Source organism: Parabacteroides sp. AF17-3 (assembly GCF_003635445.1).
Lineage (GTDB): Bacteria > Bacteroidota > Bacteroidia > Bacteroidales > Tannerellaceae > Parabacteroides > Parabacteroides goldsteinii.
Genome location: NZ_QTMM01000018.1, coordinates 1 through 57,671 on the forward strand (window position 1 = coordinate 1; position 57,671 = coordinate 57,671).

56 protein-coding genes, 1 tRNA gene and 2 pseudogenes (1 of these 59 running past the window's edge) are annotated in these 57,671 nt (G+C 42.8%); 37 read left to right on the top strand and 22 right to left on the bottom strand.

The window, feature by feature from the left end; all coding sequences use genetic code 11:
- A partial coding sequence (locus tag DWW91_RS28185) for a hypothetical protein (RefSeq protein WP_233584550.1) occupies positions 1-186 on the bottom strand: 186 nt, incomplete at its 3' end.
- A gap of 607 nt (positions 187-793) precedes the next feature.
- On the opposite strand from DWW91_RS28185, the gene sppA reads away from it, so the two are divergent.
- From sppA to DWW91_RS21815, 4 genes are all read left to right on the top strand, one after another.
- Entirely contained in the window at positions 794-2,560 is a 1,767-nt protein-coding gene (gene sppA / locus DWW91_RS21800) for a signal peptide peptidase SppA (protein ID WP_199722616.1), read from the top strand.
- A gap of 6 nt (positions 2,561-2,566) precedes the next feature.
- Positions 2,567-3,667: a tetraacyldisaccharide 4'-kinase gene (gene lpxK, locus DWW91_RS21805; RefSeq protein WP_007653812.1), complete on the top strand. Its 1,101-nt coding sequence runs from the start codon at positions 2,567-2,569 to the stop codon at positions 3,665-3,667.
- Between the two features lie 7 nt (positions 3,668-3,674).
- Positions 3,675-4,706 (top strand): thiamine-phosphate kinase, encoded by a 1,032-nt coding sequence (thiL, locus tag DWW91_RS21810; protein WP_122328901.1) that lies wholly within the window; start codon positions 3,675-3,677, stop codon positions 4,704-4,706.
- Positions 4,707-4,782: 76 nt separating this feature from the next.
- A tRNA-Phe gene (locus DWW91_RS21815) sits at positions 4,783-4,855 on the top strand.
- Between the two features lie 142 nt (positions 4,856-4,997).
- Here the strand turns inward: DWW91_RS21815 and DWW91_RS21820 are convergent.
- The 5 genes and pseudogenes from DWW91_RS21820 to DWW91_RS21840 form a co-directional block, all read right to left on the bottom strand.
- A complete protein-coding gene (locus DWW91_RS21820; RefSeq protein WP_010800373.1) occupies positions 4,998-5,999 on the bottom strand; it encodes an aldo/keto reductase in 1,002 nt (333 codons plus the stop codon).
- An 80-nt stretch (positions 6,000-6,079) separates the two neighbouring features.
- Positions 6,080-6,952: pseudogene (locus tag DWW91_RS21825) on the bottom strand (helix-turn-helix domain-containing protein).
- A gap of 81 nt (positions 6,953-7,033) precedes the next feature.
- Entirely contained in the window at positions 7,034-7,435 is a 402-nt protein-coding gene (locus DWW91_RS21830; RefSeq protein ID WP_229102568.1) for a cupin domain-containing protein, read from the bottom strand.
- 45 nt (positions 7,436-7,480) lie between these two features.
- Positions 7,481-8,050: a Crp/Fnr family transcriptional regulator gene (locus DWW91_RS21835; protein ID WP_122328903.1), complete on the bottom strand. Its 570-nt coding sequence runs from the start codon at positions 8,048-8,050 to the stop codon at positions 7,481-7,483.
- A gap of 31 nt (positions 8,051-8,081) precedes the next feature.
- On the bottom strand, positions 8,082-8,591 hold the full coding sequence (locus DWW91_RS21840) for a nitroreductase family protein (RefSeq protein WP_122328904.1): 510 nt from the start codon (positions 8,589-8,591) through the stop codon (positions 8,082-8,084).
- Between the two features lie 133 nt (positions 8,592-8,724).
- Between DWW91_RS21840 and DWW91_RS21845 the strand changes: the two genes are divergently transcribed.
- A complete protein-coding gene (locus tag DWW91_RS21845; protein WP_010800377.1) occupies positions 8,725-9,219 on the top strand; it encodes a cupin domain-containing protein in 495 nt (164 codons plus the stop codon).
- Positions 9,216-10,013, top strand: coding sequence for a LuxR C-terminal-related transcriptional regulator (locus DWW91_RS21850; protein ID WP_195585949.1), 798 nt, complete (start codon positions 9,216-9,218; stop codon positions 10,011-10,013). Before DWW91_RS21845 ends, DWW91_RS21850 begins: the two co-directional genes overlap by 4 nt.
- Here the strand turns inward: DWW91_RS21850 and DWW91_RS21855 are convergent.
- A complete protein-coding gene (locus DWW91_RS21855; protein ID WP_122328906.1) occupies positions 9,985-10,569 on the bottom strand; it encodes a phosphoglycerate mutase family protein in 585 nt (194 codons plus the stop codon). The two genes, DWW91_RS21850 and DWW91_RS21855, sit on opposite strands and share 29 nt — an antisense overlap.
- 136 nt (positions 10,570-10,705) lie before the next feature.
- Here DWW91_RS21855 and DWW91_RS21860 point away from each other — a divergent pair, with 136 nt between their 5' ends.
- Positions 10,706-12,781 carry a UvrD-helicase domain-containing protein gene (locus tag DWW91_RS21860; RefSeq protein ID WP_122328907.1) on the top strand — a complete coding sequence of 692 codons (2,076 nt, stop codon included), beginning with the start codon at positions 10,706-10,708 and terminating at the stop codon, positions 12,779-12,781.
- Here the strand turns inward: DWW91_RS21860 and DWW91_RS21865 are convergent.
- From DWW91_RS21865 to DWW91_RS21885, 5 genes and pseudogenes are all read right to left on the bottom strand, one after another.
- A complete protein-coding gene (locus DWW91_RS21865; RefSeq protein WP_007653865.1) occupies positions 12,768-13,187 on the bottom strand; it encodes a pyridoxamine 5'-phosphate oxidase family protein in 420 nt (139 codons plus the stop codon). The two genes, DWW91_RS21860 and DWW91_RS21865, sit on opposite strands and share 14 nt — an antisense overlap.
- Before the next feature lie 90 nt (positions 13,188-13,277).
- Positions 13,278-14,150 (bottom strand): helix-turn-helix transcriptional regulator, encoded by an 873-nt coding sequence (locus tag DWW91_RS21870; protein ID WP_199722617.1) that lies wholly within the window; start codon positions 14,148-14,150, stop codon positions 13,278-13,280.
- Between the two features lie 10 nt (positions 14,151-14,160).
- A pseudogene (locus DWW91_RS21875) lies at positions 14,161-14,680 on the bottom strand (GNAT family N-acetyltransferase).
- Between the two features lie 30 nt (positions 14,681-14,710).
- Positions 14,711-15,337: a glycine zipper family protein gene (locus tag DWW91_RS21880; protein WP_010800380.1), complete on the bottom strand. Its 627-nt coding sequence runs from the start codon at positions 15,335-15,337 to the stop codon at positions 14,711-14,713.
- Positions 15,338-15,453: 116 nt separating this feature from the next.
- Positions 15,454-17,283 (bottom strand): DNA polymerase III subunit gamma/tau, encoded by a 1,830-nt coding sequence (locus tag DWW91_RS21885; RefSeq protein ID WP_010800381.1) that lies wholly within the window; start codon positions 17,281-17,283, stop codon positions 15,454-15,456.
- A 70-nt stretch (positions 17,284-17,353) separates the two neighbouring features.
- Between DWW91_RS21885 and DWW91_RS21890 the strand changes: the two genes are divergently transcribed.
- Positions 17,354-17,659: a septum formation initiator family protein gene (locus DWW91_RS21890; RefSeq protein WP_007653878.1), complete on the top strand. Its 306-nt coding sequence runs from the start codon at positions 17,354-17,356 to the stop codon at positions 17,657-17,659.
- A complete protein-coding gene (locus DWW91_RS21895; protein WP_046147743.1) occupies positions 17,659-17,988 on the top strand; it encodes a hypothetical protein in 330 nt (109 codons plus the stop codon). Before DWW91_RS21890 ends, DWW91_RS21895 begins: the two co-directional genes overlap by 1 nt.
- 221 nt (positions 17,989-18,209) lie before the next feature.
- Here the strand turns inward: DWW91_RS21895 and DWW91_RS21900 are convergent, their stop codons facing one another.
- Positions 18,210-18,815, bottom strand: coding sequence for an OmpH family outer membrane protein (locus tag DWW91_RS21900; RefSeq protein WP_010800382.1), 606 nt, complete (start codon positions 18,813-18,815; stop codon positions 18,210-18,212).
- A 23-nt stretch (positions 18,816-18,838) separates the two neighbouring features.
- Positions 18,839-19,057 (bottom strand): hypothetical protein, encoded by a 219-nt coding sequence (locus tag DWW91_RS21905; RefSeq protein WP_010800383.1) that lies wholly within the window; start codon positions 19,055-19,057, stop codon positions 18,839-18,841.
- Positions 19,058-19,204: 147 nt separating this feature from the next.
- Between DWW91_RS21905 and DWW91_RS21910 the strand changes: the two genes are divergently transcribed.
- From DWW91_RS21910 to DWW91_RS21930, 5 genes are all read left to right on the top strand, one after another.
- Positions 19,205-20,677, top strand: coding sequence for an aminoacyl-histidine dipeptidase (locus DWW91_RS21910; RefSeq protein ID WP_122328909.1), 1,473 nt, complete (start codon positions 19,205-19,207; stop codon positions 20,675-20,677).
- Between the two features lie 150 nt (positions 20,678-20,827).
- Positions 20,828-22,351: a NosD domain-containing protein gene (locus DWW91_RS21915; RefSeq protein ID WP_122328910.1), complete on the top strand. Its 1,524-nt coding sequence runs from the start codon at positions 20,828-20,830 to the stop codon at positions 22,349-22,351.
- Between the two features lie 12 nt (positions 22,352-22,363).
- Positions 22,364-23,404, top strand: coding sequence for an endonuclease/exonuclease/phosphatase family protein (locus DWW91_RS21920; protein WP_122328911.1), 1,041 nt, complete (start codon positions 22,364-22,366; stop codon positions 23,402-23,404).
- Between the two features lie 12 nt (positions 23,405-23,416).
- Entirely contained in the window at positions 23,417-25,102 is a 1,686-nt protein-coding gene (locus tag DWW91_RS21925; RefSeq protein WP_122328912.1) for a M23 family metallopeptidase, read from the top strand.
- A 123-nt stretch (positions 25,103-25,225) separates the two neighbouring features.
- A complete protein-coding gene (locus DWW91_RS21930) occupies positions 25,226-26,974 on the top strand; it encodes a phospho-sugar mutase (RefSeq protein ID WP_007653886.1) in 1,749 nt (582 codons plus the stop codon).
- Positions 26,975-27,057: 83 nt separating this feature from the next.
- Here the strand turns inward: DWW91_RS21930 and DWW91_RS21935 are convergent, their stop codons facing one another.
- A complete protein-coding gene (locus tag DWW91_RS21935) occupies positions 27,058-27,540 on the bottom strand; it encodes a cytidine deaminase (RefSeq protein WP_122328913.1) in 483 nt (160 codons plus the stop codon).
- A 78-nt stretch (positions 27,541-27,618) separates the two neighbouring features.
- Between DWW91_RS21935 and DWW91_RS21940 the strand changes: the two genes are divergently transcribed.
- From DWW91_RS21940 to miaA, 10 genes are all read left to right on the top strand, one after another.
- A complete protein-coding gene (locus DWW91_RS21940; RefSeq protein ID WP_122328914.1) occupies positions 27,619-28,350 on the top strand; it encodes a bifunctional 2-polyprenyl-6-hydroxyphenol methylase/3-demethylubiquinol 3-O-methyltransferase UbiG in 732 nt (243 codons plus the stop codon).
- Between the two features lie 84 nt (positions 28,351-28,434).
- On the top strand, positions 28,435-29,340 hold the full coding sequence (locus tag DWW91_RS21945) for a glucosaminidase domain-containing protein (RefSeq protein ID WP_122328915.1): 906 nt from the start codon (positions 28,435-28,437) through the stop codon (positions 29,338-29,340).
- A 45-nt stretch (positions 29,341-29,385) separates the two neighbouring features.
- Positions 29,386-30,552 carry an AIR synthase related protein gene (locus DWW91_RS21950; RefSeq protein WP_122328916.1) on the top strand — a complete coding sequence of 389 codons (1,167 nt, stop codon included), beginning with the start codon at positions 29,386-29,388 and terminating at the stop codon, positions 30,550-30,552.
- Between the two features lie 8 nt (positions 30,553-30,560).
- Positions 30,561-31,670 (top strand): peptide chain release factor 1, encoded by a 1,110-nt coding sequence (gene prfA / locus DWW91_RS21955; RefSeq protein ID WP_007653895.1) that lies wholly within the window; start codon positions 30,561-30,563, stop codon positions 31,668-31,670.
- A 27-nt stretch (positions 31,671-31,697) separates the two neighbouring features.
- Positions 31,698-32,540, top strand: coding sequence for an orotidine-5'-phosphate decarboxylase (pyrF, locus tag DWW91_RS21960; protein WP_010800394.1), 843 nt, complete (start codon positions 31,698-31,700; stop codon positions 32,538-32,540).
- 89 nt (positions 32,541-32,629) lie between these two features.
- Positions 32,630-33,670 carry a UDP-3-O-(3-hydroxymyristoyl)glucosamine N-acyltransferase gene (gene lpxD / locus DWW91_RS21965; RefSeq protein WP_007653898.1) on the top strand — a complete coding sequence of 347 codons (1,041 nt, stop codon included), beginning with the start codon at positions 32,630-32,632 and terminating at the stop codon, positions 33,668-33,670.
- An 11-nt stretch (positions 33,671-33,681) separates the two neighbouring features.
- Positions 33,682-35,067, top strand: coding sequence for a bifunctional UDP-3-O-[3-hydroxymyristoyl] N-acetylglucosamine deacetylase/3-hydroxyacyl-ACP dehydratase (locus tag DWW91_RS21970; protein ID WP_046147734.1), 1,386 nt, complete (start codon positions 33,682-33,684; stop codon positions 35,065-35,067).
- An 18-nt stretch (positions 35,068-35,085) separates the two neighbouring features.
- Positions 35,086-35,871, top strand: a complete 786-nt coding sequence (lpxA, locus tag DWW91_RS21975; RefSeq protein ID WP_007653902.1) for an acyl-ACP--UDP-N-acetylglucosamine O-acyltransferase — start codon at positions 35,086-35,088, stop codon at positions 35,869-35,871.
- Positions 35,872-36,012: 141 nt separating this feature from the next.
- Positions 36,013-36,573, top strand: a complete 561-nt coding sequence (locus DWW91_RS21980; RefSeq protein ID WP_007653904.1) for a hypothetical protein — start codon at positions 36,013-36,015, stop codon at positions 36,571-36,573.
- Between the two features lie 3 nt (positions 36,574-36,576).
- The gene (miaA, locus tag DWW91_RS21985; protein ID WP_007653906.1) at positions 36,577-37,482 is read left to right on the top strand and encodes a tRNA (adenosine(37)-N6)-dimethylallyltransferase MiaA; all 906 of its coding nucleotides are present in this window, start codon (positions 36,577-36,579) and stop codon (positions 37,480-37,482) included.
- 639 nt (positions 37,483-38,121) lie between these two features.
- Here miaA and DWW91_RS21990 read toward each other — a convergent pair.
- Both DWW91_RS21990 and DWW91_RS21995 read right to left on the bottom strand, forming a co-directional pair.
- Positions 38,122-38,493, bottom strand: a complete 372-nt coding sequence (locus DWW91_RS21990) for a DMT family protein (RefSeq protein WP_007653908.1) — start codon at positions 38,491-38,493, stop codon at positions 38,122-38,124.
- A 3-nt stretch (positions 38,494-38,496) separates the two neighbouring features.
- Complete coding sequence (locus tag DWW91_RS21995) at positions 38,497-39,243, bottom strand: tRNA 2-thiocytidine biosynthesis TtcA family protein (protein ID WP_122328917.1); 747 nt, start codon at positions 39,241-39,243, stop codon at positions 38,497-38,499.
- A gap of 108 nt (positions 39,244-39,351) precedes the next feature.
- On the opposite strand from DWW91_RS21995, the gene DWW91_RS22000 reads away from it, so the two are divergent.
- The 5 genes from DWW91_RS22000 to rpiA are packed head-to-tail and all read left to right on the top strand — an operon-like array spanning position 39,352 to position 43,882.
- A complete protein-coding gene (locus DWW91_RS22000) occupies positions 39,352-40,791 on the top strand; it encodes a M48 family metallopeptidase (RefSeq protein WP_007653911.1) in 1,440 nt (479 codons plus the stop codon).
- 16 nt (positions 40,792-40,807) lie between these two features.
- The gene (locus DWW91_RS22005; protein WP_122328918.1) at positions 40,808-41,296 is read left to right on the top strand and encodes an NfeD family protein; all 489 of its coding nucleotides are present in this window, start codon (positions 40,808-40,810) and stop codon (positions 41,294-41,296) included.
- Positions 41,297-41,306: 10 nt separating this feature from the next.
- Positions 41,307-42,302, top strand: coding sequence for a flotillin-like protein FloA (floA, locus tag DWW91_RS22010; RefSeq protein WP_007653914.1), 996 nt, complete (start codon positions 41,307-41,309; stop codon positions 42,300-42,302).
- Positions 42,303-42,306: 4 nt separating this feature from the next.
- Positions 42,307-43,176 (top strand): nucleoside phosphorylase, encoded by an 870-nt coding sequence (locus tag DWW91_RS22015; protein ID WP_010800399.1) that lies wholly within the window; start codon positions 42,307-42,309, stop codon positions 43,174-43,176.
- A gap of 10 nt (positions 43,177-43,186) precedes the next feature.
- Positions 43,187-43,882 carry a ribose 5-phosphate isomerase A gene (gene rpiA / locus DWW91_RS22020; protein WP_007653916.1) on the top strand — a complete coding sequence of 232 codons (696 nt, stop codon included), beginning with the start codon at positions 43,187-43,189 and terminating at the stop codon, positions 43,880-43,882.
- On the opposite strand, the gene DWW91_RS22025 is transcribed toward rpiA, so the two are convergent.
- Both DWW91_RS22025 and DWW91_RS22030 read right to left on the bottom strand, forming a co-directional pair.
- On the bottom strand, positions 43,872-44,618 hold the full coding sequence (locus DWW91_RS22025; protein ID WP_122328919.1) for a nitroreductase family protein: 747 nt from the start codon (positions 44,616-44,618) through the stop codon (positions 43,872-43,874). The two genes, rpiA and DWW91_RS22025, sit on opposite strands and share 11 nt — an antisense overlap.
- 27 nt (positions 44,619-44,645) lie before the next feature.
- Positions 44,646-45,830 (bottom strand): AAA family ATPase, encoded by a 1,185-nt coding sequence (locus tag DWW91_RS22030; RefSeq protein WP_122328920.1) that lies wholly within the window; start codon positions 45,828-45,830, stop codon positions 44,646-44,648.
- A 79-nt stretch (positions 45,831-45,909) separates the two neighbouring features.
- Here DWW91_RS22030 and DWW91_RS22035 point away from each other — a divergent pair, with 79 nt between their 5' ends.
- From DWW91_RS22035 to DWW91_RS22050, 4 genes are all read left to right on the top strand, one after another.
- Positions 45,910-47,031, top strand: coding sequence for a DUF362 domain-containing protein (locus DWW91_RS22035; protein ID WP_122328954.1), 1,122 nt, complete (start codon positions 45,910-45,912; stop codon positions 47,029-47,031).
- 74 nt (positions 47,032-47,105) lie between these two features.
- Complete coding sequence (gene mnmE / locus DWW91_RS22040; protein ID WP_199722618.1) at positions 47,106-48,497, top strand: tRNA uridine-5-carboxymethylaminomethyl(34) synthesis GTPase MnmE; 1,392 nt, start codon at positions 47,106-47,108, stop codon at positions 48,495-48,497.
- A gap of 126 nt (positions 48,498-48,623) precedes the next feature.
- Positions 48,624-49,655, top strand: coding sequence for an alcohol dehydrogenase (locus DWW91_RS22045; protein WP_046147728.1), 1,032 nt, complete (start codon positions 48,624-48,626; stop codon positions 49,653-49,655).
- 81 nt (positions 49,656-49,736) lie between these two features.
- Entirely contained in the window at positions 49,737-50,546 is an 810-nt protein-coding gene (locus tag DWW91_RS22050; protein WP_122328922.1) for an RNA methyltransferase, read from the top strand.
- A 36-nt stretch (positions 50,547-50,582) separates the two neighbouring features.
- Here the strand turns inward: DWW91_RS22050 and DWW91_RS22055 are convergent, their stop codons facing one another.
- Positions 50,583-51,497 (bottom strand): hypothetical protein, encoded by a 915-nt coding sequence (locus DWW91_RS22055; RefSeq protein WP_010800425.1) that lies wholly within the window; start codon positions 51,495-51,497, stop codon positions 50,583-50,585.
- 220 nt (positions 51,498-51,717) lie between these two features.
- On the opposite strand from DWW91_RS22055, the gene DWW91_RS22060 reads away from it, so the two are divergent.
- Complete coding sequence (locus tag DWW91_RS22060; RefSeq protein ID WP_007654037.1) at positions 51,718-51,987, top strand: hypothetical protein; 270 nt, start codon at positions 51,718-51,720, stop codon at positions 51,985-51,987.
- Between the two features lie 72 nt (positions 51,988-52,059).
- Here the strand turns inward: DWW91_RS22060 and DWW91_RS22065 are convergent, their stop codons facing one another.
- Positions 52,060-53,961 carry a DUF2075 domain-containing protein gene (locus tag DWW91_RS22065; RefSeq protein WP_046147725.1) on the bottom strand — a complete coding sequence of 634 codons (1,902 nt, stop codon included), beginning with the start codon at positions 53,959-53,961 and terminating at the stop codon, positions 52,060-52,062.
- 12 nt (positions 53,962-53,973) lie between these two features.
- Positions 53,974-56,121, bottom strand: coding sequence for a DNA/RNA helicase domain-containing protein (locus tag DWW91_RS22070; RefSeq protein WP_122328923.1), 2,148 nt, complete (start codon positions 56,119-56,121; stop codon positions 53,974-53,976).
- A 121-nt stretch (positions 56,122-56,242) separates the two neighbouring features.
- On the opposite strand from DWW91_RS22070, the gene DWW91_RS22075 reads away from it, so the two are divergent.
- The 3 genes from DWW91_RS22075 to DWW91_RS22085 form a co-directional block, all read left to right on the top strand.
- Positions 56,243-56,584, top strand: a complete 342-nt coding sequence (locus tag DWW91_RS22075) for a nucleotide pyrophosphohydrolase (RefSeq protein WP_007654043.1) — start codon at positions 56,243-56,245, stop codon at positions 56,582-56,584.
- Between the two features lie 103 nt (positions 56,585-56,687).
- Positions 56,688-57,524: an SDR family NAD(P)-dependent oxidoreductase gene (locus tag DWW91_RS22080; protein WP_122328924.1), complete on the top strand. Its 837-nt coding sequence runs from the start codon at positions 56,688-56,690 to the stop codon at positions 57,522-57,524.
- 70 nt (positions 57,525-57,594) lie between these two features.
- Positions 57,595-57,671, top strand: partial view of a nucleotidyltransferase domain-containing protein gene (locus tag DWW91_RS22085; protein ID WP_122328925.1) — the 5' portion only. Its footprint extends 565 nt past the window's final position; only the first 77 of its 642 coding nucleotides appear in the window; the start codon lies at positions 57,595-57,597; its stop codon lies off the right edge, out of view.

A 57,671-nucleotide genomic window follows, 5' to 3' on the forward strand; every position in this document is an offset into this window, starting at 1 on the left:
ATTAATTTTTAATACTTGTACTACTTGTTGATATGTAAATCTTTCAAAGAACTTTCGCTTTCTTTTCGATTGCGGCTGCAAAGGTAAGGACTTTTTTTTAACTACCAAATTTTTCAGAAGAAAAATTGAAAAGTTTTTTTGAGTCGCTGTGGCGGTTGGAATTTTGCTTAGAATCTCTAACCTCATCCCCTTTCCTCAGGTTACCTCTTTTATCATGTTGGTGCGCCGTTCTCTCTCGAATGCGGGTGCAAAAGTAGTAGATTACTACATACGATCCAAACTTTTTACCGATTATTTTTCATTTATTTTTTAACCGGAGACGCTGTAATATAATGTACGCACAAAGAAGACTGAAAAAATATTCCTCGCTAACCGGTACAACCCGCATCTTTCGATTCGACCATACGGTTACTTTAGGTTTTTGTCAACTTATTTCAGGACACGACTTCCCTTTCTTTTATTCGTTCAATATATATCGAATGAATAATACACTATTATCAAATGAATAAAGCATATATGTCTTCTTTGCGTTTGATATATATCAAACGAATCGCTTATACTGTAACCGGGCTGAGTTATATACAAGTATATACAGAAAACGAAGGAAGGAAAAAGGTATCTATATAGCCCCACCTGGCCCTTTTGCCTTTGCTATAATAGGTAGTAATAAAGTCTATACCAAAGTTCTAACAGCAAATAGACATATCTCCCGAAATAATTCAAGGTAAAAGAATGGTTAGTATCAATAAGTTAACTATATTTGCTGTCTGATAAAAACTTACGAAATATAGATATGAAACAATTTTTTAAAATGATGTTCGCCTCAGCACTAGGTGTTTTTGTTGCTGTTGGCCTGATTTCCATTGTATTTGTATTCACTCTGATTGGTATTGCAGCCAATGTAGGCAGTACTCCTGATTACACCCCAAAAAGCAATACCGTATATAAATTAACGCTTGAAGGAAACCTCTCCGACAATACCGAAGAAAACCCAATCGCTATGCTGATGGGTGAAACAGATAAGTCTCTTTCATTAAAAGATATTCTTTCCTCTATCCAGACTGCCAAAGAGAATAAAAATATTAAAGGTATATATATAGAAGCAAAAGGTCTTAGCACCGGTTCTGCCAGTCTCGAGGCCATACGTAGAGCATTAAACGATTTCAAAGAAAGCGGAAAATTCATTGTTGCTTATTCTGACAATTATACGCAGGGTTGCTATTATCTATGTTCTGTTGCCGATAAAGTCTTCCTGAATCCACAAGGTACATTAGGACTTGTCGGAATGGCTTCACAAACGATGTTCTATAAAGATTTATTAAAAAAGGTCGGCGTAGAAATGATGATATTTAAAGTCGGAACTTATAAAGGCGCTGTTGAACCGTTCATGCTCGACAAACTAAGTGACGCCAACCGCGAACAAATCCAATCATATATAAGTACCATTTGGGACAATGTAACCAACGGCATTGCCGAATCCAGAAAAATCCAGGTTGCCGACATCAATAATTTTGCCAATCAAGGCTATGCTTTCGCTGCGGCTGAAAAAGCTGTCGAATGCGGCCTGATAGACGAATTGAAATACCGTCCCGAAGCCGAAGAATTCGTAAAAGAGCTGGCTGGACAAAGCGACAAACGCCTACAGACTGCCAGCCTTTCAAATATGAAAAGCATCAAAACCATCAGTCGTGAAAAGGCAGACCGTATAGCAATCCTGTATGCAGAAGGCGAAATCAAACCCGAAACTCCCTCTTCACCTTATAATACGGAACAGGCTATTACGGAGAAAGTAGCTTCCGAACTCATCAAGTTAAAAAATGATGAAAACGTAAAAGCCGTTGTTTTCCGTGTCAACTCACCAGGTGGAAGTGCCTTTGTATCCGAACAAATCTGGCGCCAAGTCATTGAATTGAAAAAAGTAAAGCCGATTGTTGTCTCCATGGGCGATGTTGCTGCCTCGGGAGGTTACTATATTTCGTGTGCCGCCAGCAAGATTGTAGCTGAACCCAACACGCTTACCGGTTCTATCGGTATTTTCGGTATTTTCCCGAACGTAACGGGTTTATTCGATAAACTGTCGCTTACTACCGATATTGTAAAAACAAATACATACGCAGATTTGGGAGACATGAGCCGTCCGATGCGTGAAGACGAAAAAGTCCTGATTCAATCATTTGTTGAGAGAGGATATGACACATTCATTACCCGTTGCGCCGATGGCCGCGATATGAGCAAGGAAGCAATCAACGAAATAGGGCAAGGACGCGTTTGGACCGGCGAACAAGCAAAAGAACGTGGCCTGGTTGACGAACTCGGAGGTATAGATAAAGCTATCGAGACTGCTGCCTCTTTAGCCGACCTAACTGATTACAGCCTGACTTATGTTTCCGGTTCCAAAGATTTCTGGAAAGAATTCATCGAAAAACAGCTCGGTGAAGTAAAAGTTTCTGTTGTAAAAAGTGTATTGGGCGAAGAATATGAGTATTTCAAAACACTGAATAATATCAAATCGACAACCGGAGTCCAGGCGCGACTTCCTTATGATGTTAAACCATTATAATCCGAGATGCCGACAGAAAACGACATAAAAATACACTCTCTGCTTTCTCCCTTTTCCTTCCTGTATGGAATAGGAGTCCGGTTCCGCAATCAGCTGTTCGACTGGCGACTGCTGTCTTCGGAGTCATATCCTATACCTATTATATGTATTGGGAATCTGGCTGTGGGAGGAACGGGGAAAACACCCCATACCGAATATATCATCCGTTTATTAAAGGATGATTACAGGATAGCCGTGCTCAGCCGGGGATATAAACGAAAATCTTCCGGTTTTATCCTGGCAAACGAGCAGAGCACAAGCCACGAGATTGGTGACGAACCTTATCAGATGAAACATAAGTTTCCCGATATTCTCGTGGCCGTAGATGCCGACCGTCGCGAAGGTATCGGTAAGCTGCTGGCTCTTCCTGAAGAACAGCGTCCGCAAGTCATCCTTCTTGACGATGCCTATCAGCACCGTTACGTTGTCCCTTCATTCTCCATCGTCCTGACTGACTACCATCGTTTATTCTACAACGACAAGCTACTCCCTGCCGGCCGCCTGCGTGAACCTATCTGCGGAATACGCCGGGCAGACATGGTTATCGTCACCAAATGCGAGGAAGATATGAAACCTATCGAGTACCGCATCATTGAAGAAAACATGAAGTTGCTGGCCCACCAGTCCATCCACTTCACGCATATCGCTTACGATGAAATTAAACCGGTATTCGGGAATCAGGGCAAATCACTCAGCCGGAAAGACATTCAAAAAGAAGACGAACTGCTGGTTATATCCGGCATCGCTTCTCCCGAAGGGTTCATCAAAGAAGTCGGAAAGTTTTCCGACAAGGTAACACCGCTGATTTTTCCGGACCATCATGCCTTTGAAAAATCCGATATACGACGCATTAAAAACACCTTTGATAAAATGAAGTCATCCGCCAAATACATTCTGGTTACAGAAAAAGATGCCGCCCGGCTATTGGATAATCCGCATATTCCCGAAGATTGGAAAACGTGCATGTATTATTTGCCGATTACCATCGAATTCTGCCTGGACAAGAAATTTGACGATGAAATCAAAAAACATATAACAACTTTCCATAAAGATAATTTGTTACGATAAATAAAAGATGAGCAAAAGAACAGAAATTGCAACATTAGGCGAATTTGGTTTAATCCGCCACCTTACAGAAAAGATAGAGTTAAAAAACAAAAGTACAGTAAAAGGCGTTGGCGATGATGCCGCAGTACTAGACTATAAGGAAAAGCAGGTATTGGTAACAACCGACCTTTTACTTGAAGGCATTCACTTCGACCTGACGTATGTTCCGCTAAAACACCTGGGATATAAATCAGCAGTCGTCAACTTCTCCGATATTTATGCGATGAACGGAAAACCGAAACAGATAACGGTCTCCCTCGGTATATCCAAACGTTTTTCGGTAGAAGAACTGGAAGAATTCTATTCGGGCCTCCAACTGGCCTGTGATATTTATGGAGTTGACATTGTAGGTGGTGATACTTCCGCATCATTGACCGGCCTGTGCATCAGCATTACGTGTATCGGTGAAGGTGAAAAAGAAAAAATAGTCACCCGTAGCGGAGCTAAAGATACCGACCTTGTCTGCGTATCCGGAGACCTGGGAGCCGCCTATATGGGTTTGCAGTTGCTTGAAAGAGAAAAAAGGGTATTTAAAGGAGAAAAAGAATTTACCCCCGACTTCACCGGCAAGGAATATCTACTGGAACGCCAGTTAAAACCGGAAGCCCGCAAAGACATCATCGAGTTACTTGACAAAGCCGGTATTGTCCCTACCTCCATGATGGACATTTCGGACGGTCTTTCTTCCGAATTACTTCATATATCAAAGCAAAGCAATGTAGGTTGCCGTATCTACGAAGACCGCATTCCTATCGACTACCAGACAGCGGCTATGGCAGAGCAGTTCAACATGAATTTATCGACGGCAGCCTTGAATGGCGGCGAAGATTATGAGCTCTTGTTCACCGTTCCCCTAACCGTCCACGACAAAGTATCTGAAATGAAGGGAGTTAAAGTCATCGGTCACATCACCCGTCCCGAATTGGGCAATTATCTGGTAGGCCGTGACGGTGGAGAAGTTGAACTGAAAGCCCAGGGCTGGAATTCACTTAATGAATAATTTTTATCATTTTTTCCACCAAACTATTGCATATTAAAAAAAAGTCCGTACCTTTGCACTCGTTAAACAAAACAACGGTGCCATAGCTCAGTTGGTAGAGCAAAGGACTGAAAATCCTTGTGTCCCCGGTTCGATTCCTGGTGGCACCACTGAAAATCAAGCAGTTACTTTAAAAGTAACTGCTTTTTCGTTTAAAATAGACTCCTTTTGGACTAAAAACACACCTATTTTCTGATTTTCTGCGTTCCGTTTAACCCGCACTAAACCATAAGTATAATCCAGCCGTACAGTCTATTTATTTACAAATTCGAAATCATACTTATTGTATCTATCTCCAATATTAGGGAATTTCTGTACAAGTTGCTTTATCTCTGTCATATCCTCTTCCGACAACCCGATATTAGCTGCCTGTGCATTTTCTTCTAAATATTTCATACGTTTTGTACCCGGTATGGGTACAATATTTTCACTTTGCGCTAACAACCAAGCCAAAGCAAGTTGAGCAGGAGTAATGTTTTTACTTTTCGCAATAGTTGCCAGTCCGGTAGCTAAACCGCGGTTATTCTCCCAATGTTCGCTATTATAACGAGGTAAATGCTTTCGAAAGTCATTTTCTCCTAAAGCTTTAACATCAATGGTATTGGTGACCAATCCTCTGCCTAGTGGAGAAAACGGAACTAGAGTTATTCCCAATTCTTTAGTTAAGGGTAGCATCTCTTTTTCCACATCACGGGTTAATAAGGAATACTCACTTTCAACGGCTGATATAGGATGAACGGCATAAGCTCTCCGCAATGATTCGGATGAACATTCGCTTAATCCTAAATAACGCACTTTCCCCTCTCCCACCAGTTCAGTCATAGCACCAACAGTTTCTTCAATCGGTATTGCCGGGTCTATCCGATGTGCATAGTACAAGTCTATGGTTTCAATATTCAGCCTTTTCAAACTGCTTTCTACTGCTTGTCTCATATATTTAGGAGAAGCATCCACATAACTCTCGCCACCGGCAAACACACTGCCTTGATTATTACGTAAGCGGAAACCGAATTTCGTTGCTATAAAAATCTGATTTCTTCTTTCAGCCAATACCTTAGATAATAATCGCTCATTAGCACCATTGCCATACACATCAGCTGTATCCCAAAAGTTGACGCCAAGCTCCAATGCACGGTACAATGTTTTGATGCTTTCTTTTTCATCAGCTACTCCATACGCAGCACTCATTCCCATGCAACCTAATCCGATAGCGGACAGGTTCTCTCCTGTTTTACCTAATTTTCTGTACTTCATAATTTATATTTCTAGTCGGTACAAAATTAAGGAGAGGCATTCAGATTGAATGATACAATTCAAAGCATCATTTGCACAAATCAAATAATTGCCTGTTCTCTGATTTCACTAGGGGATTTACCAGTATGCTTACGATAAAATTTACTGAAATAAGAGACCGTTTCGAATCCCAAACTATACGCTATTTCTGATATAGAAAGATTACTGTGTAACAAATATTGCGTACATTCTTTGGTTATTCTTTCCGCAATCATCTCAGAGGTTGTTTTTCCTGCCGTATCTTTAACGACTTTATTTAAATGATTAATATGCACAGACAGGCGGTTTGCATAATCGGCAGGAGTACGTAAATTTAATATCGCGTGCGGATAATCAACCGGGAATTGCCTGTCTAACAATTCTATGAATAATTCAGTAATACGCTGTGAAGCATTCGGGAACGACTCATACTGATTGAAATCTTGCATTTTCAAGGCTGTATGTATCAACAAATGAAGGTAGCATCGCAACACATCAGACTTATTCACATAGCCGGATTGGTTTTCTTCCTGCATCTGCATGTATATATCCAGCACTTTATCAACTTGCGTATCATCCAAAAAGAAGACTTTATCTCCTGTTATTTTAAATAATGGGGTATTGGCTAACGAACCGTTTTTTTCTTCCGACTGCACAAACTGTTCATTGAAAATGCAAAACATTCCTTTCTGTTCTTCACTGATTGATTCCCAAGCATAAGGAACCAAAGGATTGGAAAACAACAATGCAGGACGGTTTACCAAAATCCATTTATCTGCATAATATAGTTTTCCCACACCTATAATCAATGTAATTTTATAAAACTCTCTGTAACTGAATTGTACTGTTCCAAAATTACATTACCGGGAGAAAATATTAAAGTAGGGTTTCTCCTTAGAATAAATAGCATCCGGTTGAGAAGGACAAAGCTGTATCCTTTTATAGAATTACGAAATACTTTCAGGCATAATAACGAGTATTTATTGCAAAATAAACAATTATTATCCGAAGAGAGCTTACTTTTCAGGTAATAACACTATTAAATCCTCACACTCTTCTATTAAATAGTATGCAATGAACACTAAAAATTCGGAATCTGATGCATTATCAAAATGCAGTATAGGCTTATTCTTAGGTTCGTAAAATACTTCTCCACCTGTTAGCAATTGAGCTTTTTCTCCTTCAACCTGGAACAATAAAGTACCTGAAACAACATGCCCCACAACTGAACAAGGATGTAAATGATACTCAGCCTTTCCACTTTGCGGAATAACGACTCTTTTAATTTCGACTTTTGATAAACCTTGCTTTTCCTTCAATTGAATAGAAAGAAGATTGGTTCTTGCTACGTTATTCTTTTCCATACTTGTGCAACAATTTAAAATGATTAATACAATGAATACTGCTATCTTATTCATGATAGATTTGTTTGCTGCAAAGATAGGACAAAGCAAGAGCTTATTTCATTGACCTATGTTAAGAGATTTAAGACGGCTCAAGGATTCAGGTTTTATTCCAAGATATGATGCTATATGATATTGTGATACATGTTGTTCTATATTAGGATAAGTTTGTAGAAGTAATTTATATCTGTCTAAAGCATTATCCATAAGTAATGATGTCTCTTTCCTGCATTTTTTAATAAAGAGAGTGTCTGCTATATATTTTCCCAATTTATACCACTCATTCGAGGCTTGTAGTAATTGGTCATAATTAGTTTTAGATAAACAATATATAACCGAGTCTTCCAATGCCTGTATGCTTCCTACACTTGCCTCTTTAGTTAGAAAACTTCTATAAGATGTGATAAATGAACCTTCAAAATAAAAGTCACTGATATAATCGTCTCCTTCCTTTTCTATGTAAGAGCGTAAAACTCCCGATTCCACAAAGCCTATAAATCTACAGATTTGTCCCTGATGCAATAAATAGTCTTTCCGCTTCAAAAAAACTTTATCGCATGTATCTATCAGCCTTCCATATAAATCGGACGATAGACCTACTTCGTTGATTAGAAAGTTCTCTAATATCATATTTTATCTATACCATACGCCCCCCCCCCATTTAATACACCGTTACTATTTCCCCCCTCTCCTTCCGAGTTGAGAAACATTCGGGTTGTTCTGCGATATATCCCAATGGTATAATCGCTACCGGATATTTTTCAGCAGGTAATTGAAAGTTTGTTCTAAGTAAATCCAAATCAAAGTTACAAACCCAGCAACTACCTAACCCCATTTCTGTAGCAGCAAGACAAATATGTTCTGTTGCAATGGCGGCGTCGATGTCTGCATGATTTTTATTATCAGACTTACGTACCCAGGCTTCCGATTTATCAGCACATACCACGATATAGACTGGCGCTTTTGCAAACCATTCCCTATTATAACATTGCTGTATCTTCTTTTTCTGTTCTTCACTGATTACAACCATGAAATGCCACGGTTGATAATTTACCGCAGAAGGAGCTAACCGGGCACATTCAATAATATAATCTATCTTATCCTGTTCGACCTTATCCGACTTATAATTTCTTGCTGAAAAGCGTTTCTTTGTTAGTTCTAAAAAGTCCATACCTTCGCTGTTTTTAATATTTGGAGTAAAATATCTGTAAAATTACGCTTTACAAACTATATTTGCTACATGAATAGAGAAAATTTGTAATAACTTCACCCTCTTAAAAACAAAATCACTAAAAGACAAAATCATGGCTACTATTTTAAAATCAACCGAAAGAAACTTTCAGGAAAATCCGAACAGGATTGAGCCTTTCAAATTATTCACAGACATCTCCAGAACCCAAAAAGGAGTGGAACCGGAAAATTTAAATTTCGACTTGCGTCAACTGAATCCCGGACAATACTGTTCTGCGTACCATTTCCACCGATACGCAGAAGAATTATTCTTGATTATCTCCGGCTCTGCCACCTTAAGAACACCTAAAGGGTTAGAAGCCGTAAGCAGCGGAGATTTGATTTTTTTCGAAAAAGGTGAAACCGGAGCACATCAATTATACAATCACACGACAGAACCCTGCGTATACCTTGATATAAGGACATTTATCGGACATGACATTTGTGAATATCCGGATTCCGATAAAATATATCTTGTTCCGTCAGGTGAGATATTCAATAAATCCGCTCAATCCGGTTATTTTGACGGAGAAGAAAATCCCCAGGAGAAATGGAGGGAACTTCAATGAAGCCAGACAATATCACCCGCGAAGAATTATGGGCCAGGCAAAACCTATCAGCTACCGGCATCGATTACGCCGTTTGGGAACGAGACAAAGCCATGCTCCTGCAAATGGCGAAAATAAATCGTACCTGTACCTTCGTTGTCGATGTCTACAAATGCAGATATGCTTTCGCTTCCTCAAACTTTTCCGACTTGCTGGGATATGACAGCCATAAAATTGCCACTCTCGAAAAACAGGGCGACTATCTGGAATCACGTATCCATCCGGACGATCGCCAGCAACTGGAGGCTTTCCAAATCCGGTTGGGAGAATTCATTTACAGCCTTCCTGCCGCTGAACGGAACAACTATTGCAATATTTACAGTTTCCGTGTCCGCAACATCCGTCAACAATACGTACGTGTCATCAGTAAACATCAGGTAATGGAACAGGACGCAGCAGGAAAAGCATGGCTTATATTAGGGAATATGGACATTTCACCCAAACAGGAAGAGACAGATGGGGTAGATTGTACCGTCCTCAACCTCAGGAACGGAGAGATGTTCTCCCCTTCCCTCCCGCCCCGTCGGCAACCGATTCTCACTCCGCGGGAAACGGAGATATTACATCTTATCCAGGAAGGACTGCTAAGTAAGGAAATCGCTCATAAACTATGCATCAGTATCCACACGGTGAATATCCATCGTCAGAACCTGTTACACAAATTAGGGGTCCAAAACTCTATCGAAGCTATAAATGCCGGATTGGAATCTGGACTGTTAAACCGGCTTACGGCATCCACTCCACCACACCGGTAACCGGATATTGTTTTCTCCACTCCTCAAATTCGGCATAACTCCGCACACCGTCACGAATAACAGCCTGATAATACTCCACTCCCATGACCTTTTCCGTTACAGGTGTTTCAAATTTCAGTTGCAGGATAGCCCGTCTTGTTTCATCCGTCAGAACAGCAGCGATTCGCTTGGCTACCTTTTCAAAATAACCGTCATATCGGGAACCTTTCCGGATATGAATCATATCTATCTGCCAAAGTTCACCTTCCGGTTCCTGAAACCAGGCATGCCACTCCACGCACTCTTCAACCGTATGTAACAAGTTCGCACACTCTATTTTTTTGACAGACGGATTCTCCGCCAGTTTTGCCATCGCCCGGAAACTGTCTGATAATTCCAACGGAGAGGTATAAATATGAAAATCAATATCCCGGTGCGTCATCAGTAACCCCATACTTAAAGAACCAACCAGGTTGATTTCAGCCCCTATACTTTCCCAGGCGGGGATAACGCCGCTGTCCTCCACTACTTTCCAGGCCCGCTGCCGATTCAGCCGTGCTATATCGAGAATATCCATTTTTGTATTTTTAATGTGCACGCAAAAGTATGAAAAAGGTCGGAAATATAGCTATAAATCACTATTTAATAGACAGACCGGTTCATGTAACTTTGCCCGTCCTTTCCAATCATTTTAATATAACAACAAGACAGCTATGGTATTCAACAAAACAGAAAAACAGGAAAAAGAATATTTACAAAAGATACTCAGTATCATACACGCTACGATTAACAATACCGACAAATCAGTTAAAGACCATGTAGACACCCTGCAAGAATACAAGGATTATTTATGGTCTAACAAAGACATAGACCCACACGAGATTCGTTCCATGCGTGAAAGTATTCTGAACCATTTCGCATTGGGAGAAAACGTTATCGATAAACGCAAACGGTTAGGCCGGATTCTCGATATTCCCTATTTCGGACGGATAGATTTCAAAGAAAAGAAAGATGGCAGCCAAACCACACCTGTTTATATTGGAATACACACATTCTACGACTCCATAAGCAGGACCAATCTGATATACGACTGGAGAGCCCCGGTCTCAAGCATGTTTTACGACCATGAACTGGGCGAAGCCTCCTACACCTCCCCGAACGGCGAAGTCAACGGCAAAATATCGCTCAAACGCCAGTACCGCATCCGTAAAGGCCAGATGGAATATATGATTGAAAGTTCCCTCACCGTCCATGACGACATTCTACAGAAAGAACTCAGTGCCAATGCCGACGACAAAATGAAGAATATCGTAACGACTATCCAGCGTGAGCAGAATCAAATTATCCGTAACGAAGAAGCTCCCGTACTTATCATACAGGGAGTAGCCGGTTCCGGTAAAACCTCCATTGCCTTGCATCGTATCGCTTATCTGCTTTACACCCTGAAAGGAAATATTTCTTCCAGGGATATTCTGATTATATCCCCCAATAAAGTCTTTGCCGATTACATATCCAACGTACTACCCGAACTCGGAGAAGAGACAGTTCCTGAAACCAGTATGGAACAAATCCTTTCGGAATTACTCGAAAATAAATATAAATACCGGAATTTCTTCGACCAGGTAACCGAATTGCTGGAAAAACCATCCCGGGATTTTATCGAACGAATACAATACAAGGCATCGTTCGATTTCATTTCCCTGTTGGACAAATTCATCCTCCACATGGAAAACAATTATTTCAAGGCTACAGATGTCCGGCTCACCAGACATATCACCATTCCCGCCGGCTTCATCGAGGAACAGTTCAAACGATTCAACCGTTATCCGATGCGACAACGGTTTGAGACAATGACCGATTACATACTGGATATGATGAAAATCCAATACAACATATCCGTAACCACGTCAGAAAAGAACCTGCTGAAAAAAGAGATAAAAAAGATGTTCGGCGGAAACAACGATCTCCAGGTATATAAAGACTTTTTCAAATGGACCGGGAAACCTGAAATGTTTAAACTGCGCAAAGGCCATATCCTTGAATATGCGGACCTTGCCCCGTTGGCCTACCTGCACATGTCGTTGGACGGAAACACGACATATTCCCATATCAAACATCTCCTGATAGACGAAATGCAGGACTATTCGCCCATCCAATTTAAGGTAATTCAAAAACTTTATCCCTGCCGGAAAACTATTCTCGGCGATGCATGCCAATCGGTAAATCCCTATGGTTCATCAACAGCCGAAATGATTCGCAAAGCATTTGCAGCAGGAGAGGTCATGAAATTATGCAAAAGTTATCGTTCGACCGTCGAAATAACCGGCTTTGCCCAAAAGATACGTTCTAATGACGAACTGATACCGGTTGTACGTCATGGCAAAAAGCCGGAAATTCTCCGGTTCGGAAATGCAGAAGAAGAAATATCCGCCATCGTTCATTTGGTTTCTGTATTCAGAGAATCAGATTACAAATCATTAGGAATCGTATGCAAAACTGAATTACAGGCAAAAGAAATGGCAGAAAAACTTCAAAAACAAATCGAAAACATATATTTCCTGTCCAGTCAAAGTTCCACTTTCATAAACGGCACCATCGTCACTTCTTCCCATATGGCTAAAGGGTTGGAGTTCGATGAAGTAATCGTCCCCCAAACCAATAAGACAAATTACTGTTCGGAAATCGATAAAAGCATGCTTTATGTGGCAGTAACCCGAGCAATGCATCGATTGACAGTGACATATTCAGGGGAACAAAGTGAATTTATCCGTACGGCTACTCAACACTAAAATCCTCGGATTTGAACCCACTATAATATCTTCCCGAAAAAGCGGTGAATTTCAACACACAATAATCCGGATCGGTAACACCTTCTTTATAATACATTGTATCTCCCGGCAGCCAGATTAATTCTTTGCTTGCCGGGTCGGTCAGGACTTCGATTGTTCCTTTCAGCATCACGCCTTTGAAAAAGCGCCGGTCGCAAAAGTAAATACAGGAACGGTCATTCTCCCTGAACTGAGCCACACGCCTGGAAGATGTATTGGTAGTAAAATAAAATGTACGGATTCCTTCCCGTTTACGAGGTTGAAGCATTGCTTTGATATTAGGGAAACCTTCCTCATCAACCGAACCGAGGAATGAAACTGTCTGTTTGTCAACGATATTACCTATCGTCTTTTCCGGATCTCTCATAATTAAACTGTTATTCGTTTATAATAAGGGCAAAAATAGAGTATGAAGCTATCCCGGATGCAACAGTAAACAGGGAGAAAATGTCACTTTTTACGGTTTGTGCATTTTTCTGTATGCCAATGGAGTTTGTCCGGCATGTTGACGAAATGAACGGATAAAATAAGATACAGTATCATAGTTCAGCCGGGCGGCTATTTCCGAGACGGGTAAATCAGTATAGGTCAGCATCCTTTTGGCCTCTCCCATCACTTTGTTATGAATATATTGTTTGGCACTGACCTGCATGGAGGCCGTAATCATTTCATTCAGGTAATTCGGCGTAATACATAATTTATCAGCATAATAGCTGACTGCACGATGTTCTTTAAAAGACTTGTCGACGCAATGGATAAAGTTAGTAAGATGAAGGTTACGCCCCTTCACTATATCCGTTTTCCCTTCTTCCTCCTTGTATCCCCTGTCAAGGAGCATAAGAACCTCATAAAGCAGTGCCCTCAACACATGGTCGCCATTTCGGGAGGACAGACCGATCTCATCCCTAATATTACATATCTGTTGGAAGATACGATCGGAAACTGATTCCGAAAGATGTATTTTTGCCGCAGTTTTATCAGGTTCAAAATAACTGAGATGCTGAACGAACTGGTCGTCTTTGAAAAAAGAGGAAAGAAACTCTTCCTCAAAAATAAGTGCATACCCATTTATAATATGGTCTTTATCCCAATTACGTATCTCCCCCGGCTTTGAAAAAATCACATCACCGGGACAGACGTCATACTGTTGGTTATCAATTGAAAAAGAGCCAGAACCTTCGGTGACAAAAGTAATGTCATAGTAAGTCAGCGTATGCACCGGATTGATATCCAGAAACTTCTTGATGTTTTTCAGTTCAACAACATCCACCAGTAACTCACTACCATACTTATGCTTATAAAATGTATAGCGGGGTATTGACTTTTTCATCGGACAAGCGTCATAAAACCAATTCATAAAGTTGGAACCATTTCAAATGCTCATAAGGCAGTCCCAGATCAACAGTCCCAATATATTTAACCGAGTTTTTTATAAAGGCTAATAGCTGGTGTATTATCGACTGACACGTCCAACCGGATCGATTTCATCCGGTGACTAACCGCATATTGTTTAGCAAACTCCATCAATCGGGTCGCCACCTCCTGTTTCAAAAATGAAGGATGTACAACCAACGTCCGGATCACCAGAATATCAGCATATTCCGCCTCTACCAGCCAGCGAACCTGACTGTAAGCCTTTTCCGGCTCATGATTCAATATAATACTTCCGGCAACAGTTCCATTTTCAATGGCAACAAACAAGCATTTCTCATCAATCCCCTGCATGGCCGTCTCCCTGACAGGATATATATGTTTTATCCATCCCGGATAGTTTACCGTGGAAGACAGATAGTCATTCAACCCGTCATAAAGAACCTCCAGTTCGTCAAGATGATGCGTTGTGCCTTGTTCTATAATCATTGCCTGATGTTTTCTTATAAAAATAAATGCCTAATATCTTCCGGCTGGCAATGTAAAAGTCTCCTTATCCGTCAGATAACCGTCTGAAGACTTCAAACGGACAGACAGCACTATTTCTCCGGCTTTCAATTTAGGAGAAGCATGCAAGGTGACAGTATAACTGACTCTTTTATGCGGCGGTAACTGACGGATAACAAGAGGCTTTGAAAGTTTCACATATTTGCCCCCCTGTTCGACCTTGATAACAGGCTCAATATTGTAAGCCGTTTGTCTGCCTTCATTCGATAAGATAAACGAGATACGGCAACTTTCTCCTGCATCTACGATCTGGTTGTTATTCCGGTCTTCCAGATAAATATCCTCAATAACCAGATAGGGGACCTGATACTCTCTGGCACTCGCTGTATTCCTGTCACGTTGATTTTGAGAGGAAGCGGCGGCAGCACCCAGAACTGTCCCTCCGACCGATCCTACAAACGAACCGATCGCCTCTCCGCGATATCCTCCGGCCGCATGCCCGATCACTGCACCGGTAACCGTACCCGCCAACATGCCGACCTGCGAACCCACTATCGTACGCGATGTCGGATCCATTGTCGCACAACCCGTGCCAATCACAGGTATCATCAGAAACAGGAGCCAATTCTTCATTCTCATATCAACATTTTTTATTTATCCGCTAAAATACAAATATTTAGCGGATAAAGGCTGATCAAAAACGTTATAATATTCGTCTAAACAGAAAACCGCCCTTGTTTCATCCGTTGAAAGAATTAATCCAGTGTCAGATTGAACTCGTCTTTCAGTTTTCCCAGGACGGGATTTACGGTCAATAAATGTTCGAACTTCTCGGTTGCCGTATAGGCTAAATGCTTTTCGTTCGTTTCGATAATCCGGACACGCATCTGGATACGTGTATTTCTGAGTTGTGCACGCAAATAATTCAATAAATCCACACAACCATTACTCAGTTCATCCTGCTGACCGGGATTATGCACACCTACTTCAAAGAAATAGTTTTCCTGCAAAACAGGCTTGCAGTTGATCATCGTATTCTTCAGATAAACTTTCTTATCGATAATTCCGCTTGCCGCATAAGCATCCCAACAACGTACCAGGTCTTCTTCCGTGAACTGGTTGACCATCTCCTGAACTGTCCGGTTTTCCTGTTGCCCCATCTGGTTCTTCGGTTTTTCCACACCGATTTCTTTCAGCGACGTACCCAAATGTTGCGGACGGGAAGGACGTTTAGGAGGAGTTGCAGCAGGAGGCTGCGGAATAACTGTTGCCGAAGAAGGCATATTCGAAGTTACTACACGACCATTGTTATTACCCATATCAGCCGGTTGCTGTGAAGCCGGTGAACCGGGATAACCGGATGGTTGAACTGGCTGACGAACAGGTTGCCCCTGTGGTGAAGCCTGTGTGCCCTGAGAAACAGGCTGTCCAGGAGCACCGGATGCGATAGGTTCAATTACTCCTTTTTTTTTATCGTCGGCTGCCTGCCCTGCATTACTCAACTGGCAAAGCTGGATAAGCGTCAGTTCCAACAGCAGGCGCTTGTTACGGCTGGCACGATAATTCAGATCACAGGTATTGGCCAGTTCGATCGCCTTAAAAAGCAACTGATCCGGACAGCGTTTTGCCATCTCTTTATATCTTTCGCGGATCGAGGCTCCGACTTCAAACAAGATCAGAGTTGCCTCATCCTTACAAACCAGCAAATCACGGAAATGGGCGGCCAACCCGGTAATGATATTCTGCCCGTCAAATCCTTTGCTCAATATTTCATTCAGGATCAGAATAGACGAACGGACATTTCCTGCCAGGATTGCGTCCGTAAGACGGAAATAATATTCGTAATCGAGTACATTCAGATTGTCGATGACAGCCTGATAAGTAATATTGCCATTGGTAAAACTAACTACCTGGTCGAAAATAGACAGGGCATCACGCATACCGCCATCAGCTTTCTGGGCAATTACGTTCAAAGCTTCCGGCTCAGCAGTCACATTTTCTTGAGAGGCAACATATTCCAGATGTTCCACCATATCGGCAATCGAGATGCGGGAGAAATCATATATCTGACAACGCGACAGAATAGTCGGAAGTACTTTATGCTTCTCGGTTGTCGCTAAAATAAACAGAGCATGATGCGGCGGCTCCTCCAACGTTTTTAGGAAAGCGTTGAATGCAGCCGAACTCAGCATATGAACCTCATCGATGATGAAGACCTTATATTTTCCGATTGCAGGCGGGATACGCACCTGGTCGATCAACGAACGGATATCGTCGACCGAGTTGTTGGAGGCAGCATCCAGTTCATGAATATTATAGGAACGCTGTTCATTGAAAGCCTGGCATGATTCACATTCGTTACAAGCCTCGCCGTCTGCTGCCGGGTTCAGGCAGTTTATTGTCTTCGCAAAGATTCGTGCACACGAAGTCTTCCCGACACCACGCGGTCCGCAGAAAAGGTAGGCATGTGCAAGTTTGTTACTTTGTATTGCATTTTTTAGTGTAGTGGTAAGAGACTTCTGCCCTACAACACTACGGAAGGTAGACGGGCGATATTTTCTTGCCGATACAATATAATTGTCCATTCTTTGCTTTTTTATTAACAACACAAAGATATACAAAATAATTCATTTACCTTTGCAAAAACGAAGTTCCATGTCACGCATAAAAGACTTTTACAACAAGTATCTATCCAGGATAAATGCCTACTGGTTGGTTATCATTGGATTTTTGATCCTCACTTTTACAGTGGGCGACAGCAATTTGTATAAGCGGTATACATACGACGAAAAGATCCGCAGCCTGGAAAGAGAGATCAAACATTATCAGAAAGAGATCGAGATAAACAGTAAGAAACTGAACGATCTTCGTACCGACAAAGAAGGTCTGGAACGCTTCGCCCGTGAAGAATATTTCATGAAGAAGCCGAACGAAGACGTCTATATCATCAAAAAGAAATAATGAATCAAAAAGCAAGAACAATCATTTTCAATATGGCCGGTTTACTGATACTGGCCGGGGCAGTCCTTTTCCTTACCAAATGGTTCCTGGCACCTTACCTGTTTGCCGTCGGAGCCGCTGGTATGGCTGTATGCTTCCTGACACTCCCTACTAAAGATATGGAGTTTCGCGAACGCAGGTTGCACCGTTTTAACATAATAGCCTCTGTCCTGATGATCTGTGCCTCCGGGTTGATGTTCAAAGATATGAAAGAGTGGATTATTTGCCTGACAATTGCAGCCGTACTATTGCTCTACTCATCATTCGTTTCCGGAAAGCAACAAAAATAATCCTATCAAATTTCCCCACCCTATTTTATTATGTGGGGAATTTTCCCCTTCTATATGGGGAAATACCCCCATTGCAGTGGGGAAACACCCCCATTAGAGTGGGGAAATACTCCCATTGTAATGGGGTTTACTCTCTGCATAACAATAAATAAAACGGTATGATACAAAAAAAGCCGTTACATTTAATGCAACAGCTTTTTGTATATCGTTTTTGATACTACTTATTTTCCGCTGGAATAACTCTTATTCAACAAGTCGATCAATTCGTTTGTGATATCGTAAGCATCGCCGGCTAACAAAATATTATCTTCTGCGGTGTTACTGAAAATTACCTGATATCCTTTTTCCTTATTATATACTTTCAATTTTGAAACTACTGTATCACGAAGCTGTTCGTTCAGCTTCTGGCGTTCCATTAACAAATCCTGTGACAATTTAGCATCCAAGTCTTTCAGTTCTTGTTCTTTCTTCATCAGACGTTCCTGCTCTTGTTGAGCTCTTTCACGAGTTAGGAATGCATTATTTTCTGCTTTACGATAGAATTCCTGAACTTCATTCTGCAAATTACGTGCCTGCTGTGTTACATTAGCACGCGAATTTTCTTCTTTTTTCAGGAGCTGTTCATTCAGATCCTTGAAATAATTATAATTAAGCAAAAGCGAATCTACATTGACATAGGCTATAGGAAGCAGGTTTGTTGTATCACCTTCTCCGGATGCAAATGTTTTTGTTACTGTTGATTCTTTCTTGTCGGAAAATTGCATTATGAACAATATCACGACAGCCACCGCGAGCACACCATTAATTACGTAGTTAATGTTCTTCATAAAGTGTAAATTAAATCCTTATTTTATTCTTCTATTTCTTTTACTCTATCATATAGATTCTTTTGCTTCTTCTGTTCGCGGTCTTGCGTCTTGGCACAATGGATACCTTTTTTACTCAGTGCTCTGTTACCTCCGACATGCGTATTCGGGAACCTTCCCCCCTTCTTGAATATCACTTTTACAGCAAGTAACACAACACAAATAACAAGAATTATGACCGTTAATAATATCGTTGTAAGCATTTTCTCTATATTTGTGGACGCAAATATAAGAGTTTAAGTGATTATAAAGTATCTTTTTGGTATTTAATTCTACTTTTTTTCATACATAACTCCTGAAATGATTGCATTATTAACTATATAGTAACAACTATAATATATTGTAACATTATGAAGATTACTGACTTAAAGCCTGAAATCGTCTGGAAGTTTTTCCACAAGGTAACACAAGTGCCCCGTCCTTCAAAGAAGGAAGGCAAAATGATCCAGTATCTGGAATCGTTCGCAAAAGAGTATAAAATCGCCATAAAGAAAGATGCAGCCGGAAACATCCTGATGTCGAAGCCTGCAACACCCGGATATGAAAAGCTGCCGGTTGTTATCCTTCAGTCGCACATGGATATGGTTTGCGAGAAAAACAACGGAACCGTTCATGATTTCGACAACGACCCGATCGAAACAATTGTAGACGGAGACTGGCTGCGTGCCAACGGAACAACGCTGGGAGCCGACAATGGTATCGGTGTTGCCGCCGAACTGGCTATCCTGGCTTCCGACGATATCGAACACGGACCGATCGAATGCCTGTTCACTGTTGACGAAGAAACTGGCCTGACCGGAGCTAAAGCTCTTGAAAAAGGCTTCATGACCGGAGATATCCTGTTAAACCTCGACAGCGAAGACGAAGGCGAAATCTTTATGGGCTGCGCCGGAGGAAAAGATACACAGGCTGTGTTCCATTGCGAACAACGCCCGACCAACCCCAATATGTTATATTTCAAAATTGATGTAAAAGGATTGAACGGCGGACATTCCGGCGGTGAAATACATAAGGGGCTGGGTAATGCAAACAAAATACTGGTTCGTTTCCTGTATTTATTGAACAATGAAGCAGACTTCACTTTGTGTTCGATTGAAGGGGGTAATCTGCGCAATGCGATAGCCCGTGAAGCGCATGCAGTCATCGGACTTTATTCGGAAGATAAAGAACAGGTTCGTGTACTGCTCAATAACTATACGGCGGATATCGAAAACGAACTGAAACATATCGATCCTAACGTACAGATCACCATGGAATCGACCGACCGTCCGGAATTATGCCTGTCTAATTTCGATATGGAAAAGGTTATCCGGGCCTTGCATGCTTGTCCCCATGGCGTTATCGGCATGAGCCATGACATCGAGGGATTGGTTGAGACTTCTACCAACCTGGCTTCCGTAAAAATGAGACATGAAGCCGAAACAGAACAATTGATAATCACTGTCGGAACCAGCCAGCGTAGCTCCATCGAATCATGCAAAAACATGATTGCCAACCAGGTAGCCTCCGTATTTAAACTGGCCGGAGCGATTGTTACCCATGGTGACGGTTATCCGGGATGGGCTCCTAATCCGGATTCCAAAATCTTGAAAGTCGCACAGGATACATATAAACGTTTATTCAATAAGGACGCCAAGATCATGGCTATCCATGCCGGACTGGAATGCGGACTGTTTCTCGAAAAATATCCTAATCTGGATATGATTTCTTTCGGACCGACTTTAAGAGATGTTCACTCTCCGAACGAACGGATCGAAATTAAGACCGTCGGTTTGTGGTGGGCTCATCTTTTAGAATTATTAAAAAGCGTACCGGCAAAATAAAATTAAATATTCTGCGTTATAAGAAGAGGATTAACACTTTAATCGTGTTTTTCCTCTTTTTTTATGTTAATGCCTGAAAACATTCTTTATAAATCGTTTGTTTATAAAGAAACAAGAACACAAAGGCATACATTTTAACATTTAGAGAAAATGAAAAGAATTACAGCGCCGTTGCTTATAATATGTACACTTTTACTCAACCTGTTGGCTGGATGCGACGGGCTGGACGAAAATTATTCGACCAATCCGAATCACCGGTTGAGTTTCTCGACAGATACCTTATCATTCGATACTGTCTTTACCACGATAGGTTCAGCCACAAAACAATTCATGGTTTACAACAAAAACAGTGAACCGCTGAATATAGAGAGAATCATACAAGCCTCGCCTGCTACCAGCGGATTCCGTATCAACGTGGACGGACGAAAAGGTGACAACTTCGACAATGTCAGAATTGCAGCCAAAGACAGCATGTATATATTTGTAGAAGTCACTGTCAATCCGAATGGAAAAGACCAACCGTTATTAATCCAGGATTCAATAGTATTCACCTACAACAGCGTGAAACAAACAGTTTTACTGGAGGCATGCGGACAGGATGTCAAGCTGATAAAAGGCGGACAGACATTGAGTGAAGACACCAAGCTGACAGCCGAACGTCCTTATCTGATATATGACAGCCTGATGATAGACAAAGGGGTAACTGTAAATATCGAAGAAGGCACCACTTTCTATATGCACGATAAAGCAAAGATCATCGTTGACGGAACGATCATTGCGAACGGAACCATGGATAAACCGATAGTCTTCCGCGGTGACCGTCTCGACTTCATTTTGAACGACGTGCTCCCGTACGACCGTACACCGGGACAATGGGAAGGAATTGTATTCAACAGTGAAAGTTTTGACAACATATTTAATAATGTAATAGTAAAAAACGGAAACAATGGTATAACCTGTAAAGCTTCCGACCCGGAAAAGTCGAAATTGAAGATCAGCAATTCGCAGATCACTAATATGGACGGAAGCGGATTAAGAGCTGTCAACTGTAACATAGAAGCAGCAAACAGTGAATTTACAAATGCAACAGCAGATGTTATGGTCTTAGCCGGAGGAAAATACAACTTCACACATTGTACAATAGTGAACTACATGTCATTAAAATCGCGCCATTCACTATCACAGGACGGCGAGAGCAGCCAGACTTTACGCATATTGGATAATTTCAAAGTTAATGACATAGGCCCATATCCCTTGCTAGAAGCTAATTTTGACAATTGCATAATCGACGGAAGCTATAAAGCCAGCAACAATCTGAAAGAAGGAGAATTGCAAATCGTATCCGATGAGAAATACATTTTACGCAGTAGCAGTTCCAATTATCTGTTCAATCATTGTGTCATAAAATTACAGAAGATTTCAAATGATAATTTCAAAAATGTTATTTTCATTACTGAAAACGATGAAAATAAAATGGAGTACCGGATGACCGGCGGAGAAAAGAACAAATATATGTATGATTTCCGCCCGGATAAAGAAACAACTCCCGGCGTAGGTAAAGCCGATTTGTTTGTTTCCCAGAAATATCCGGTCGATCGTAACGGCGTCAACCGACTGACAAACAACGGGCCGGATATAGGTGCTTATGAATTTGTCCCTAAAGAAGAAGAATAAAAACAATTGAATATGACCAGGACCTTAACTATATTAATTTGCGTTCTCGCCTTTCTCTCCCATCCGGTAAACGCCCAGTCTGGATTCAGGGTCATAAGTTACAATGTAGAGAACCTGTTCGACACCGAAGATAATCCAGACAAGAACGATAATGACTTCCTCCCGTCGGGTAATCATCACTGGACACGCGGACGATATTACCATAAACTTCAGCAAATAGCCAAAGTGATAAGCGCCGCAGGTGAATGGGATACTCCCGCCCTAATCGGCCTCTGTGAAGTGGAAAACGATTCCGTCCTGATCCATTTGCTGAATCGGACACCTTTGAAACAGCAACAATACCGGTACTGTATGACACACGGTGCAGATACAAGGGGAATAAATTCCGCCCTTCTTTATCAACGAACTCAATTCGGATACATCGGCCATGAAGAGCACCCGGTACTCTTCACCCATAAAACACATAAACAGACACGTAACATTCTCCATGTATGGGGAAAAATAATAACCTCCGACACATTAGATGTATTCGTCTGTCATCTTCCTTCGCGCTACGGAGGAGAAAAGGAAAGCGAAGCCGACCGTTTCGATGCTGCCCGTACATTAAGGTATCTGTGCGACTCCTTGCTACAAATCCGGAAAACGCCTCAACTCCTGATCATGGGAGATTTTAACGACACACCGGAAAACGCCAGTATCACACAAATACTGTCTGCCGGAAAAATCTCCGAAAATCCGGAATCCGACAAACTCTACAACCTTTTTGCCGATCCCCATGTCCTGAACAATCCCGGAACCCACAAGTATCAGGGAGAATGGAATCAGCTGGATCATATCATCGTATCCGGCAATCTGATCGATAAAAACTCCCTCATGCATGTTGTTCCCGGAAGCAATCGAATATTCATGCCTCCCTTCCTGCTCACGGATGATAAGACCTGGCACGGCAAACGACCTTTCCGGACCTATTACGGTTTTAAATACGAAGGCGGTTACAGTGACCATTTGCCTCTCATTACCGACTTTTTACTATCTTTGCCTAACAAAGATTGAATTAAAACAGACATGCAGATACACCATATACTGGCAGGGATTATCCTCCTCGCCGGAATAACAAGTAACATAGCCGAAGCCCAGCAACTTCGCAAACCGATGGATATTCCGGTCTTGCTAAGCGGGAATTTCGGAGAACTGAGAAGCAATCATTTCCACTCGGGAATAGATTTCAAAACACAAGGTGTCGAAGGGAAACCGATCCACTCCGTGCAGGACGGCTATGTCTCACGCATTTCGGTAAGTCCCTGGGGATATGGCAACGGCCTGTATATTACACATCCGGACGGCACGACTACGGTTTACGGCCATCTTCAGAAATTCTCCCAAAAGATCACCGCTTATCTCAAAGAAAAACAATACGAACAGGAAAGTTTCAATGTAAACCTGAGCCTCGCTCCGGATGAACTTCCTGTTAAAGAAGGCGAACTCGTCGCGCTGAGCGGAAACACGGGAAGCTCCGGCGGTCCGCACCTCCATTTCGAAGTGCGCGACACAGAGACGGAAGAACCGATGGACCCGATAGAATACTACAAAGATTTAATAAAAGATACTCAGGCTCCCAAGATACAGGGAATCATGGTCTATTCAATGCCTGGAAAAGGCGTCGTGAACGGAAGCCGCCGGAAACTGGAACTAAAACCGGTCACAGCCAAGAACGGAAAACAAACACTGACCGGAAAGATTGAAGCCTGGGGAGAAATCGGGCTGGCTGTAAAAGGATACGATTACATGGATAACACCTCCAATATTTATGGTATCAAAGACATCACACTGACGGCAGACAGCCAGGTTATTTTTCATAGCAACCTGGATCGTTTCGCTTTCGATGAGACACGCTATTTGAATAGTTTCACTGACTTTGAAGAATGGAAAGAACACCGTTCGTTCTATATCAAAAGTTTTGTCGACCCGGGAAACCGGCTTCGTTTCATCGAAAGCCTTAACCGCGGGATCCTGACTATCGACGAACCCCGCACCTATCACCTGACTTACAAACTGGCAGACGCTTTCGGCAACACAACCCAGCTTTCTATCCGGATCGAAGGTAAAGAACAACCGATCCCGGAAATCGACACGGAAAACGCCGAATTATTCCATTGGTGGAGCGACAACCGTTTCGGAGCCAAAGGAATCCGCCTGACAATCCCGAAAGGAAATCTTTACAACGACTTGTATTTTCGCTATTCCGTCAAAGAAGACAGCGCCGCGCTGGGTGCCACACATATATTACACAACAAACCGGTCGCTTTCCACAAATCAGCCAAATTATCCCTCCGGTTGCAAACAGACACACTGGAGAACAAACAGCAATACGGTATTGTCCGACTGCAAAACGGACGCCGGTCATGGACCGGAGGTGTCTACCGCAACGGCTGGGTCGATGCCGATATAAAAGAGATGGGAAGCTACACGCTCGGCCAGGACCTTGTCCCACCGACCATTACACCTCTCAATCCGGCAACATGGGTCAGCAAACAATCCATCGCGCTCAGGCTGTCGGACAACCTGAGCGGTGTACAAACATACCGGGGTGAAATTGACGGTCAATATGTTTTATTCGAAATGAATAGTAAGTCCGTCATTACCTATCACTTCGATAAAGAGCGGCTGGCAAGAGGGAAACACACGCTGAAACTGGTTGTAACAGATGCCTGTGGAAATCAATCCACTTATACTTATCCGTTTACGTGGTAAAAAATAACTTTTTCTTTTTTCTTGAAAATAAAGCTGCAAGCCATTGTTTACAACAATTAATTTGTATCTTTGTTTTCTCCTAAATAAGGAAATAACACATATATAAATGCAAGATATTTGGGTATGGAAAACAACGAACTGCTAGAAATGGTAAGAAGTAAAGCGCAAAGCTGGCTTACCAAAAGTTATGATGCCGAAACAAAAGCAAAAGTTCAGGAATTATTAGACAGCGAAGATCCGACCGAACTGATCGAATCTTTCTACAAAGACCTTGAATTTGGTACAGGAGGTTTAAGAGGTATCATGGGTGTAGGAACCAACCGTATGAATATTTATACTGTCGGTGCTGCTACACAAGGTTTGTCAAATTATCTGAAAAAGGAATTTGCCAATCTGGATCAGATCAAAGTTGTTATCGGCCATGACTGCCGTAACAATAGCCGCAAGTTTGCCGAAATCTCGGCAGATATCTTCTCTGCTAACGGTATAAAAGTGTACCTGTTCGAAGACCTTCGCCCGACACCGGAAATGTCTTTTGCTATCCGTAAACTGGGATGCCAGAGCGGTATCATCCTGACAGCTTCACATAACCCGAAAGAATACAATGGTTACAAGGCTTACTGGGACGACGGTGCACAGATGATCGCTCCGCACGACCGTAACACGATCGCCGAAGTAAACAAGATCCGCAATGCCAGCGACATCAAGTTCAAAGGCAATAAAGACCTGATTGAAATCATCGGTTCTGAAATCGACAATTTGTATATCGACGCTTTGACGACTATTTCCCTTTCTCCGGAAGCGATCAAACGTCACCATGACATGAAAATCGTTTACACTCCGATCCACGGTACCGGTGTAAAGATTGTTCCGGCTACATTGAAAGCATTCGGATTCACTAATATCATCCATGTCCCGGAACAGGATGTTGTTAGCGGCGACTTCCCGACAGTTATTTCGCCGAATCCGGAAGAACCAGCAGCACTGGCTATGGCTGTTGAGAAAGCGAAAGAAACAGATGCCGAACTGGTTATGGCTTCCGACCCGGATGCTGACCGCGTTGGTGCAGCAGTTAAGAACAACGAAGGCGAATGGGTATTGCTGAACGGTAACCAGACAGCTTTGATGTTCGTTTATTACCTGATTACCCGCTGGAAAGAATTAGGCAAGGTAAACGGTAAAGAATATATCGTAAAAACAATCGTTACAACCGAACTGATCCGTACGATCGCTGAGCGCAACGGTGTTGAAATATACGACGTTTACACCGGTTTCAAATGGATTGCCGACGTAATGAAGAAAAACGAAGGAAAGAAAAATTACATCGGTGGCGGTGAAGAAAGCTACGGATTCCTTTGCGAAGACTTCGTTCGCGATAAAGATGCTGTTTCCGCATGTGCTATCCTGGCAGAAATCGCAGCATGGGCAAAAGATCAGGGTATCACCATGTACCAGTTGTTGCAGAACATCTATGTACAATATGGCTTCTCTAAAGAAAAAGGTATTTCTGTTGTGAAAAAAGGCAAGAGCGGTGCAGAAGAAATCGAAGCGATGATGAAGAACTTCCGCGAAAATCCGTTACAGGAAATCGCTGGTTCTAAAGTTTCATTATTCTATGATTATGCATCACTGAAAGGTTACAGCTACATCGATAACGAAACGATCACGCTGGATATGCCGACAACTTCCAACGTACTTCAATACTTCACTGAAGACAATACGAAAATATCTATCCGTCCTTCAGGAACAGAGCCGAAGATTAAATTCTACTGCGAAGTTCATTCAAAAGTAAAAAGCCTGGAAGATTTACCGGAAGCAAACAAAGCTGCCGAAGAAAAGATCAACCAGATCAAAGCATCTTTGGGTATCTGACCAGATAGTTAAATAAAAAAGCGGGACAAGAGGTTCAACTTCTTGTTCCGCTTTTTTACTACGTACATTCAGTACTTATCATATTATTCCGATTTCAAATCTTCTTTCCCAAAACAAAGAGGTAAAAGCGATGCCGCACTCGGAGCAACCATCACATCCTTTATTCCGCAAAGTAACACTTTCACAGGCTTACCATATCGCTGTTCTGTCTCCAACAACACCTGCCGGCAAGCACCGCAAGGCGAAATACTTTCCACCTGCTTCCCTCCTGTTACCGCCGCAATTGCCAGGGCAACTACCGGAATATCGGGATACTGATGTCCGGCATGGAACAAAGTAACCCGCTCCGCACATAAACCGGATGGGTAAGCCGCATTCTCCTGATTACTTCCCGTCACAATTGTCCCGTCAGCCAGTAACGCTGCCGCCCCGACATGAAATTTTGAATAAAGAGCATATGATTGTTCCGTTGCCTTCAAAGCCGCATGAACCAAAGGCAGTTCCTCATCCGGAACTTCGTTCAGCGAATAAACCGTTATTTTTGTTTCCAGTTTGATTTCTTTCATAAGACTGATGATTAGATAAACAAAGATAGTAAATTTGTATCTTTGTCCGATAAAATACGAATAATTCCAAATCAGGATATGCAAATACCCCTACTTACCCCCCAAAAAGACCCGATGGGCGCCGCTATCGCAGATTATTTCGCGAACGGTAAAGCTAGTAAACTCCGCGTTTTTTCTTCCATGTTCGATGAAGATGAAATCCCGGTGAAACAGTTATTCCGCAATTTTACAGAAATGCCGGTACTGGAACAAGAAGCACTCCGCATGAGCGAAGGCAGAATACTCGACGTCGGTGCCGGAAGCGGCTGCCATTCGCTGGCATTACAGGAAATGGGAAAGACGGTAAAAGCCATCGACATCTCACCTTTGTCTGTAGAGGTCATGCTGAAAAGAGGCGTAAAGGATGCCTGCCTGGAAAATTTCTTCAACGAACAGTTCAGCGGCAGCTTCGATACGATCCTGATGCTGATGAACGGTTCGGGGATTGTCGGAAAGATAGCCAATCTCCCGATTTTCTTCCATACTTTAAAACGCCTGCTTGCCCCGGGAGGTTGTGTATGGATGGACTCTTCCGACCTCCGTTACCTGTTTGAAGATGAAGATGGCAATCTCGATATAGATATTGATGATGACTATTACGGAGAAGTGGATTTTCGCATGCAATATAAAAATATCAGGGGCGACCGATTCGACTGGTTATACCTCGATTTTCAAACGCTCAGCCTGCATGCGGCAAACAACGGGTTCAAAGCGGAGAAGATACGGGAAGGAGAACATTTTGATTATCTGGCTAAAATTAGCAGGATATAAACCAGTATTTTATAGATTATTTAGAAGAATAATATATCCAGCTTCATTATCTTTGCGAAAATAAATACTTTAGGAACTCGTTTTATGAAACTGACAATACGGATTTTTTGCCTCTTATTTTTTATAGCGACATTAGCGGAGGCAGCAACCCAGCGCAAAATACCTTCATACGAAAAGTATATAAAAACATACAGCGCTCTGGCTATAGAACAACAAAAGAAGTACAAAATTCCCGCCAGTATCACTCTGGCACAGGGACTACTGGAGTCTGGAGCCGGACAAAGCGACCTGGCACGCCGCTCAAACAACCACTTCGGCATCAAATGTCATTCCGACTGGCGCGGCGGACGTGTTTATCATGACGACGACCTGCGTGGAGAATGTTTCCGTAAATACAAACGGGTGGAAGATTCATATGAAGATCACTCCAAATTTTTGAAACGCTCGCGTTACGACCGGCTTTTTCAATTAAAAATAACTGATTACAAGGGTTGGGCCAGAGGTCTGCAAAAATGTGGTTACGCAACCGATCGCGCATATGCCAACAAACTGATTAAAGTAATTGAAGATTATGAACTTTACCGTTATGATACCGGAAAAGTACACAAATTAACACGCCAGGAAAAGAAAAAACTTAAATACCCGACCGTCAAATATACGATATACAGAACTTACGGTCTACTGTATGTTTATGCCAAAGAGAACGACAGCTTCGACCAAATCGCACAGAATCTGGACTTCCCTGTAAAAGATCTGAAAAAGTTCAACGAAGTACCGGAAGACTTCCCGTTGCAAAAAGGCGATATCGTCTATATTGAAAAGAAGAAGAAGAAAGCCGATAAGCCTAATTACGACCATGTTGTACAAGTCGGAGAATCCATGCACAGCATCGCACAGAAATACGGAATACAGATCAAGAGCCTGTATAAGATGAATAAAAAAGACAAAGATTACGTTCCTGAAGAAGGAGATGTGCTTAAACTTAGATAAGTAACATAAAAAAATAGTATCTTTGCAGCCAAATATGTAAAAACAATGAGTGACCAACGTTACAACCTGCGCGGTGTATCCGCTTCAAAAGAAGATGTTCACAATGCAATAAAGAACATCGACAAGGGAATATTCCCTAAAGCATTTTGTAAGATCATCCCTGATATATTAGGCGGTGATCCTGAATACTGTAACATTATGCACGCTGACGGAGCCGGAACAAAATCATCCCTGGCTTACATGTACTGGAAAGAAACCGGTGACTTGTCAGTGTGGAAAGGTATTGCCCAGGATGCACTGATCATGAACATCGACGACCTGCTGTGTGTGGGTGCGGTAGACAATATACTTGTTTCTTCCACTATCGGACGTAACAAACTGCTTATCCCCGGCGAAGTAATCTCCGCCATTATTAACGGAACGGACGAACTGCTGGCAGAACTGCGCGAAATGGGTGTAGGCTGCTATGCCACCGGAGGCGAAACGGCCGATGTGGGCGATCTGGTTCGCACGATCATCGTCGACAGCACCGTGACTTGCCGCATGAAACGTGCAGACGTGGTTGATAACAGTCATATACAAGGGGGCGACGTAATTGTCGGAATGGCATCTTACGGACAGGCTACCTACGAAAAAGAATATAACGGCGGAACAGGCAGCAATGGTCTGACCTCTGCCCGTCACGACGTATTTGCCAAATATCTGGCAACCCAATATCCCGAAAGCTACGATGCAGCAGTTCCCGATGAACTGGTTTATTCAGGCGGACTGAAACTGACCGACAAAATCGAAGAACTGGGTATCGACGCCGGTAAACTGGTGCTTTCCCCTACCCGTACCTATGCTCCGGTAATCAAAGTATTGTTGGATAAACTACGTTCGCAGATACACGGTATGGTACACTGTTCAGGCGGAGCACAAACAAAAGTAATGCACTTCGTCGAAAACAAGCGTGTGACAAAGAACAACCTGTTCCCTGTTCCTCCTCTTTTCCGTATTATTCAGGAACAGAGCGGAACCGACTGGAGCGAAATGTACAAAGTGTTCAACATGGGTCACCGCATGGAGATCTATCTGTCGCCCGGACATGCTGAAGAAGTGATCAGCATTGCCAAGAGCTTCAACATTGATGCACAAATCGTAGGCTTCGTGGAAGAGGCGGATAAGAATGAATTGATTATTGAAAGCGAAAAAGGTCGCTTCGTATATTAATCTGATAAATGGCTGATAATAATTTATTAGGAAGACTGGACGGATTAGTAAGCCGTTTTGAAGAAGTCGGAACACTGATTACCGACCCGGCAGTGATAGCCGATATGAAACGGTTTGTAAAACTCAATAAAGAGTATCGCGATCTGGAGAAGATCGTGACTACCCGAAACGAATATGTCAATACATTAAATGGTATAAATGAAGCACGGCAGATGCTCGATACCGAGCAGGATCCTGAAATGAGGGAAATTGCCCGCGAAGAGTTGGATGCCTGCAATGCCCGCATTCCGGAACTGGAAGAAGAGATCAAGCTGTTGCTTGTTCCGAGCGATCCGGAAGACGATAAGAATGCTATCGTTGAAATTCGTGGCGGAACGGGAGGCGACGAGGCCGCCCTTTTTGCCGGCGACCTCTATCGCATGTATATCAAATACTGCGAAGCCAAAGGCTGGAAAGTCGCCCTGTCAAGTTGCAGCGAAGGTTCGTCGGGCGGATATAAAGAAATTATTTTCACCGTTAGCGGTGAGAAAGCATATGGTACGCTCAAATATGAATCGGGCGTACATCGTGTTCAGCGTGTACCCAGTACTGAAACTCAGGGACGTGTACACACCTCAGCAGCTACCGTGGCTGTGCTCCCCGAAGCAGACGAGTTTGATGTTGAAATTAATGAAGGTGAAATTAAGTGGGATACTTTCCGTTCGGGAGGTGCCGGCGGCCAGAATGTGAACAAGGTCGAATCGGGCGTACGTTTGAGATATGTCTGGAAGAACCCGAACACCGGTGTGAGCGAAGAGATCCTGATCGAATGTACGGAGACGCGCGACCAGCCGAAAAACAAGGAACGCGCACTTACCCGCCTGCGTTCTTTCATTTATGACAAAGAACATCAGAAATACCTGGACGACATTGCCAACAAACGCAAGACAATGGTATCGTCGGGCGACCGATCCGCGAAGATCCGGACATACAACTATCCGCAAGGACGTATCACCGATCATCGTATCAACTACACGATCTATAATTTATCTGCTTTCATGGACGGCGATATACAAGCCTGCATCGACCAACTGACCGTTGCCGAAAATGCAGAACGCCTGAAAGAAGCTGAACTATAACAATTTCACTATTTGACACAAGACAAGATGAACAAGCAACAATTATTCGAAAACATTAAAAAGAAACAATCTTTCCTTTGCGTAGGATTGGATACAGATATAAAAAAAATCCCGCAGCATTTACTTTCTGAAGAAGATCCTGTCTTCGCTTTCAACAAGGCAATCATCGATGCTACAGCCGATTACTGTGTAGCTTACAAACCGAACCTGGCTTTCTACGAAAGTCTGGGTGTGAAAGGTATGCTTGCCTTTGAAAAGACTGTTACTTACCTGCGCGAAAACTATCCGGACCAGTTCATTATCGCCGATGCGAAACGTGGCGATATCGGTAACACCTCCGAAATGTATGCCCGCTCTTTCTTCGACCATATCAAAGTGGATGCCGTTACAGTGGCTCCTTACATGGGCGAAGACAGCGTAAAACCGTTCCTGATCTATCCCGAAGCATGGGTAATCCTGCTGGCATTGACTTCAAACAAAGGCTCACAGGATTTCCAGATGACGGAAGATGCCAACGGCGAACGTCTGTTTGAAAAAGTATTGAAGAAATCGCAGGACTGGGCTACCGACGAACAGATGATGTACGTTGTCGGTGCAACTCAGGGAAAAATGTTCCTGGACATCCGTAAACATGCTCCCAACCACTTCCTGTTGGTTCCGGGTGTCGGAGCACAGGGTGGCAGCTTGCAGGAAGTGGCTCAATACGGAATGAACGATCAGTGCGGTTTGCTTGTTAACTCTTCACGTGCGATCATTTACGTAGATAAATCGGAGAATTTTGCCTCATTTGCCCGCGAAGCAGCACAAGCTGTACAACGTGAAATGGCAGGATATCTGCATGATAAGGGAATTATTCCCTGCAAAGCATAGGCTATCCCAATATTTTTCACCATTTTTGCAAACTGCTTTGTTCTTAGTGGAGCAGTCTCAATTCAAAATACAATATAACAAAATAAGTAATGGAGTTATCAGCCCAACAAATAGCGGACTTTCTTGGTGGAACCGTTGATGGCAACCCGGAAGTGAAAGTTAGCAACTTCTCAAAAATAGAGGAAGGACAACCCGGAACACTGACGTTTCTGGCTAATCCCAAGTACGAACATTATATCTATAATACAGAAGCAAGCATTGTTCTGGTGAATAACGACTTTTCTCCGGCTGAACAGATCACCGCTACTTTAGTGAAAGTTGAAAATGCATATTCTGCTCTTGCCATGTTACTCAACCTGGTAGAACAGTCAAAACCTAAAAAAGCCGGTATTTCTTCGGCTGCTTTCATTGCAGCCTCTGCGACAATGGGAGAAGATTGCTTTGTCGGCAACTTTGCCTATATCGGAGAACAGGTAAAGCTGGGTAAGAACTGCCAGATATATCCCAACGCATACATCGGTGATGGCGTGACTATCGGAGATAACTGCATTCTTTATCCGCATACAACCATCTATAACGGATGTAAAATCGGAAATAATTGTATCCTCCATGCCGGTTCAGTGATCGGTTCGGACGGTTTCGGTTTTGCTCCCGAAGGAGAGAATTATAAAAAGATCCCGCAACTGGGGAATGTTGTATTGGAAGACAATGTCGAGATCGGGGCCAATACCACGATCGACCGTGCCGTGATGGGGTCAACCATCATCCGCCGCGGTGTGAAACTGGATAACCTGGTGCAGATCGCCCATAACGTAGAAGTCGGAGAAAATACTGTAATGGCAGCCCAGGTAGGTATCGCCGGTTCAGTCAAGATCGGCAGCCATTGTATGTTCGGCGGACAGGTAGGACTGGCCGGACATATCCATATTGCCGACGGCGTCGTATTCGGTGCACAATCCGGTGTGATCAGCGACATCAAGGAAGCTAAGACTGTATTGGGTGCTCCGGCTATCGACGCGAAGAACTTCATGCGTTCAAGCGCCGTATTCAACCGCTTGCCCGATATGTACCGTACACTGGGACAGTTGCAACGCGAGATCGAACAATTAAAAAAGGAAATCAATAAATAATTAATATACGTATGCAGAAACAAAAGACGCTAGCCAAGAGTTTCTCGATGCAAGGTAAAGGCTTGCATACCGGACTGGACATACAGATCACGTTCAATCCGGCACCGGAAAACCACGGATACAAAATTAAACGTGTTGACCTGGAAGGACAACCTGTTATTGATGCGTTGGCAGAAAACGTAGCCAGTACACAAAGAGGTACCGTTTTATCAAAGAACGGCATCCAGATCAGCACAGTTGAACACGCAATGGCAGCATTATATGCCTACGAAATCGACAATTGCCTGATTGAAGTGAACGCTCCCGAGTTTCCGATTCTGGACGGTAGCTCACGTTTCTTCTCTGAAGAGATCCGGAAAGCAGGAATCGTTGAACAGAACGCTCCGAAAGATTTTTACATCGTAAAACATAAGATCGAAGTAAAAGACGAAGAAACAGGCTCTTCACTGATCATCCTCCCTGACGAGAAGTTCAGTGTGAATGTGCTGATCTCCTTCGATTCGCCCGTTTTATCCAATCAGTTCGCCACTATGAACGATCTGAGCGAGTTTCCCGAAGAAATTGCCGCTTCCCGTACATTTGTATTCGTTCGTGAAGTGGAAATGCTCCGCCAGAACAACCTGATCAAAGGCGGTGACCTGGACAATGCAATCGTAATCTACGACCAGAAAATGCCGCAGGAAACACTTGACAAACTGGCAGACGAAGTCGGCATACCCCACAAAGACGTATGCGACCTGGGTTACATCAACAACAAACCGCTGGTATTCGACAACGAACCGGCACGCCATAAACTGATTGACGTACTGGGCGACCTGGCACTGATCGGCAAGCCTATCCGCGGACGCATCATCGCAACCCGCCCCGGACATAAGATCAACAACCAGTTGGCCCGCATGATCCGCAAGGACATCAAATTAAACGAAGTACAAGCTCCGATTTACGATCCGAACGTAGCTCCGATCATGGACATCAACCGTATCCGCGAGTTGCTTCCCCACCGTTACCCCTTCCTGCTGGTCGACAAGATCATCGAAATAGGCGGTAACTATATCGTCGGAATAAAAAATATCACGACAAACGAACCGTTCTTTACCGGACACTTCCCGCAGGAACCTGTTACACCGGGTGTATTGCTGGTTGAAGCAATGGCACAGACCGGAGGTTTGCTCGTTCTGAATTCAGTAGACGAACCGGAACGCTATTCAACTTATTTCATGAAGATCGATGGCGTAAAATTCCGCCAGAAAGTAGTACCGGGAGATACACTGATCCTGCGTCTGGAACTGCTGGCTCCTATCCGCCGCGGTATTTCCACGATGAAAGGTTATATCTTCGTTGGCGACAAGCTGGTTTGCGAAGCTGAATTTATGGCTCAGATCATTAAAAACAAATAATAATAACAGAAGAAGGCAATGAATCAATCCCCTTTAGCAGTCGTTCATCCCGAAGCAAAGATCGGCCAGAATGTAACGATAGATCCTTTTGCAGTGATTGAAAAGGATGTAGTAATAGGCGACAATTGTCATATTTATTCACATGCAGTCATTCTCGACGGGGCAAGGATCGGAGACAACTGTTCCATCTTCCCGGGAGCTGTAATTGCCGGTATTCCACAGGATCTCAAGTTCAAAGGAGAGCAGACCACCGCTGAAATCGGAAAAAATACGACGATCCGCGAGTGTGTCACGATCAACCGGGGAACAGCATCAAAGGGAAAGACCATAGTCGGAAGCGATTGCCTGATTATGGCATATTCCCATATCGCACACGATTGCGTGCTGAAAGATCATATTATCCTCGGGAACGCATCCCAGATAGCCGGAGAAGTGGAGATTGACGATTTTGCTATTGTCAGCGGCGGCAGCCTGGTTCACCAGTTTACCCGCATATCGAAACATGTGATGGTACAGGGCGGCTCCCGTATCGGTAAAGATATTCCGCCTTATACGTTGATCGGCCGCGATCCGATTGTTTACTGTGGCATCAATATCGTAGGATTACGCCGCCGTGGGTTCACCAACCAGCAGGTATTCCTGATACAGGATATCTACCGTACGTTATATACCCGTGGCCTGAATAATACGGAAGCCATCAAGGCTATCGAAACCGAATACGAAGCCAGCGAAGAAAGAGACCTGATACTCAACTTTATCAAGACTTCCGAACGCGGTATCGTAAGAGGTTCGATCGACGAATAATAATGTGCTAATCAGGCAATATGCCAATACGCCAATGAAAATATCAACAGATAGTATTTTTATTGGTATATTGGCATATTATTTTATTGGCACATTATTTTTATTTTACTACTTTTGAACCAACAAAAAACTAAAAAGACTATGGTATTTAGATTCCTCATTCTATCAGATGAAGTAGATGACTTCAAACGCGAAATCAAGATTGATGCGGAAGCAACTTTCCTTGATCTGCACGACGCCATCCTTGAATCGGTTGGCTACACGAAAGATCAGATGTGCTCTTTCTTTATTTGTGACGACGATTGGAGCAAAAATACGGAAATTACATTAGTTGAAATGGACACCACTTCGGAAGTGGATAACTATATAATGGCTGAAACTCGTCTGGAAGAATTGCTTGAAGACGAACACCAGAAACTTATGTTCGTTTTCGACTATATGACCGAACGTGCTTTCTTCATGGAGCTCCGCGAAATAGAGCCGGGTAAAGATCTCGATAAAGCAATCGTCAGCAAATCAATAGGTGTCGCACCTGCCCAGACGATCGACTTCGATGAGTTCGAAACCAAAAACGGAAGCACAGAGATCGGCGAAGACTTTTATGGTGACTCAGAATATGACATCGACGAACTGGACAAAGGCGGTTTCGAAGGTTTAGGCGACGTACCGATGGAAAACCCGTACGACGACGAGCGTTTTTAATTGATGAACTCCCTTGTCATATTACTCGGGCCGACAGGAGTCGGAAAGACCGAACTGAGCCTGCGCGTAGCAGAACATTTCGGTTCGCCTATTATTTCCTCCGACTCCCGTCAGCTCTATAAAGACCTGCCTATCGGAACGGCAGCTCCCACCGCCGAACAAATGGCAAGAGTAAAACATTATATGGTCGGGACACTGGACCTGACCGATTATTACAGCGCCAGTAACTTTGAAGAAGACGTAATCTGCCTCCTGGAAACACTCCACCGTACCACTCCAACCGTTGTAATGACAGGCGGTTCCATGATGTACATCGACGCCGTATGTAAAGGCATTGATGATATTCCAACCGTCACCCCCGATATACGTGAGGCTATTTACGCCCAGTTCGAGCGTGAAGGACTGGAAAATATCCTACAGGAGTTAAAAGAATCCGACCCTGTCCATTATGAAGAAGTAGACCGGATGAACTACAAACGGGTAATCCATGCCGTCGAGATATGCCGGATGACAGGAAAGCCTTATTCATCTTTCCGCACCAATATAAAGAAAGAACGCCCATTTAAAATCATTAAAGTGGGACTGACACGCGACCGCGAAGAATTATGCGACCGCATCAACCGCCGTGTCGATCAGATGATGGCTGACGGCCTGCTGGAAGAAGCGCGCAAAGTCTACCCTTTCCGCCACCTGAACTCACTCAATACGGTCGGCTATAAAGAACTGTTCAACTATTTCGACGGAGAATGGCCGCTCGACCTGGCCGTAGAGAAAATACGGCGCAACTCCCGTGTCTATGCCCGCAAACAAATGACCTGGTTTAAACGGGACGAAGAGATCAAATGGTTTCATCCGGACGAAGAAACAGAAATATTACGGTATCTGGATGGGATAATTAAAAACCAATAGCATGTTGAGGATGGAATGCCCTCTTCAAACGATTTATCAAACCAACTATCATACTATCATTTAAAATCATAAGAGATTAATTACAAGACTATTACCCTATGACAGTTGTTATTATTAACTATCATATAACTATCAGGCAACTATCATAGTCTTATCCAAAGGTCCAGTGTAAGCTTCTTTTTTTGCTGAAGTATATGACTTATTTTCAAGGAAGTAATTACTTATGTTGTTCGAGACCCGGGTCTCAAGGTTGCCAACACCCGGGTCTGAGCATCGTCAACATCCGGGTGTCAAACAGGATAAAACGGGCATCCTGACAACAATAAATAGTTGTTTCGATGAAATAAGTCTATATATTTCGGCAAAAAAGACTTGGGATAGAGGCTTTTTAATAGATACAGGAACGATAGTTTAGTTAAAACAATGTAAATATGATCGTTGCATGATAGATAAATGATAGTTAATAACAACAACCATCATAGGGTAACACACTCATTATACGCATATTACATCAAATTATGATAGTATGATAGTTGAATTCAAAATTAAACCCATAGCTGGTTCACTGATATTTGTTGCATTTAACGGAAATAGCAACTATAATCCCCGAGGTGGGTTCATTGTACGCCGATTACTTATTTACTTCTTGAATACCAGGTATACCGCCGCTACCAAAAGTAAGCAAGCCAATGCATGATTCCATTTAAACGATTCTCCTTTAAAGGCGATAGCACTGAAAGCCACGAATACGACAAGCGTAATAACCTCCTGTATTACTTTTAATTGTATCAGATTGAACGGTCCGCCATTCTCCCTGAATCCCATACGGTTTGCCGGTACCTGAAAACAATATTCGAAGAAAGCGAGAAACCAACTGAATAAGATCACACCGATCAACGGCAAATGTTCGAACCAACTGAACTGCTGTTTCATCTTCAGGTGGCCGTACCAGGCACATGTCATAAAAATATTTGATACGACCAATAACAGAATAGTATAAAAACCCTGCATAACTTATTTATTTTTTTGAGGAAGATAATCCTGTTGTACATTCGACATACTGTTCCAGATGCTGTAACGTGCTTCCGGATTTATAGCTTCGAGCCGGGCCAGGACCTCTTTCATATCCGAACGGCTGGAACCGGACTCATACGGACAGTTCTTTATTTGTTTACGATACCCTTTCCATTCGGCAATACGGACCAGTTCTTTTTCTTCAACCAGACACATCGGACGGATGATCTCCATATCAAACTTATCCATCTTCAACCGCGGAGGCATAGTCCCGAAAGCCCCCTGATGGGTTATATTCATCAGTAATGTTTCGATAATATCATCCTGATGATGCCCCAGGGCGATCTTATTGCAATTATGCTTCTTGGCTATATCAAACAAGGCCTTTCGCCGTATCCAGGAACAAAGAAAACAAGGAGACTTACGTGTATCGGTAGAAGCGTCGAAACTCGTTTCGTGAATGATAAACGGTAATCCGTGTTCATCGGCACAGCTTTTCAGGTACTCCGCATCCGAGCAATAAGGAATATTCGTCATCACCACATGCGCCACGACCACTTCAAAGCGGGGATTGTAGATTTTTGAACGACGCCCCAGCAGGTCGACAAGGGCAAGCGAATCCTTTCCACCCGACAATCCGATCAGGATGCGGTCACCATTGGCGATCAGGCTATATTCGAAAATTGCCCTCTTCACTTTCTCTTCTATTTTCCAGAACAGGAGTTCTTCTGCTGTCAACTTTGCCATATCTACTCTAAATCGGGCACAAAAATAGATATTTATCTAATGAATTGTACGCTTAACTAAAAATATTATTATCTTTGAATCAGTATAATTATATCATAACAAGAGACAATGAGCCGGTTATCTAAAAAACTGTTTTACACAATTGGAATTACATTTCTTTGCTGCAGCCTGCAGGCACAGAGCCTGGACCAGGCCAAAAAACTATACAACGAAGGACAATACGCTGAAGCTAAACCTGCCTTTGAGAAACTGGTGAAACAAGCTCCCAGCAACTCGTCCTATAATCATTGGTATGGTGTGTGTTGTTACGAGACCGGAGATCTGGCCGGTGCCGAAAAACATCTGAAAGTGGCAGTCAAGCGCAAAGTTCAGGAAGCTTATCGCTATCTGTCGGATGTTTATTATCAGACCTACCGTTTTGATGAAGCGGCGGAAATGATGGAAGAATACATCGACCTGCTGACTAAAAAGAAACAGGACACACAAGCATTCGAAGAAAAACTCAGTCTGGCTGAGAACGCCCACCGGATGATGGAAAAGACGGAAGATGTACAGATTATAGACAGTATCGTTGTCGACAAAGATGATTTTCTGGCAGCTTATACACTGAGCGAAGAAAGCGGCACATTGACTTCTTTCAAAGATTTCTTCCAGACAAATGAACCTGTATCCTCAACGGTTTATATGAACCAGAAGGGCGACAAGATTTATTATGCCCATGCAACAGACAACGACCGATACTGTCTTTTCACCCAATCCAGATTGATGGACAAATGGGGGGATGAAAAACAGTTGCCGATGAATATCAACAGCAACGATGACGACAATTATCCTTTTGTTCTGTCTGACGGAGTCACCATCTACTATGCCTCCAAAGGAAACGGTTCATTAGGCGGATACGACCTGTTCGTTACACGCTACAACATCAACTCCGATACTTATCTGGCACCGGAACAGTTAAGCATGCCTTTCAACTCACCGTTCAATGATTATATGATGGTGTATGATGAAACCAAGGAGTTGGGATGGTTCGTATCAGACCGCTTCCAGCCCGAAGATAAAGTATGTGTTTACCTGTTCATCCCGAACAATGAACACAGCCGCGTGGAAAGTGAAGATATCGAAATGAAACGTGCCCGTGCCGCCATCACTTCCATTCAAGACTCATGGAAACCGGGAAGCGACTACAGCAATCTGATCGAACTGGCCCATAAAGAAATACCTTACGGGGAAGCGAAAATCGAAAAAGATTTCGAGTTCGTGATAAACAACAGCCTGGTTTACTATAAACTGGACGATATCAAAAGTCCGGAAGCAAAGAGTTACTATGGAAAAGTTGTCTCACTGAACAAACAGATAAAAGAACTGAATGATAAACTGGCCGACCTCAGAGCCTCCTATTCTTCCGGGAACAGTGCAAAGAAGGAACAGTTGAAACCGGCAATTCTTGAAGCGGAAGAGCAATTAAACAGTCTGCTTGACCAGCCTGAAGAGTTGGAAAAGAAAGCTCGTAATACGGAGATAAACTATTTAAAAAGTAACAGATAATTCAACCGCGACTATTATGATTTGGGAAATAACCATTATTGTCTTTTTGATGCTGGTAGCCATCGTGCTTATCCTGCTGGAAATATTCCTTTTGCCGGGAATAACAATTGCCGGTGTCGGAGGATTTCTTTTCGCGGCATCAGGCGTTATTTATGCCTATACGGTAGGTGAAACGGTCGGACATATCACATTGTTCCTGTCGTTAACAGCCTTTGCCGCCTCATTTGTATGGTTATTACGTGCCCGGTCATTCAACAAGGTCGCCCTGAAAACGGATGTCGACTCCAAACTGACTTCAAGCCGTGACCTGGGCATCGAACCGGGTGACGAAGGTATCACCCTTTCACGCCTTGCCCCCATCGGCAAAGCACGCATCAAGGGCATCACTGTCGAGGCGAAGTCGATGGATGAATTGATAGACGAAAACACGCCGGTCGAAGTACTGCGTGTCGACGGTTATAACGTATTGGTTAAGAGAAAAGAACAAACAGATATTCACGCTTAATTAAATTTATATGGAAGAATTGAACTATTTGCCTTTTATCCTACTGGGTGCAGCGGTATTGCTGCTGGCAATTTTCTTTTACTATGTGCCGTTCCTGCTATGGATCTCGGCCAAAGTATCGGGTGTAAACATCTCGCTGATACAGCTGTTTTTGATGCGTATCCGTAATGTACCTCCTTATGTTATCGCCCGTGCCATGATCGAAGCACACAAAGCCGGTCTGAAGTCGCTGACCCGTGATGAACTGGAAGCACACTATCTGGCAGGCGGACATGTTGAGAAAGTGGTTCATGCACTGGTATCTGCCTCCAAGGCAAATATAGACCTGCCTTTCCAGATGGCAACAGCTATCGACCTGGCAGGCCGTGACGTATTCGAAGCCGTTCAGATGTCGGTTAACCCGAAAGTGATCGATACTCCTCCTGTAACTGCCGTTGCAAAAGATGGTATCCAGTTGATTGCCAAAGCCCGTGTAACCGTTCGTGCCAATATCAAACAGTTGGTCGGTGGTGCCGGTGAAGAAACAATCCTTGCCCGTGTGGGCGAAGGTATCGTATCATCCATCGGTTCGTCTGAAAGTCATAAGACAGTATTGGAAAATCCGGACTCAATCTCTAAGCTGGTACTCCGTAAGGGGCTTGATGCCGGTACGGCATTTGAAATCCTGTCCATCGATATCGCGGATATCGATATAGGTAAGAACATCGGTGCATTCCTTCAAATGGACCAGGCACAAGCTGATAAGAACATCGCCCAGGCTAAAGCCGAAGAACGCCGTGCAATGGCTGTTGCTTTAGAACAGGAAATGAAAGCAAAAGCTCAGGAAGCCCGCGCCAAAGTGATCGAAGCAGAGGCAGAAGTTCCGAAAGCAATGGCAGAAGCCTTCCGCTCCGGAAACCTGGGTATCATGGATTATTATAAGATGAAGAACATTGATGCCGATACATCTATGCGTGAAGCAATAGCCAAACCGACCAGTGCTCCTTCAAAACCGCTTAAAGACTAATCAGATGAGAGTCATTCCCGAATCCGAATTAATTATAAATGCAGATGGAAGCGCCTTCCATCTGCATCTTAAGCCGGAGCAGCTGGCAGACAGAGTAGTCCTGGTAGGCGACCCCGACCGGGTGTCAACCGTTGCCTCTTACTTCGACACACAAGAATGCGAAGTATCCAGCCGGGAGTTCCACACTATAACCGGTACCTATAAAGGAAAGCGTATCACAGTTGTATCCCACGGCATCGGAACGGACAATATAGATATTGTACTGAACGAACTGGATGCACTGGCCAATATCGACTTCTCTACCCGTACCGTAAAACCGACATTTAAACAATTGACTTTGGTTCGCGTCGGGACATCGGGAGGTCTGCAACCGTTTGTTCCTGTCGGCACGTACGTTGCCGCTGAAAAATCCATTGGTTTCGATGGTGTCATTTACTTCTATGCAAACACCGAACGTGCCAGGGATACAGCTTTTGAAGCAGCTTTGAAGGAACAATTGGACTGGAAACTTTCCGGCCTTTCTCCTTATGTCGTACCAGCCGATCATTCTCTGATCGAACAAATTACCGGAAACGATATTATCCGTGGTGTGACAATAGCTGCAAACGGATTTTATGGACCGCAGGGCCGTGAACTTCGTCTGCCTCTCGCCGACCCCAAATTGAATGAAAAGATTGAAGCATTCAATTATAATGGAAGGCAAATCACAAACTTCGAGATGGAAAGTTCTTCGCTTGCCGGTCTTGCCGCCCTGATGGGACATCGCGCCATGACAGTCTGCTGCATCATTGCCGGCCGGGTAGACAAGAACATGAACACCAATTATAAAGGTTCATTAACCGGATTGATTGAAACAGTATTAGAACGCATCTGATCAACACATTATGGACTGGGAAAAAACAATCATCGATTCGTTGGAATGGGGTAAAGAGATTTCCAACCGGGAAGAAAAACAAAAAGTAGCCGACAAGATCGCCTCTATGGTAAAAGACGGCGACATTATCGGCGTAGGTTCAGGCTCAACGGCTTATCTGGCATTATTGAAAATAGCCGACCGTATCCGGACCGAACAGTTACATATCCATGCCATTCCTACTTCCCAGGAGATAAAGATGGCTTGTGCCAAACTCGGTATCCCCCTGACAAGCCTGCTTGAACACAAACCGAACTGGACTTTTGACGGAGCGGACGAAATCGATCCCAATCATAATATGATCAAAGGACGTGGCGGTGCCATGTTCAAAGAAAAACTATTGATTAGTTCCAGTCCGCAAACCTTCATTATTGCTGATCCTTCCAAAATGGTTTCGAAGCTGGGTTCCCGTTTCCCCGTTCCGGTAGAAATCTTTCCGGATGCATTGATACATGCGGACCAGGCTCTCCGGTCATTAAGTCCGGTTGACATAAAACTTCGGATGGCACAAGGCAAGGACGGTCCGATTATCACCGAAAACGGGAATCTGATACTCGATGTATGGTTCAACAATATACCCGACAATCTGGAGAATGCAATCAAGTCCATCACTGGTGTGATAGAAAGCGGACTTTTTATGCATTATGAGGTAAAGATCATTTCATAAATCCCTGATCTTTTAAAACCTTCAACAGCACTTCGGAGAAATACTCATTATTCTTTTTCGTATAACGAACATCAGTAAACACCTGTGCCAGTGTTTCCTTATTGTTTTCTTTCACAAACTGTTTATTGACTTCCAGTGCTTCCTTTTCACCATATAATTCGTCTATCATATCCGGAGTATAATCTACATAAGCCTCCTGATGAACCACGGCAGCCAAAGGGAGTCGTTCCACCTGTTCCGGCAACGGCATAGCCGGATAACCGACAGTTACAGTAACGATAGGCACAACGAGGCGGGGTAAAGACAACGCTTCGATAATTTTATCGGCATTATAGGCAGTCGTCCCCAAATAGCAGATACCCAAACCATTCTCTTCAGCCGCATCACAGAAAGCCTGTGCAAACAGCATCGCATCAATAGTAGAGGCGATGAAAGTCTGCAAATTATCAAATCCAGCTTCCGCTTTCCGTTGTTCCGCCCATTTCACAAAACGGTTGGCATCGGCACAGAAAGTCAATACAACCGGAGCCGTCGTAATCATTGGCTGATTAAAATGAGCCGGGGCCAGTTTCTCCTTATTGGACTGGTCACGGGTAACAACCACACTGTATAACTGCATATTACCGGTATTGGAAGCACGGACTGCCACTTCCAGCAATTCATTCAACAACTCTTCGGGAATATCCTGCTCTGTATATTTGCGGATAGTCCTACGATTTTTCATTATATCTATCATAATCTATACTTTATTATAAGAAGTCTATCAATAACAAAGTCCTAACAACCAGATCGGGAGTTTGTTGTTCTGACTTTTGGGTTGACCGTAGATAGCGGCAAACGCATTATCCAACTCTTTGATCCGATCATAATCCATCAACGGATCGCCAACCATAAAAATATATTTGTCGTTTATCAGAAAGTCATTATTCTCAAACAACTCAACCGTTGCAAAATTAGATAACTGATCGACAAAGAAAGTCTCTCCCAATATCACACGGTCATTCACATCCTCTTCGAAAGCCATCAATAAATTGGTATTACCTATATAAGTTTTCTGAAGACGATTCTGAGTCTGCTTTTTAGACTGATAATATCTTATGCAAACCGCATCCGTCAGATAATCAAAATACCGCTTGACATCCGTCCGCTCTAACTTCAACAGAGTAGCCAGGTCGGCTACGTCAGCCACATCGGGTATCTGACCGGAAATAGACATCATTAGCCTTTTAATATCCTTCAATTCCCGATATTCCAATGGATAAAGAGGAGGCAGATCAACATCGACCATCTCTCTCACCCGGTCCTGCAAACGAAATGGAAATGCATCCGGATCATCCCAATAAAACGGATAACAACCATGTTCCAGGTAGTTACGGAAGATAGGAGCAACGACAATCTGGTCGTTCACATTCCTCGATATTTCCACATGGTTTTCCAACAAATCATCCAGAGAAACCGGAGGCAAATCCAAGACACATTCATACGAAAGGTATTCTCTAAACGACATGGCTGCTAATGTATAACAAGACACTTGGTTCTTAAATCCTTTCTTCACTTTTGAAACCGGAAGTAACGAAGAAGAAGCAAAAACAATATTCAGATTCGGACAACGTTCCAACAACTTCCTGGTCTCCGCCATCCAATCGGCATAACGGTGCACGCTGTCCAAAAACAGATGCGTACCTCCCTCCTTATAGAACTGCATAGCCACGTTGACCATTTTTTCCCGTTGAAAAAGAATGCTGTCCAGATTCAAATACAAGGCTTTATCCGAATCATCGAAAGCCTGTTTTATCCGTTGCAGCAACAAGGTTGTTTTCCCGACACCTTGCGAGCCAAAAATTCCAATCAGACGATCATCCCACTGTATCTGTTTATAAAGATATCGCTGAAAATTGCATCTTATCCCCTTCAGTAATTGCTGATGGTTTACTTGGTATATGTCCATAAACTAAACTATTTGATACAAATGTAATACATTATGATAAATAAACATGTAAATTTGCATGACAAAAACCAATAAGAAAATGGACAAATCAAAAGTTTACTTTACTAATCTTCGCACAACTCCATCCAGTAACTTGCTGGATAAAATGGAGCGTCTTGTTAAGCGCGCCGGCATTACAAACATTGATTTTAAGAATCAGTTTGTAGCAATTAAGATTCATTTCGGAGAACCGGGGAACCTGGCTTACATCCGTCCCAATTATGCCGCCCGCATGGCTACTTTGCTTCGTTCATTAGGGGCAAAACCCTTTCTTACAGATTGCAACACATTATATTCCGGCCGCCGTTCGAATGCCGTAGATCATCTGGAGAGCGCCATGGAAAATGGTTTCAACCCTATCTCAGCCAAATGTGAAGTGATTATCGCAGACGGACTAAAAGGGACAGATTACCGCGAAATAGAAATAAACGGTGAATATTGTAAAGCACCAAAGATCGGAGCTGCCATCGTCGATGCAGATATTGTATTGACCATGAACCACTTCAAAGGACATGAACAGACAGGTTTCGGCGGTGCTTTGAAAAACCTGGGCATGGGTTGCGCCTGTGTCGGAGGTAAGCTGGAATTACATTCTGCCTCCCAACCGATCGTAGACCGCGAAAACTGTAAAAGTTGTAATATTTGTGTAAAACATTGCGCTCATGACGCCATTCACCTGGATGGCAGCAAAATAGCAACAATCGACTATGAGAAATGTGTCGGTTGCGGCCAGTGTGTTGCTCTTTGTCAATATGATGCAGCGGTCATGGGTGATGGAGACACATCGGAACGGCTCAACTATAAAATTGCCGAATATTCAAAAGCGGTATTACTCGATAAACCGAATTTCCATATCAGTTTTATCATGAATGTCTCTCCCGAATGCGATTGCTGGAATCATAATGATGCCGCTATCGTTCCCGACTTGGGTATCGCCGCATCATTCGACCCGGTTGCTTTGGATAAAGCCTGTGCCGATATAGTCATCAACGCTCCGATTCTGGAGACCGGCAACCGCCTTTCGGATTCGCCTCATCACGACCATTTGGAAGGATGCGACAAATTCCACATCATGCATCCGGAAACCAACTGGCAGGCCGGACTGGAACATGCCGAAAAAATCGGACTGGGAACTCAGGAATATGAACTAATAACCGTATAACTTAGCTGACAGTTGACAGTTTTGTCACTGGTATCTCTGTCAACTGTCAACTGTCAACTGTCAACTAATATATGATTAATCAAGAAACAATCTGTGCCGTATCGACAGCCCCCGGAGCCGGAGGCGTAGCTGTTATCCGTGTATCCGGCACTGAGGCTATAACAATTTGTGACGCAATCTTCACGCCTAAGATCGATGGAAAGAATCTTCAGAACCAGAAAGCCTATACCTTACGCTACGGTAGTATCCGCCGCGGGGAAGAGTTGATTGACGATGTACTTATCGCCCTCTTTCGCGCTCCTCATTCATTTACAGGAGAAGACACTGTCGAGATTACTTGTCACGGTTCGGTTTATATCCAGCAACAGATCCTTCAGCTACTGATTGAAAAGGGATGCCGTTCTGCACTCCCCGGAGAATATACACAACGTGCTTTCCTGAACGGAAAGATGGACCTGAGCCAGGCAGAAGCTGTAGCCGACCTGATCGCATCCACATCAGCCGGTATGCACAAACTGGCTATTAACCAGATGCGTGGCGGTTTCAGTAATGAATTGACCAAACTGCGCAGTCAACTACTCGATTTCACTTCATTGATCGAGCTGGAACTTGATTTCAGCGAAGAAGACGTCGAGTTCGCCGACCGCACCAATCTGAAGCAACTGGCAACTGGCATCGAACAACTGATCCGCAAACTGGCTGATTCATTCAGTGTCGGAAACGCCATCAAAAACGGTATTCCGGTTGCCATTATCGGAGAGACAAATGCCGGTAAATCAACCTTGCTCAATTTACTCGTCGGTGAGGAACGTGCCATCGTTTCCGACATCCACGGAACAACCCGCGATGTGATAGAAGATACGATCAATCTCTCAGGAGTGACTTTCCGCTTTATCGACACGGCCGGAATCCGCGAAACCAACGATACCATTGAAAGCCTTGGTATCGAACGCACTTTTCAAAAGCTCCGCCAGGCATCCATCGTCCTTTGGGTAATCGACCTGAACACTCCGGCGGAACAGATTGAAGAACTGGCTAAAGTGATTATCCCGAAAGCAGAAGACAAAAAGGTAATCCTTGTTTTCAACAAATCCGACTTGCTTTCGTCCGATGAACTGGAGCTCAAGCAACAATTGCTTAACAATATTCCAGCTGACCGCATATACATTTCCGCCAAACAACAGGAAAATACCGAAGTACTCAAGCAGCATCTGATCCAGGCCGCCGCTTTACCCGAAGTATCTCAAAACGACGTCATCGTCACAAACATCCGCCACTACGAAGCCCTAACAAAAGCCCACGAAGCCATCCTCCGTGTAATCAACGGACTGGAAATGAATATCTCCGGTGACTTCCTAAGCCAGGATATCAGGGAATGTATGCATTATCTTGGAGAAATTACGGGACAGATTAGTAATGATGAAATATTGGGGAATATTTTCGGGAAGTTTTGCATCGGGAAATAGGTAATAATTTCCAACGATTTCCATATATCATCAATAATTATTAAGGCATTCGAAACACATGATTGCAGTTGATGAAATAACTATCTTTGCGGTAGATAGAATCGATTAATTAACAAAGAGATTATTATGCTTGCATACACATATATTGAACAAGGTAAATTTGAATTACGAGACAAACCGGAACCAAAAATTACGGATACACGGGATGCAATCGTACGTGTGACTCTTGGCAGCATCTGCACCAGCGACCTGCATATCAAGCACGGTAGTGTACCGCGTGCAGTACCCGGAACAACAATCGGACATGAGATGGTAGGTGTCGTGGAGGAAGTGGGAACTGATGTCACATCAGTCAGACCCGGCGACAGAGTGACTGTGAATGTCGAAACTTTCTGCGGGGAGTGTTTCTTTTGTCACCACGGATATGTCAATAACTGTACCGATCCCAACGGTGGTTGGGCCTTAGGTTGCCGTATCGACGGCGGACAGGCGAAATATGTCAGAGTACCCTATGCCGATCAAGGGCTGAATCGTATCCCCGATACGGTCAGTGATGAACAGGCTCTGTTTGTCGGTGATGTACTTGCCACTGGTTTCTGGGCAACTCGTATCTCAGAGATTACAGAGAAAGACACTGTCCTCATCATTGGTGCCGGTCCTACCGGTATTTGCACTTTGCTCTGCTCGATGCTGAAGAATCCGAAGCGTATCATTGTTTGTGAAAAGTCTCCCGAGAGGATTCAGTTTGTCCGTGAACATTATCCCGAGGTACGGATAACGACACCTGATAACTGCAAAGAGTTTGTACTCAAAAACAGTGATCACGGCGGAGCTGATGTTGTTCTGGAAGTGGCGGGGACTGAAGATAGCTTCCGGATGGCGTGGGAGTGCGCTCGTCCCAATGCGATAGTCACTATTGTGGCTCTTTACGACAAACCTCTGCTTTTCCCTTTACCTGACATGTATGGTAAGAATTTGATTTTCAAAACAGGTGGAGTAGACGGCTGTGACTGTGCAGAGATTCTCAGACTGATTGAGGAAGGTAAGATAGATACCACTCCTCTTATCACCCACCACTTTCCGTTGAACGAGATAGAGGAGGCATATCGTGTTTTCGAAAACAAACTGGACGGTGTCATCAAAGTCGCTATTTATTAAAGACTTGTTTAATGCCTGTTAAAACGACCTGTTATATGAATAAAACGATTGTATGTCTAACCGAAAGTTATAAATAAGAATATGCCTGTTATCGAAATATCCTCTTTATCTCATCCCGGTGTTGAAATGTTCTGTACCCTCACCGAAGCTCAGTTGCGCAACCGTATCGAGCCTGATAAGGGTATTTTTATCGTAGAAAGTCCAAAGGTTATCACAAGAGCTTTGGACGCAGGCTTTGAACCTTTAGCTATTTTGTGTGAGCATAAACATATCACAGGGGATGCTTCCGAGATCATTGAACGTTGTGGTAATCTGCCTGTCTATACGGGTAGCAGAGAACTACTAGCTACATTGACCGGCTATGTTCTGACACGAGGTGTTCTTTGTGCCATGCGTCGCCCTGCGGTACGCAGTATGGAAGAGGTATGCCGGGAAGCCCGACGCATCGTCGTTATCGACGGAGTTGTTGATACAACCAATATTGGTGCCATTTTCCGTTCAGCAGCTGCCTTTGGAATCGATGCCGTATTACTGACGCGTAACTCTTGTGACCCGTTGAACCGCCGTGCGGTCAGAGTATCGATGGGAACAGTCTTTCTTGTGCCATGGACCTGGATGAATGGTTCTCTCAGTGACTTGGGCAAATTGGGATTTCGTACTGTAGCCATGGCGCTCACGGACAACTCTATTTCCATTGATGATCCGGTCCTGGTAACCGAACCCCAGCTGGCTATCGTGATGGGTACCGAGGGAGACGGACTTCCACCGGAAACAATTGCTGAAGCCGACTACGTAGTCCGTATCCCTATGTCGTCCGGTGTCGATTCACTCAACGTAGCCGCTGCGGCTGCCGTAGCTTTCTGGCAGCTTCGTGCTCCACAATCCCCCTAAGATTACTGTCCTAAACCTTTGTCTGCTTTTAATTCCTCAATCGCATCCACCCAATAATCCCTCTCTCAATAAAATATCTTCTAACTTTCTCCTTGCAACGATAGTCCGGCTATGAACTGTACTAATTTTCATGTTTTTCAGAAATCCTTCACGATATTGAATATCCATAATCTCCTTCATAAAAAAACCGGCACATTGTAATAAAAAAGCATCCCGACAAGCAGGCGCTAAATAACCAATATAATGCAACAAGTCTTTATATGGTAGTTTATCATCATTGAACAGATGCGGATATTTTTTTACAAAAGATAAATCCCGATAATCAACACCTTCTCCTTTAAAATCCATTTTCTCCTTTGAATCAGACAAGCGAAAACGATAAGTTACTTCCGGAATACGTTTTAGTTGCAAACATTCATTAATAGCTTCGCATGTATTGCTACACGGTACCCGTTCTACAGTACCATCAATCTTAAATTTAGAACGACTATAAATTTTAAACCTGATATCCTTAGCCGTATACCGCTCATAAGTATCAATTATATCCAATTGAAGATTAGGTTCCAATTGTAATAGGACATATGTAAAAAGAGGTTCCTGGGTAAAAGATATCTTTTCAATCATAAAAAGAATAGATCCATCATTTTCATCTCTTTTGCCCGCACGTGTTCCCGGCAAAAGATTCAGATGAAAAAAAGTCTCATTCCACCAAAATATAATATCCCTGCTATCCTGAACTTTCTCTTTAAAAAATATTTCTAAGGCTTTTGAATATGAATGTTCTATTCCAAGAAATTGTCCCCTGTAAAGATTTTCATTAACTTCTTCAATTATTTCCGACATGTCTTTTCCTAGATATTGTTCTTTAGAAATATATTTTTCCATTGAAAGAATATGTTGTCTTTCAAACCAGGAGCGACTGCTTTCACTTTTCATTTTCACTGTTTTCATTTTGCTTTTACATTAATTATTTCACTTCAAAGGTAAAAGTTTTTTATGCCTGTCTTATAATATTTCGAAATCTCATTTTCCGAAAAACAGCATCTTCATGGTTACCGTTTACAGCCATAACAAGCTATAAACAAACAAGTTACAAATTAAATACTATATATATAATTTATTTTATTAACTTAGTGTCGGCAATTTATATTAATCACTAAAAAAACATAGCATGAGTCAACCGGATAATAAATCAAAAAGGGCAGTAATTGTATTCAATAAAAAAGGTGAATACGTGGCTGTTATAGCGTCTATCACTCAAGCAGCATTAATACAGGGAGTGAATAAAAAACTCATTTATTACAATTGTATAGGAAAATCTATTATGGTTGGCAACTTTTATTTTCGCTTTTATCTTTCTGAGCTTGGACTGACTCTCAGTGATTTGGATAATCTCACTGTACAGAAATACGATGAATTATATCGGGAAGCAACCGAATAAAAACAAAGTAAACCGTTTTTTTAATGAAAACGGATAGCAGCCAAAGTTCGTTTTCTACTTCTACTCACAGTATCAATCCTTCAACATTAATCGTCTCCTAAAATAATCAGCAACTTCCTTATCCACACAATAAATATAACACCCTTTCATCCCTCTTGACATTAATACCCGGTAAATATTACGAACATATGTATCGAAATTCTTCCTGTCTTTTTTCAATACAGGATCATAGGTGGCGGTTATTTCTGTATCCAAAGAATCCGCAGAGGCATTATATTTCAGATCATTACCAACAATAACACCTATATAATCAAAATCAAAACCCTGGGCCGTATAAATACATCCCACTTGCTTAATGCCATAAGGAGAATAAGCCCATTCATACCAAAAGCAATAACCTTCGGGAAGATGTCTTCGATCCGTTACAGACATATGGGTTTCCCATGGCATGTGAAATGTACCTATTTTAATATCATTATTAATGACCAAACCTGTCTTTTTCGGATCAGACCACTCCCAACAAAACCCAGCCGTCAAACGAGCCTTCATACCCGGTTCACTATTCTTCTCCCTAATAGCCCGATATAATTCAGCTGGATCATCAAATATCCTAAAATCATACTCTTCTGCGGAAAATGAACAGGAAGCCGTCCGGGGATATAACACATCCTCCAACCAATTCAAATAATTATCCGAACCGTTACAACGGAACTGGGATTCCAAAACTATATTTTCAATTTTACAGTGATTGGTTTGTGCACAAGACGTTATCAAACCCGTTTTCCCTATCTCTGAATGACGAATAGCCTGACGATCATCAATGAAAAACACACAGGAGCGAGCTGCACGAATAAGAGTCTCAATCTGAGACAACTCAGTCCAATGATCCTTTTTCGTATACTTATTGTTCGGGCTCAACTCTATCCGGTGGGCCTCATCCACCAGCAACACATCGACTCCATTTTCCATACAGCGAGCCGGTATAAAGTCATTCAAATTATGAAACAATAAATTGGCCTCCTGCCTCCCGACCATACACTTTATAGCTTCCAGCAAAGGTTTCGACTTTGTAGCAAACATTACACGATATCTACCTTTCGCCGACAGTTCTGCCAATACTTTCAAAGCAATGACCGTTTTCCCTGTTCCTGGTCCTCCGTTGACTATCACAACATTCTTCCCGTACCTGTCACTATTACGCAAATATGCTAATATATCATTACGAGCTTCGATCTGCTTCCCTATTAATGACAATTTATCATTTAAAGTCAATATATCACTTATGTTTTCCAATAAATTGACCGAAGGGTACAGCGGACTGAAACAAAACTCATTAAACACGGCTTCTCCGCTTCCATGCGAAAAAAGAGTATGCAATAAACCTGCCAGTTCATCCTTTTCGTTGGCAGCATAAGTCCTGAACTCTTCCTGCAATACATCAAACTTCGGATTAAACAAAACTCCGTCATCGTCTTTCCTTATATAATTAAAGCAATAAGCACACCCCTGTAAATTCAAACTATCCGTACTTACCGCCTCCACAAACGCCTTCAGATATCCATGATAACCTTTCACCTGTTGCGAAGGATGCGCAGCTGTTTGTATTTTTCCTCCGGTATACGCCTCCACAAAATTTCCGGCACTGGATGCAGGAAATATACCATCTTCGCTCCATTGCTTTAATTCAATGTGCATGACATTTTTACCATCCTCCGAATCACACCCGAATATCATACAATCTATCCGACACCCGGAATAAGGGACCATCAATTCAAAGACGAGATATACGTCTTTTATCCTGCCGGCCTTCAACAATTCCTTTATTTTTTGACCACTTGCTTTATAGGAACGTTGCTCTGCCTCACCTACATTTATATTTTGACGGGATGCATTTTCAATCATCAATTGCTGAAAGCGACCCTGCTTTACATCCTGAAAAAAATTCTCAGAAGAAGCGGCATAAAAACTATTCATGGTGGTTTATTTTTATCCGATCAGTTGTTTGATATGTTCACGTGTCTCTTTATCTTTGATATAAAGAAAATTTCCTTTAGTTGCCCGGGTCAATAAAATTCGGTATGTCCCTGTTACCCTTCTAAACAACGCCTCCGAATCCGGAGTCAGCGCAATTAAAGAACGCTTTTTGCCTATTTTGGATTTCACTGATTTTTTAGTAGAGGCAATGGCTGTTTCTTCTATATAGTTCAGGTCCAACATCCACTTCCCGTTTCTCCACACCAAATCTTCCAACCAGAGAACACCGATATATTCATAATCGAAACCACGAACCACATAAGGACACCCGACTTCCGATAACGGATCATCCTGCATCGCATCTCCCCTTCCCAAAATATAATTAGTATAAGATGTGTGATCATTCCAATACTTATAAAAAGTTCTGTTCTCTCGGTCCGGAAGAACAAAATCGCACGATTCAGGAAATACAGCATGCATATCCGGTATATTCTTACTTATCCATTTACGTGAATAGGAAGAGACAATACGAGCATCCATCGTTGTCTGACTAATTTTGTTACGCAACGCATGCTCCATATCACTGGGATAATCAAAAACAGTCATCGGTATTTCCTCTATCCATTGAGACACATTATCAATCTCTTTCCCTTGTAAAACGCTTTCTACCCAATCCACATATTCTTTGGAACCTCCGCAACGGAATTGTATCCCTTCCAAGCTGATAAAATGAACCGTAGCATTAACCATCTTTGCGATGTTCACCAGATCTTCCAACGATGTAGATTCATTATCACGAAACGATTGATCGCCGTCAATAAAAAATACAGAAATACAGCTTGCCTTCATTATATGATAAGCCTGAGGTCCCATTTGGTAACACCATCCGGCAATTTTGTTACCTTGAAATCTTGGAGAAGAAGGGTCTATCAAGGCATGAGCCTCATCGACAATACTCAGAAAATGTTGATCAGGTTTATATGTAATACCAACCGTTTTTTCCAAATAGTCCGTATAGTCTTTCCAGTACATTCTGTTGAGTTCCTTACTGTTATCGGATCTGTGAACAATATATCTGGAATCCAGACGTTCGAATTCATTCTGATATCGCTCTTTCACCTTAGCCCCGTTAAGTCCGGGATTAAAGGCATTTGCCTTTATTATCAGCTTGTCTGCATTATATCTTTTTCCGTGCTCCTTAAAAATATGTGCCCAATTATCGTTTTGTGATGAAGATGTTGTGACATATAGGACGTTATTTTCTGAATCCGGTTTGTTACAAGCATGATATTGCCGGACCGCATCAAACCATAAATTCACAGCCATTGCCGATTTTCCGGAACCTGGAAGGCCTTGTACTATAATGACTTGTTTACTCCTGGAAGTGACCGTCTCCGATAATTTATGTTGTACTTCGGCATATCCTTCCCGCTGTTTTCCTAACAAAACAAAAGGCTTCGCTGTACTTTCCGCAAAATTACGGGCAACCTGCAAAAGAATCTTTTTATCTTGCTTATAATACCCCTTTACAAAGGTTTTAGCAAATTCTTCATCCCCAACAGACAAGCGATCACAAATAAAATGACAAAGATCACCTTTCAACATTGTATCAAATAACAGATATTCTCCTGTCAATTTATCGTTCGGAGCAGATTTATAAGGTTCAAGATTGATTCTCTGGGTGAAAAATACGCAACCGTCCACATTCACATTTTGTTCCAACACTACAGAGTGAAAATGTCTGCAAAATTCAATGTAACCTTTCACCTGGTCCGCAGGATGCTGCTGGCTGGCGCCATGACGGATCATCAACCCTTCAAAACATCCGGGAGTATCCTTGCTGTTTTCCTGCCAGTTCTTCAGTTCTAAAATAATTGCCTGCTTTTCATTCTCCTTATTTCTTCCTATCAGCACCAGATCACACCAGAAAGAAACAGACGGTAGTTTGTATTCCAATGCAACATGAGCATCCGCCAGCCCTTTATTTTGCGCCATTGCCATTGACAAAACAGAAGCCACCTCAGGGAAAGACTGCTTCCAAGCTATTTTTTCTTCCTGACTCACATGCCTGGATATCTGAGATAAATCGTCAATCAACGCATGAATGTTATTAGTCACCCTGTCGCAAAAGTCAGAAACCTTGTATACTCTCGTTGTCATATTTTCTATTTCTTATTACCTACAAATGTAAAAACATATTTAATAAAATAATCACAATCTTTCTATTTACATTACCAGCAATTTCATATCTTCGTTATTCGTAATTTAGAACAGACAGCATATGACTACAAACAATTCTGATATAGAGCTAATAATGAAAGAAATAGTCCGTTTCACCGAGGATAGGGATTGGGATCAGTTCCATAACGGAAAAGACCTGGCTTTGGCATTATCGATAGAGGCATCCGAACTGAACGAAGCATTCCTTTGGAAAAAGCCGGAAGAAGTAAACATTGAAAAGGTAAAAGAAGAATTAGCTGATATCATGAACTACGCATTCCTGATCGCCCATAAATACGACATGGACATCAAAGAAATCATACTGAACAAACTGAAAAGAAATGGTGAAAAGTATCCGGTAAACAAAGCCAAAGGGAGTGCCAAAAAATATAACGAATTATAAAGGAATTGGTTAATAGCCTGACAATATAGAGTTCTTAAAAATACCAATCCGGAATTGCAACTAAACAAGTATTATAAAGACAGATCATAAAAAACTAAACATCATGGCAGATAACTATCTGGAAAGAAAATATCAGGAATATCAGTCTCAAAAATCTTCCGCTACAAAGAGCGGCTACGGCAAGAAAAAAACAACTCCAATCCACAAAATGCGCAGAGTTTTCGTGACAGGAGGTGCTGACGGTATCGGAAAAACAATTGTCAAGGCGTTCCGTATGGCCGGGCACCGTGTAGCTTTTTGTGACTGGAATGAAGAATCAGGAAAAGAAACTGCCGAAAAAACCGGTACCACTTTTTATCACGTAGATATCAACAATAAAGAAGCTCTTGAAAACTGTATGCACCATATCCTGGAAGATTGGAGCGACCTGGATATCATCATCAACAATGCCGGCATCAGTAAATTCGCCTCTCTCACAGAAACCAGCGTGGAAGATTTCGACCAGACTTTATCCGCAAACCTGAGACCGGCATTTATTACCTCCCGTCTGCTCGCTATTCACCGTCAATCACAAACGACACCCAACTCGTACGGCCGGATTATCAACATATCGTCCACTCATTACCCAACAAACAGACTTAGCTGCGAAGCATACGCCGCATCTAGAAGTGGCATATGCTCATTAACACAGACACTTGCCATGTCTTTATCACCTTGTCATACAACGGTTAACTCCATTATTCCGGGTTGGATACAAGCAGACGATTACGACCAGATCGACCCGGAAGCCCATCCCATACCCTTTTCCGGACGAATGGGAAAACCGGAAGATATAACCCGTATCTGTCTGTTCCTTTGTCAGGAAGAAAATGATTTCATTAACGGTGAAAACATAACAATTGATGGCGGAACCACCAGGATATTCCATGACCACCATTGAAAAACAACAACTTTAAACGATTATTCTTTTAAAAGATTGTACCTTTGCCCCAACATAAAATTATATCATTATGAGACTGACACGCAAACAGACAATCTGCGATATTCCTATCCTGAAAATCAGGGATTATTTTGATCACATCAGACC

Coding starts and splice junctions, on each gene's coding strand:
- sppA (WP_199722616.1), top strand. CDS start 794: ATGAAACAATTTTTTAAAATGATGTTCGCCTCAGCACTAGGTGTTTTT.
- lpxK (WP_007653812.1), top strand. CDS start 2,567: ATGCCGACAGAAAACGACATAAAAATACACTCTCTGCTTTCTCCCTTT.
- thiL (WP_122328901.1), top strand. CDS start 3,675: ATGAGCAAAAGAACAGAAATTGCAACATTAGGCGAATTTGGTTTAATC.
- DWW91_RS21820 (WP_010800373.1), bottom strand. CDS start 5,999: ATGAAGTACAGAAAATTAGGTAAAACAGGAGAGAACCTGTCCGCTATC.
- DWW91_RS21830 (WP_229102568.1), bottom strand. CDS start 7,435: ATGAATAAGATAGCAGTATTCATTGTATTAATCATTTTAAATTGTTGC.
- DWW91_RS21835 (WP_122328903.1), bottom strand. CDS start 8,050: ATGATATTAGAGAACTTTCTAATCAACGAAGTAGGTCTATCGTCCGAT.
- DWW91_RS21840 (WP_122328904.1), bottom strand. CDS start 8,591: ATGGACTTTTTAGAACTAACAAAGAAACGCTTTTCAGCAAGAAATTAT.
- DWW91_RS21845 (WP_010800377.1), top strand. CDS start 8,725: ATGGCTACTATTTTAAAATCAACCGAAAGAAACTTTCAGGAAAATCCG.
- DWW91_RS21850 (WP_195585949.1), top strand. CDS start 9,216: ATGAAGCCAGACAATATCACCCGCGAAGAATTATGGGCCAGGCAAAAC.
- DWW91_RS21855 (WP_122328906.1), bottom strand. CDS start 10,569: ATGGATATTCTCGATATAGCACGGCTGAATCGGCAGCGGGCCTGGAAA.
- DWW91_RS21860 (WP_122328907.1), top strand. CDS start 10,706: ATGGTATTCAACAAAACAGAAAAACAGGAAAAAGAATATTTACAAAAG.
- DWW91_RS21865 (WP_007653865.1), bottom strand. CDS start 13,187: ATGAGAGATCCGGAAAAGACGATAGGTAATATCGTTGACAAACAGACA.
- DWW91_RS21870 (WP_199722617.1), bottom strand. CDS start 14,150: ATGAAAAAGTCAATACCCCGCTATACATTTTATAAGCATAAGTATGGT.
- DWW91_RS21880 (WP_010800380.1), bottom strand. CDS start 15,337: ATGAGAATGAAGAATTGGCTCCTGTTTCTGATGATACCTGTGATTGGC.
- DWW91_RS21885 (WP_010800381.1), bottom strand. CDS start 17,283: ATGGACAATTATATTGTATCGGCAAGAAAATATCGCCCGTCTACCTTC.
- DWW91_RS21890 (WP_007653878.1), top strand. CDS start 17,354: ATGTCACGCATAAAAGACTTTTACAACAAGTATCTATCCAGGATAAAT.
- DWW91_RS21895 (WP_046147743.1), top strand. CDS start 17,659: ATGAATCAAAAAGCAAGAACAATCATTTTCAATATGGCCGGTTTACTG.
- DWW91_RS21900 (WP_010800382.1), bottom strand. CDS start 18,815: ATGAAGAACATTAACTACGTAATTAATGGTGTGCTCGCGGTGGCTGTC.
- DWW91_RS21905 (WP_010800383.1), bottom strand. CDS start 19,057: ATGCTTACAACGATATTATTAACGGTCATAATTCTTGTTATTTGTGTT.
- DWW91_RS21910 (WP_122328909.1), top strand. CDS start 19,205: ATGAAGATTACTGACTTAAAGCCTGAAATCGTCTGGAAGTTTTTCCAC.
- DWW91_RS21915 (WP_122328910.1), top strand. CDS start 20,828: ATGAAAAGAATTACAGCGCCGTTGCTTATAATATGTACACTTTTACTC.
- DWW91_RS21920 (WP_122328911.1), top strand. CDS start 22,364: ATGACCAGGACCTTAACTATATTAATTTGCGTTCTCGCCTTTCTCTCC.
- DWW91_RS21925 (WP_122328912.1), top strand. CDS start 23,417: ATGCAGATACACCATATACTGGCAGGGATTATCCTCCTCGCCGGAATA.
- DWW91_RS21930 (WP_007653886.1), top strand. CDS start 25,226: ATGGAAAACAACGAACTGCTAGAAATGGTAAGAAGTAAAGCGCAAAGC.
- DWW91_RS21935 (WP_122328913.1), bottom strand. CDS start 27,540: ATGAAAGAAATCAAACTGGAAACAAAAATAACGGTTTATTCGCTGAAC.
- DWW91_RS21940 (WP_122328914.1), top strand. CDS start 27,619: ATGCAAATACCCCTACTTACCCCCCAAAAAGACCCGATGGGCGCCGCT.
- DWW91_RS21945 (WP_122328915.1), top strand. CDS start 28,435: ATGAAACTGACAATACGGATTTTTTGCCTCTTATTTTTTATAGCGACA.
- DWW91_RS21950 (WP_122328916.1), top strand. CDS start 29,386: ATGAGTGACCAACGTTACAACCTGCGCGGTGTATCCGCTTCAAAAGAA.
- prfA (WP_007653895.1), top strand. CDS start 30,561: ATGGCTGATAATAATTTATTAGGAAGACTGGACGGATTAGTAAGCCGT.
- pyrF (WP_010800394.1), top strand. CDS start 31,698: ATGAACAAGCAACAATTATTCGAAAACATTAAAAAGAAACAATCTTTC.
- lpxD (WP_007653898.1), top strand. CDS start 32,630: ATGGAGTTATCAGCCCAACAAATAGCGGACTTTCTTGGTGGAACCGTT.
- DWW91_RS21970 (WP_046147734.1), top strand. CDS start 33,682: ATGCAGAAACAAAAGACGCTAGCCAAGAGTTTCTCGATGCAAGGTAAA.
- lpxA (WP_007653902.1), top strand. CDS start 35,086: ATGAATCAATCCCCTTTAGCAGTCGTTCATCCCGAAGCAAAGATCGGC.
- DWW91_RS21980 (WP_007653904.1), top strand. CDS start 36,013: ATGGTATTTAGATTCCTCATTCTATCAGATGAAGTAGATGACTTCAAA.
- miaA (WP_007653906.1), top strand. CDS start 36,577: ATGAACTCCCTTGTCATATTACTCGGGCCGACAGGAGTCGGAAAGACC.
- DWW91_RS21990 (WP_007653908.1), bottom strand. CDS start 38,493: ATGCAGGGTTTTTATACTATTCTGTTATTGGTCGTATCAAATATTTTT.
- DWW91_RS21995 (WP_122328917.1), bottom strand. CDS start 39,243: ATGGCAAAGTTGACAGCAGAAGAACTCCTGTTCTGGAAAATAGAAGAG.
- DWW91_RS22000 (WP_007653911.1), top strand. CDS start 39,352: ATGAGCCGGTTATCTAAAAAACTGTTTTACACAATTGGAATTACATTT.
- DWW91_RS22005 (WP_122328918.1), top strand. CDS start 40,808: ATGATTTGGGAAATAACCATTATTGTCTTTTTGATGCTGGTAGCCATC.
- floA (WP_007653914.1), top strand. CDS start 41,307: ATGGAAGAATTGAACTATTTGCCTTTTATCCTACTGGGTGCAGCGGTA.
- DWW91_RS22015 (WP_010800399.1), top strand. CDS start 42,307: ATGAGAGTCATTCCCGAATCCGAATTAATTATAAATGCAGATGGAAGC.
- rpiA (WP_007653916.1), top strand. CDS start 43,187: ATGGACTGGGAAAAAACAATCATCGATTCGTTGGAATGGGGTAAAGAG.
- DWW91_RS22025 (WP_122328919.1), bottom strand. CDS start 44,618: ATGATAGATATAATGAAAAATCGTAGGACTATCCGCAAATATACAGAG.
- DWW91_RS22030 (WP_122328920.1), bottom strand. CDS start 45,830: ATGGACATATACCAAGTAAACCATCAGCAATTACTGAAGGGGATAAGA.
- DWW91_RS22035 (WP_122328954.1), top strand. CDS start 45,910: ATGGACAAATCAAAAGTTTACTTTACTAATCTTCGCACAACTCCATCC.
- DWW91_RS22045 (WP_046147728.1), top strand. CDS start 48,624: ATGCTTGCATACACATATATTGAACAAGGTAAATTTGAATTACGAGAC.
- DWW91_RS22050 (WP_122328922.1), top strand. CDS start 49,737: ATGCCTGTTATCGAAATATCCTCTTTATCTCATCCCGGTGTTGAAATG.
- DWW91_RS22055 (WP_010800425.1), bottom strand. CDS start 51,497: ATGAAAACAGTGAAAATGAAAAGTGAAAGCAGTCGCTCCTGGTTTGAA.
- DWW91_RS22060 (WP_007654037.1), top strand. CDS start 51,718: ATGAGTCAACCGGATAATAAATCAAAAAGGGCAGTAATTGTATTCAAT.
- DWW91_RS22065 (WP_046147725.1), bottom strand. CDS start 53,961: ATGAATAGTTTTTATGCCGCTTCTTCTGAGAATTTTTTTCAGGATGTA.
- DWW91_RS22070 (WP_122328923.1), bottom strand. CDS start 56,121: ATGACAACGAGAGTATACAAGGTTTCTGACTTTTGCGACAGGGTGACT.
- DWW91_RS22075 (WP_007654043.1), top strand. CDS start 56,243: ATGACTACAAACAATTCTGATATAGAGCTAATAATGAAAGAAATAGTC.
- DWW91_RS22080 (WP_122328924.1), top strand. CDS start 56,688: ATGGCAGATAACTATCTGGAAAGAAAATATCAGGAATATCAGTCTCAA.